The sequence below is a fragment of the Paraburkholderia sp. J41 genome, assembly GCF_905220235.1.
GTDB lineage: Bacteria > Pseudomonadota > Gammaproteobacteria > Burkholderiales > Burkholderiaceae > Paraburkholderia.
Window position 1 is genome coordinate 230,687 of record NZ_CAJMZE010000006.1, and the last position, 56,664, is coordinate 287,350.

At 67.0% G+C, this 56,664-nt stretch carries 41 protein-coding genes (1 of these 41 running past the window's edge); 26 read left to right on the forward strand and 15 right to left on the reverse strand.

Annotation, left to right across the window (positions count from 1 at the left end):
* From bcsB (U5805_RS08740) to U5805_RS08770, 7 genes are all read left to right on the forward strand, one after another.
* Positions 1-2,363, forward strand: partial view of a cellulose biosynthesis cyclic di-GMP-binding regulatory protein BcsB gene (bcsB, locus tag U5805_RS08740; RefSeq protein ID WP_322103069.1) — the 3' portion only. 82 nt of this gene lie to the left of the window's left edge; the window shows 2,363 of its 2,445 coding nt (coding positions 83-2,445); the start codon falls outside the window, past its left edge; the stop codon is at positions 2,361-2,363.
* Positions 2,356-4,833, forward strand: a complete 2,478-nt coding sequence (gene bcsB / locus U5805_RS08745; RefSeq protein ID WP_322103070.1) for a cellulose biosynthesis cyclic di-GMP-binding regulatory protein BcsB — start codon at positions 2,356-2,358, stop codon at positions 4,831-4,833. Before bcsB (U5805_RS08740) ends, bcsB (U5805_RS08745) begins: the two co-directional genes overlap by 8 nt.
* Before the next feature lie 12 nt (positions 4,834-4,845).
* The gene (locus U5805_RS08750) at positions 4,846-8,964 is read left to right on the forward strand and encodes a cellulose biosynthesis protein BcsC (protein WP_322103071.1); all 4,119 of its coding nucleotides are present in this window, start codon (positions 4,846-4,848) and stop codon (positions 8,962-8,964) included.
* A gap of 52 nt (positions 8,965-9,016) precedes the next feature.
* Positions 9,017-9,670 carry an SGNH/GDSL hydrolase family protein gene (locus U5805_RS08755; RefSeq protein ID WP_322103072.1) on the forward strand — a complete coding sequence of 218 codons (654 nt, stop codon included), beginning with the start codon at positions 9,017-9,019 and terminating at the stop codon, positions 9,668-9,670.
* A 67-nt stretch (positions 9,671-9,737) separates the two neighbouring features.
* Positions 9,738-10,430 carry a cell division protein FtsQ gene (locus tag U5805_RS08760; protein ID WP_322103073.1) on the forward strand — a complete coding sequence of 231 codons (693 nt, stop codon included), beginning with the start codon at positions 9,738-9,740 and terminating at the stop codon, positions 10,428-10,430.
* Positions 10,431-10,663: 233 nt separating this feature from the next.
* Positions 10,664-12,073, forward strand: a complete 1,410-nt coding sequence (locus U5805_RS08765) for an MBOAT family protein (RefSeq protein WP_322103074.1) — start codon at positions 10,664-10,666, stop codon at positions 12,071-12,073.
* A gap of 4 nt (positions 12,074-12,077) precedes the next feature.
* Entirely contained in the window at positions 12,078-13,205 is a 1,128-nt protein-coding gene (locus tag U5805_RS08770) for an alginate O-acetyltransferase AlgX-related protein (RefSeq protein WP_322103075.1), read from the forward strand.
* Positions 13,206-13,287: 82 nt separating this feature from the next.
* Here the strand turns inward: U5805_RS08770 and U5805_RS08775 are convergent, their stop codons facing one another.
* Positions 13,288-14,073 (reverse strand): helix-turn-helix transcriptional regulator, encoded by a 786-nt coding sequence (locus tag U5805_RS08775; RefSeq protein ID WP_322103076.1) that lies wholly within the window; start codon positions 14,071-14,073, stop codon positions 13,288-13,290.
* Positions 14,074-14,301: 228 nt separating this feature from the next.
* Here U5805_RS08775 and U5805_RS08780 point away from each other — a divergent pair, with 228 nt between their 5' ends.
* From U5805_RS08780 to U5805_RS08795, 4 genes are all read left to right on the forward strand, one after another.
* Entirely contained in the window at positions 14,302-15,924 is a 1,623-nt protein-coding gene (locus tag U5805_RS08780) for a cyclic peptide export ABC transporter (RefSeq protein ID WP_322103077.1), read from the forward strand.
* A complete protein-coding gene (locus U5805_RS08785) occupies positions 15,921-16,895 on the forward strand; it encodes an ABC transporter substrate-binding protein (protein ID WP_322103078.1) in 975 nt (324 codons plus the stop codon). The genes U5805_RS08780 and U5805_RS08785 overlap by 4 nt, the downstream gene beginning before the upstream one ends.
* Positions 16,888-18,915: a Fe(3+)-hydroxamate ABC transporter permease FhuB gene (gene fhuB, locus U5805_RS08790; protein WP_322103079.1), complete on the forward strand. Its 2,028-nt coding sequence runs from the start codon at positions 16,888-16,890 to the stop codon at positions 18,913-18,915. Before U5805_RS08785 ends, fhuB begins: the two co-directional genes overlap by 8 nt.
* A 145-nt stretch (positions 18,916-19,060) precedes the next feature.
* Positions 19,061-21,265, forward strand: a complete 2,205-nt coding sequence (locus U5805_RS08795) for a TonB-dependent siderophore receptor (RefSeq protein WP_322103080.1) — start codon at positions 19,061-19,063, stop codon at positions 21,263-21,265.
* Between the two features lie 85 nt (positions 21,266-21,350).
* On the opposite strand, the gene U5805_RS08800 is transcribed toward U5805_RS08795, so the two are convergent.
* From U5805_RS08800 to zwf, 3 genes are read right to left on the reverse strand one after another with little or no spacing between them, the layout of a single operon-like run.
* Positions 21,351-22,103, reverse strand: coding sequence for a substrate-binding domain-containing protein (locus tag U5805_RS08800; RefSeq protein ID WP_322103113.1), 753 nt, complete (start codon positions 22,101-22,103; stop codon positions 21,351-21,353).
* Between the two features lie 33 nt (positions 22,104-22,136).
* The gene (locus tag U5805_RS08805) at positions 22,137-22,934 is read right to left on the reverse strand and encodes an ROK family protein (protein WP_322103081.1); all 798 of its coding nucleotides are present in this window, start codon (positions 22,932-22,934) and stop codon (positions 22,137-22,139) included.
* Between the two features lie 40 nt (positions 22,935-22,974).
* The gene (gene zwf, locus U5805_RS08810) at positions 22,975-24,585 is read right to left on the reverse strand and encodes a glucose-6-phosphate dehydrogenase (protein ID WP_322103082.1); all 1,611 of its coding nucleotides are present in this window, start codon (positions 24,583-24,585) and stop codon (positions 22,975-22,977) included.
* Between the two features lie 325 nt (positions 24,586-24,910).
* Between zwf and aldA the strand changes: the two genes are divergently transcribed.
* The 4 genes from aldA to U5805_RS08830 all read left to right on the forward strand — a co-directional run bounded on the left by aldA (position 24,911) and on the right by U5805_RS08830 (position 30,709).
* A complete protein-coding gene (aldA, locus tag U5805_RS08815) occupies positions 24,911-26,332 on the forward strand; it encodes an aldehyde dehydrogenase (RefSeq protein ID WP_322103083.1) in 1,422 nt (473 codons plus the stop codon).
* A 145-nt stretch (positions 26,333-26,477) separates the two neighbouring features.
* Positions 26,478-27,782, forward strand: coding sequence for an MFS transporter (locus U5805_RS08820; protein WP_415914558.1), 1,305 nt, complete (start codon positions 26,478-26,480; stop codon positions 27,780-27,782).
* Between the two features lie 13 nt (positions 27,783-27,795).
* Positions 27,796-29,013 (forward strand): mandelate racemase/muconate lactonizing enzyme family protein, encoded by a 1,218-nt coding sequence (locus tag U5805_RS08825; protein WP_322103084.1) that lies wholly within the window; start codon positions 27,796-27,798, stop codon positions 29,011-29,013.
* A 19-nt stretch (positions 29,014-29,032) separates the two neighbouring features.
* Complete coding sequence (locus tag U5805_RS08830; protein WP_322103085.1) at positions 29,033-30,709, forward strand: choline dehydrogenase; 1,677 nt, start codon at positions 29,033-29,035, stop codon at positions 30,707-30,709.
* On the opposite strand, the gene U5805_RS08835 is transcribed toward U5805_RS08830, so the two are convergent.
* The 7 genes from U5805_RS08835 to U5805_RS08865 all read right to left on the reverse strand — a co-directional run bounded on the left by U5805_RS08835 (position 30,682) and on the right by U5805_RS08865 (position 38,332).
* Positions 30,682-31,560, reverse strand: coding sequence for a LysR substrate-binding domain-containing protein (locus tag U5805_RS08835; RefSeq protein WP_322103115.1), 879 nt, complete (start codon positions 31,558-31,560; stop codon positions 30,682-30,684). The genes U5805_RS08830 and U5805_RS08835 overlap by 28 nt on opposite strands.
* Before the next feature lie 93 nt (positions 31,561-31,653).
* Positions 31,654-32,841 carry an MFS transporter gene (locus U5805_RS08840; RefSeq protein WP_322103086.1) on the reverse strand — a complete coding sequence of 396 codons (1,188 nt, stop codon included), beginning with the start codon at positions 32,839-32,841 and terminating at the stop codon, positions 31,654-31,656.
* Between the two features lie 6 nt (positions 32,842-32,847).
* Positions 32,848-33,672 (reverse strand): betaine/proline/choline family ABC transporter ATP-binding protein, encoded by an 825-nt coding sequence (locus U5805_RS08845; protein WP_322103087.1) that lies wholly within the window; start codon positions 33,670-33,672, stop codon positions 32,848-32,850.
* Between the two features lie 136 nt (positions 33,673-33,808).
* Entirely contained in the window at positions 33,809-34,759 is a 951-nt protein-coding gene (locus tag U5805_RS08850; protein WP_322103088.1) for a proline/glycine betaine ABC transporter permease, read from the reverse strand.
* A gap of 88 nt (positions 34,760-34,847) precedes the next feature.
* A complete protein-coding gene (locus U5805_RS08855) occupies positions 34,848-35,987 on the reverse strand; it encodes a porin (RefSeq protein ID WP_322103089.1) in 1,140 nt (379 codons plus the stop codon).
* Between the two features lie 75 nt (positions 35,988-36,062).
* Entirely contained in the window at positions 36,063-37,115 is a 1,053-nt protein-coding gene (locus tag U5805_RS08860) for an ABC transporter substrate-binding protein (protein ID WP_322103090.1), read from the reverse strand.
* A gap of 83 nt (positions 37,116-37,198) precedes the next feature.
* Positions 37,199-38,332 (reverse strand): mandelate racemase/muconate lactonizing enzyme family protein, encoded by a 1,134-nt coding sequence (locus tag U5805_RS08865; RefSeq protein WP_322103091.1) that lies wholly within the window; start codon positions 38,330-38,332, stop codon positions 37,199-37,201.
* A gap of 222 nt (positions 38,333-38,554) precedes the next feature.
* On the opposite strand from U5805_RS08865, the gene U5805_RS08870 reads away from it, so the two are divergent.
* Positions 38,555-40,000 carry a PLP-dependent aminotransferase family protein gene (locus U5805_RS08870; protein ID WP_322103092.1) on the forward strand — a complete coding sequence of 482 codons (1,446 nt, stop codon included), beginning with the start codon at positions 38,555-38,557 and terminating at the stop codon, positions 39,998-40,000.
* A 27-nt stretch (positions 40,001-40,027) separates the two neighbouring features.
* Here U5805_RS08870 and U5805_RS08875 read toward each other — a convergent pair whose 3' ends face one another.
* Positions 40,028-40,615, reverse strand: a complete 588-nt coding sequence (locus U5805_RS08875; RefSeq protein ID WP_322103093.1) for a flavin reductase family protein — start codon at positions 40,613-40,615, stop codon at positions 40,028-40,030.
* A gap of 115 nt (positions 40,616-40,730) precedes the next feature.
* On the opposite strand from U5805_RS08875, the gene U5805_RS08880 reads away from it, so the two are divergent.
* Positions 40,731-41,021, forward strand: a complete 291-nt coding sequence (locus U5805_RS08880) for a hypothetical protein (protein WP_322103094.1) — start codon at positions 40,731-40,733, stop codon at positions 41,019-41,021.
* A gap of 144 nt (positions 41,022-41,165) precedes the next feature.
* Here U5805_RS08880 and U5805_RS08885 read toward each other — a convergent pair whose 3' ends face one another.
* From U5805_RS08885 to U5805_RS08895, 3 genes are read right to left on the reverse strand one after another with little or no spacing between them, the layout of a single operon-like run.
* Positions 41,166-42,608 (reverse strand): cytochrome c, encoded by a 1,443-nt coding sequence (locus tag U5805_RS08885; RefSeq protein ID WP_322103095.1) that lies wholly within the window; start codon positions 42,606-42,608, stop codon positions 41,166-41,168.
* Between the two features lie 8 nt (positions 42,609-42,616).
* On the reverse strand, positions 42,617-44,392 hold the full coding sequence (locus U5805_RS08890; RefSeq protein WP_322103096.1) for a GMC family oxidoreductase: 1,776 nt from the start codon (positions 44,390-44,392) through the stop codon (positions 42,617-42,619).
* Positions 44,392-45,132, reverse strand: a complete 741-nt coding sequence (locus tag U5805_RS08895; protein WP_322103097.1) for a gluconate 2-dehydrogenase subunit 3 family protein — start codon at positions 45,130-45,132, stop codon at positions 44,392-44,394. The genes U5805_RS08890 and U5805_RS08895 overlap by 1 nt, the downstream gene beginning before the upstream one ends.
* A gap of 347 nt (positions 45,133-45,479) precedes the next feature.
* Between U5805_RS08895 and U5805_RS08900 the strand changes: the two genes are divergently transcribed.
* The 9 genes from U5805_RS08900 (at position 45,480) to U5805_RS08940 (ending at position 56,614) form a co-directional block, all read left to right on the forward strand.
* Positions 45,480-46,427: a dihydrodipicolinate synthase family protein gene (locus U5805_RS08900; protein ID WP_322103098.1), complete on the forward strand. Its 948-nt coding sequence runs from the start codon at positions 45,480-45,482 to the stop codon at positions 46,425-46,427.
* Positions 46,428-46,467: 40 nt separating this feature from the next.
* On the forward strand, positions 46,468-48,048 hold the full coding sequence (locus U5805_RS08905; protein WP_322103099.1) for an aldehyde dehydrogenase (NADP(+)): 1,581 nt from the start codon (positions 46,468-46,470) through the stop codon (positions 48,046-48,048).
* Positions 48,049-48,373: 325 nt separating this feature from the next.
* Complete coding sequence (locus U5805_RS08910) at positions 48,374-49,474, forward strand: ABC transporter substrate-binding protein (RefSeq protein ID WP_322103116.1); 1,101 nt, start codon at positions 48,374-48,376, stop codon at positions 49,472-49,474.
* Between the two features lie 104 nt (positions 49,475-49,578).
* Positions 49,579-50,679, forward strand: a complete 1,101-nt coding sequence (locus U5805_RS08915) for an ABC transporter ATP-binding protein (RefSeq protein WP_322103100.1) — start codon at positions 49,579-49,581, stop codon at positions 50,677-50,679.
* A complete protein-coding gene (locus U5805_RS08920) occupies positions 50,676-51,554 on the forward strand; it encodes a sugar ABC transporter permease (RefSeq protein WP_322103101.1) in 879 nt (292 codons plus the stop codon). The genes U5805_RS08915 and U5805_RS08920 overlap by 4 nt, the downstream gene beginning before the upstream one ends.
* Complete coding sequence (locus tag U5805_RS08925; protein WP_322103102.1) at positions 51,554-52,471, forward strand: ABC transporter permease; 918 nt, start codon at positions 51,554-51,556, stop codon at positions 52,469-52,471. The genes U5805_RS08920 and U5805_RS08925 overlap by 1 nt, the downstream gene beginning before the upstream one ends.
* Before the next feature lie 61 nt (positions 52,472-52,532).
* Positions 52,533-54,281, forward strand: a complete 1,749-nt coding sequence (gene araD / locus U5805_RS08930; protein WP_322103103.1) for an L-arabinonate dehydratase — start codon at positions 52,533-52,535, stop codon at positions 54,279-54,281.
* Positions 54,282-54,403: 122 nt separating this feature from the next.
* Positions 54,404-55,597 (forward strand): porin, encoded by a 1,194-nt coding sequence (locus tag U5805_RS08935; protein WP_322103104.1) that lies wholly within the window; start codon positions 54,404-54,406, stop codon positions 55,595-55,597.
* 219 nt (positions 55,598-55,816) lie between these two features.
* Complete coding sequence (locus U5805_RS08940) at positions 55,817-56,614, forward strand: sulfite exporter TauE/SafE family protein (protein WP_322103105.1); 798 nt, start codon at positions 55,817-55,819, stop codon at positions 56,612-56,614.
* The last annotated feature ends 50 nt before the right edge of the window (positions 56,615-56,664 follow it).

Below are 56,664 nucleotides of genomic sequence, written 5' to 3' on the forward strand. Positions count from 1 at the left end.
CCGCGTTCGCGCTCAATATCGGCGCCGCGCTGGCCGACGAGGCGCCTGCGCATGACGCGTCGGCGTCGCAGGCCGCATCTTCGGTATCGACTGCAACGGCGGCATCGGCGGCATCGACCGCAACGACCGCAACGACCGCATCGACCGCAGCGGCGGCATCGGCCGCATCGACCGCAACGACCGAAACTGCCGCGCCCGCCAACGCCAACGCCAACGCCTACGTCTACCGCATCCCGCTGCTGCGCCGGAGCGCGGGGCAGACGCAGGGCTTGACCTTGCTCGGCGAGGACGCCTACGGCGGCATGGATTTCGGCTTGCGCGGCGACGAACGCGTGCTCGCCGCGCGGCTCGTGCTGAACTACACGTATTCGCCGGCCTTGCTGCCCGCGCTCTCGCATCTGAACGTGCTGCTCAACAGCGTCGTCGGGGCGACCGTGGCCTTGCCGCCGTCGAAGCGGGGCGCATCCGCGCATGTGACGGTCGATCTGCCCGTTTCGCTGCTGACCGATTTCAACCATCTGAACCTCGAACTGATCGCCCACAGCAAGGCCAGCGATCAAGGCAACGATCCGCTCAGCGCCGACCTCTGGCTCAAGGCCGCGCCGGACAGCGCGCTGGAGCTGACCGTGGCGCCCGCGCCCACAACCGACGATCTCGCGCAGCTTCCCGCGCCGTTCATCGACGTCCACGACGTGCGCCGCGCCAACGTGGCCGTCGTCTTGCCGCGCGTGCCGGGCGCGCGGCGGCTCGAATCCGCCGGCATCGTGACGTCGTGGCTCGGTGCCCAGGCCGGGTATCGCGGCTCGCACTTCGCCGCGAAGCTGGGCGCGCTGCCCGCGCACGGCCAGGCCGTGGTGCTGGCGCTGCGCGACGAATTGCCGGCGCTCGGTCTGAAGCCGCCGACGCCGGACGGCCCGGCGCTCGCGATCCTGCACAACCCCGCCGACGCCGACGCCAGGCTGCTGCTGGTCACGGGCCGCGACGAGGCGCAACTGCGCACGGCGGCCACGGCGCTCGTGCTCGGCGCGGCCACGCTCTCGGGTCCGTGGGCGCGTATCGACGGCCCGGTCGCGGCGCCGCCGCGCAAGCCTTACGACGCGCCCAACTGGCTGCCCGTCGATCGCCCGGTCGAACTGGGCGAGTTGCTGCCCGCCGGGCGCTTCACGATCCAGGGATTCCGGCCCGGCGCGATTGCCGTGAACCTGCGGTTGCCGCCGGGTCTGTTCGGCTTCGACAGCAGCGGCGCGGTGCTCGATTTGCGTTACCGCTACACGGCGCGGCCCGAATCGGCGCAGTCGGTGCTTCAGGTGCTGGCGGGCAATACGCCGATCGCAACGCTGCCGCTGAGCGGCGAAGCGTCGGGCGGCCGCGCCGTCATGCACATTCCCACGTATCTGCTGCCGCCGCTCACCACGCTGCAATTCGACTACCGCTACGAGGCGGTCAAGACGAAGGACCACTGGCAGGTCGTGCCCGGCGGCGCGCTGCTGAGCACCATCGACCCGAGATCGACGATCGACATTTCGCAGTTGCCGCGCTACACGGCCATGCCGGATTTGCGCGCGTTCGCCGACGCGGGCTTTCCGTTCACGCGTCTCGCCGACCTGTCCGGGACGGCCGTGGTGCTGCCCGAGCAGCCGGCCGCGGACGATTACTCGGCCTACCTGACGCTCATGGCGAGCATGGGGCAGGCGACCGGTTATCCGGTGCTGGGCGTGACGGTGGGCGACGCCGCGCAGGTTGACGCGCTGCGCCGCAAGGACTTGCTCGTGCTGGCCTCGGGCGACAACCAGCCGTTGCTCAAGGCGTGGCACGACGACTTGCCGCGCGGCTTCTTCGCACCGGCCGCGGCCTCCCGCAGCCGGTTCGCGGGCTGGTGGGACGCGCTCGCGGGCGGCCATGCGCAGTCCCGGCGCGATGCGGACATCGCCGCGCTTTATCGCAACGACGACCGCGACGGCATGGTGGCCGGGATGGAGTCGCCGCTCGCGCGCGGACGCAGCGTGGTGGTCGTCTCGGGCAACACGCCGGGCGGTCTCGACGCCGTGGCGGACGTGCTGCAAGCCAGTTCCTACCGCATCGCCGACCCCGTCAGCGGAAGCCTCGTGATCGTTCACGACGGCATCGCCACCACGCTGGGCGCCGACGCAACCTATTTCATCGGGTCGTTGCCGCTGCGGCTCGCGGTCCAGTGGTTCTTCGCGAGCCACGTCCTGTTGATGCTCGTGGCGACGACGCTGAGCGTCGTGCTCATCGGCGTGCTCGGCGGCGTGCTGCTGCATCGGCGCGCGCTGAAGCGCCTCCATCTGGATCTTCCCCAGACATCGCAACGTGAAGAAGTTCGACGAGATTCTCATGTTTAAACGACGGCCTGACCTTTCCCCGGCACGCGTCGCGCGCCGCAGCTTGTTGCCCTTGCTGCCGACGCTGCGCCCGGCGTTGCTGCTCGGCTGCGCCTTTGCGCTGAACCTGGCGCAAGCCGCGACGCACCCCGCCGCGAACGCCGCCGCGAACGCCGCCGCGAACGGCGCGGAAAAAAGCGTTGAAACGAGTGCGGAAAAAAGCGCGGAAAAGAGCGCTGAAACAGGCGCGGCAACGCGGCCCGCGCCCGGCGCGAACGCGGCGCCCGCCACGGGACCGGCGTCGACGCTGACCTACACGTTGGAGCAACTGGGCGCGCAGTACGCGCTCAACCTGCGCGGCGTGGACGGCAGCAACACGCTGCCGGTGGGCGTGCGCGACGATCAGGTGGTGACCGGCGCGCGCCTGAACCTGCGTTTCGCCTATTCGCCCGCGCTGCTGCCCGATCTGTCGCATATCAACGTGCTCGTGAACGATCAGGTGGCCACGTCCATCGCCGTGCCCAAGGAGACCGGCGGCGCGAGCCTGCAACGCACGATCGCGCTGCCGCCGTATCTCTTCACGTCGAACAGCAAGTTGCGCCTGCAACTGATCGGCCACTACACCACGCAGTGCGAGGACCCGCTGCATTCGAGCCTGTGGGCCAACATCAGCAACGAAAGCACGCTCAGCATCGACACCCAGCCGCTCGCGCAGCCCAACGATCTGGCGCGCCTGCCGAAGCCGTTTTTCGACAGCCACGACATCCGCCGCCTGAGCCTGCCGTTCGTGTTCGCGGGCAATCCCGACCCCGCCGCGCTCGAAGCGGCCGGCGCCGTGGCGTCGTGGTTCGGCGCGCTGGCCAACTATCGCGGCGCGGATTTCCCGGTTTCGCTCGCGAGCGCGCCGGCGCAAGGCAGCGCGGTCGTGATCGTCGAAAGCGCGGACCAGGCCGCGCTCGCGGGCGCGCCGCCGCAAGGCCCGACGCTCGCCGTCGTCACCAATCCCAACGACCCCAACGGCAAGCTGCTGCTCGTCATGGGCCGCAACGGCGAGGAGCTGAAGCAGGCCGCCGCCGCGCTGGTGACGGGCAGCCAGGCGCTGTCGGGCGCGAGCGCGCTCATCACGCGCTTCGCGCAACTGGCCGCGCGCAGGCCCTACGACGCGCCGCGCTGGCTGCGCACCGACCGCCCGGTCTCGTTCGGCGAACTCGTCGACAGCCGGCTGCTGAACGTTTCGGGCTACAGCCCCGACTTCATTCGCGTCGACGCGCGCGTGCCGCCCGACCTGTTCGGCTGGCATGCGCCCGGCGTGCCGGTGGACCTGCATTACCGCTACACGCCGCAGCCGTACATGGTCAATTCTTCGCTGCTGTTCAGCGTGAGCGACCAGTTCGTGAAGTCGATTCCGCTGCCGTCGCTCGAACGTCTCGAAGGCGGCGAAAAGCTGCGCGCCGATGTGCTGCCCGACAGCAGCCTGCCGCGCGAGGCGAAGCTCGACGTGCCGCTGGACCTGCTGCTGCAACCGAAAACGCAGCTTCAGTTCCGCTACATGTACGACTACATCAAGCAGGGCGAGTGCCGCGACATCATCATCGACAACGTGCGCGGCGCCATCGACCCCGCATCGACGATCGACCTCACGGGCTATCCGCACTACATGGCCATGCCGAATCTCGCGGCGTTCGCGCAGGCCGGCTTTCCGTTCACGCGCATGGCCGACCTCTCCGGCACCGACGTCGTGCTGGGCGCCAATGCCGGCCCGCCGGAATACAGCACGTATCTGGCCGTCATGGGCCGCATGGGCGACTCGACCGGTTATCCCGCGCTCGGCGTGAGCGTGCTGCGCGGTCAGCGCATCGACGCCATGCCCGCCGGCAAGGATCTGCTCGTGATCGCCTCGGGCGCCGATCAGGCGTGGCTCAAGGACTGGGAGCCGTACATGCCGGCCGCCTACGACCGGGGCGCGCAGTTTTCGCTCTCCGATCTGCCGGGCCGCGTGCGCGGCTGGCTGCACGCCAATCCGCGTCTGGACGCCGCGCCGCGCCGTCTGTCGATGGCGTGGACGGGGCCGGGCGTGAGCGCCGTGCTGGCGGGTTTCGAGTCGCCGAAGGAGCCGGGCCGCAGCGTCGTCATGCTGGTCAGCAATCAGGCCGACGGACTGAAGGACGCCGTTGCGGCGCTGCTGGGCGTGCCGCATTACGACACGCAGCCCATTCAGGGCAGCCTGGTTTCGATTCGCGGCCAGAAGGTCGACTCGCTCGTCGGCGAGCACACCTATTACGTCGGGCATCTGGGACTCTGGCGCGGCCTCGACTGGTGGCTGGCGTCGTTCGGGCTTTCGCTCGCGTGGCTGTTGAAGGCGCTTGGCGCGGTAGCGCTCGTGCTGGGCGCGGCGGGGCTTTTCGCGGCGTTGCGGCGCCGTCAGGCGCGGCGCGACGAAGCGGCCCGCGCCCGCGCCCGCGCGCGCGCCGCGCAGCACACGCCAACCTGAGCGGGAATGTTCATGTCCATCAGCCCCATCAGGCCCATCAGGCCCATCAGCCGCGGCCAGGCCTGCCTTCTCGGCCTGTTGCTCGCTTCGGTCACTCATCCCGCGTGGGCGCAGGACGCGACCTCCCGCATGTTGCTGGAACAGGGCCGCTATTGGCAGGCGCATGACAAGCCCGATCTCGCCACGCAGGCGTGGTCGAAGCTGCTTCTGGCCGACCCGAAGCAGCCCGAGGGACTGTACGGCATGGGCGTGATCGCCGTCGGCAAGCGGCAGTTTGCGGCGGCCGGCGACTATCTGGCGAAGCTGCGCGCCGCCGCGCCCGACAGCCGCTTCGTGCCGCTGCTCGAACAGGACTTGCGTCTCGCCGTCGAGCCGGGCAAATCGACGATCGCCAAGGCACGCCAGATGGCGCAGGACGCCCTCAACCAGAACGACGCGAAGGCGCTGGCGGCCGCCATCGCGCAATACGACAAGGCGCTCGGCGGCAAGAAACCGCAAGGCACGGTGGCGCGCGAGTATTACACCTACCTCGGCTATGCCGATGGCGGCGTGGACCCGGCGATTCAAGGTCTCACGCGCCTGAACGCCGACATGCCCGACGACCCCTATGTGCTGCTGCCGCTGGCCCAGCACGAAGTGCGCGACGAACGCTATCGCGCGGCGGGCGTGGCGCTGCTCGAAAAGCTGGCGGCGCGTCCCGACATCGGTGGCGCGGCAACCGAGGCCTGGCGTTCCGTGCTGACGTGGGTCACGCCCACCGCGAGCAACAAGGCGTGGTTCCAGGACTACCTGAAGCTGCATCCCGACGACGAGGAAATCCGGCATCAGATGACGTCGCCGCGCGCGCCCGCCAACGGCGGGCCGAGCGTGCTGGTCATGGACCCGCGCCTCGCGCGCGGTTTCGCGGCGTTCAAGGCGGGCGACATCACCACGGCGGAACAGTCGTTCAGCGCCGTGTTGCGCGACAAACCCGACGACACCAACGCGCTCGGCGGCCTTGGCCTCGTGCGCATGCAGCAGGGCGATCTCGCGCAGGCGCAGGCGCTGCTCGCGCGCGCCGTGGCGCGTCCGGGCGCGGGGCCGAACTGGCGCAAGGCGCTCGATTCCGCGCGCTACTGGCAACTCGTGAACGAAGCCGAGGGCGCGCAGGGCGCCGGCGACTACGCCGCCGCGCGCCGCAAGCTGGACCAGGCGCTGCGTCTCGATCCGGCCGAGCCGGGCGCGCACAACGCTTCGGCGCGTTGGTACGCGGCGCAGGGCGACTTGGGCCGCGCGGAAAAAACTTATCGCGACGTGCTGGCGGGCGCGCCGAACAATCGCGAGGCGGTGAACGGTCTCGTCGATATTCTGGCCGCCACGGGCCGCGCCGACGAAGCGCAGAAATGGGTCGACGGCATGTCGCCCGAACAGCAGGCGGGCATTGGCGGACTGGACCGTTTGCGGGCCGCCGTGGTGTCCGGCCGCGCCGCCGCCGCCGAGCGGCGCGGCGAGCTGGACGCGGCGCGCCGCATGCTCGACGACGCGCGGCGCGACGATCCCGACAATCCGTGGGTCCGGCTGGCGTTCGCGCGCTTCGAGCTGGAACAGGGCCACGCGGATCAGGCGCGCGAACTCGTCGACGGTTTGCTCGCCTCCAGCCCGGACAATCCCGACGCGCTGTACGCGAGCGCGCTGCTGGCGATGCAGATGGGCGACTGGCCGCGCGCGCAGGACACGATGGCGCGCATTCCCGCCGCCGCGCGCACGCCTGCGATGGTCGCGACGATCCAGCAGATCGACTTCCTCGCGGTTGCCGCGCAAGCCTCGCAACTGGCGCGCGACGGCAATCTGGACGACGCGCGCAACATGCTCGCGAGACTCGAGGCTTCGGCGGGCAAAGACCCGGCGCGCGTGAGCGCGCTCGCCCAGGCGTATGTCGATGCCGGCAACCTGCCGCGCGCGATGAGCCTGATGCGCGCGCTGATGCCCAACGGCCCGAAGGCCGGCGGCCCGGACGTGCAGCTCGCCTACGCGAGCCTGCTGCTCAAGATCGGCCAGAACGTGCAGGCGCGCGAGACGATGCGCGACCTGGAGACGCAAACGCTCACCGCCGAGGAGCGCCGCCAGCTCGACGGCCTGAATTATCTCTACGCGGTGCGGCTTGCCGAGCAGCAGCGCCAGCGGGGCGATCTCGCGCAGGCTTACGACACGCTCGCGCCGGTTCTCGCGCGGCGGCCCAACGACAGTCTCGCGAACGCCGCGCTCGCGCGCATGTATGCCGCCGACGGCCAGTACGGTCGCGCGCTGGCGCTCTATCAGAAGGCGCTCGCGAACGATCCCGACAATCCGGGCCTGCAACTGGGCGTGGCGATGGCGGCGGTGCAGGCGGGCAAGGGCGACGTCGCCGACGCGGCGCTCCGGGGCGCGGTCGCGAGGGCGCCGAACGACCCCGACGTGCTGGCGGGCGCCGCGCGCATCTACGTCATGCAGGGCAAAACGCGCGAGGCGCAGGCGCTGCTGGAAACGGCCATCGCCAGCAAGGAAAAGCGCATGGGCTTGCAGGCGCCGGGCGTTCACGTGGCGGGCAATCCGTTCGTTCACGACGACGACGGCCGCCGCCGCGCGGCACGCGAAACGCGCGAAACGAGCGAAACGAGCGCGAATCCGTTTGCCGCCCGTGCATCCACGGCGAGCGTCGCGGCAGGCAGCGCCGATGCGGTCGATATCGACGATGCGAACAACATGAACGACGCGGGCACGGCTGCGGATTCGCGTTCGGCGCGGGCTTCGGCGTCGGGCTTCGCGGTTGCGCCGGCGAGCGCGCTTTCGTCGGGAGTGCCGGCGCGCGCGCCTTCGCTGCCCTCGGTGGCCGGCACGCCCATCGGCGCGCAGGGAGCGCAGGAAGCCGCGGCGCCCGCCGCGCCCCAGGACGGCGCGATCTCGCTCGACGACATGCGCGACGAACTCGCCGACATTCGCGCGCAGCGCTCGCCCGAAATTCGCGGCGGCTTGTTCGTCGCGTCGAACAACAGCGCGGGCGGCACCTCGCAGTTGACGAACGCGCAGGCGCCCACGGAAGTGCTGCTGCCCGTGGGCAACGGCAAGCTCTCGGTGCAGGTCACGCCCGTCGATCTCGAAGGCGGCACGCTCGGCGGCAACGTCTTCAGCAGCAGCCAGTTCGGCGGCGGCCCGGTGGCGGCGCTCGCGCAGCAAAACGGCACCGTGGCCGCGCCCGGCACGCAGTCGGCGCACGGCGTGGGCCTGGGCGTGGGCTACCAGACGCGTCGCTGGTCGTTCGACCTCGGCACCACGCCGCTCGGGTTCCAGTACACCGACGTCGTGGGCGGCGTGTCGTACAAGAGCACTTTCGATGCGGCGCAGGGCGGCTGGTTCAACGCGGGCGCGTCGCGCCGCGCCGTCACCGACAGCATCACCTCGTTCGCCGGTTCGAGCGACGCGCGCTCAGGCCTGAGCTGGGGCGGCGTGACGGCGACGGGCCTGCACGGCGCCATCGGCATCGACAATCAGGACTACGGCTTTTACGGCTATGGCTCGGCGAAATATCTGGACGGCCGCAACGTCCAGTCGAACGAAGGCGCCGAAGTGGGCGCGGGCACGTACTGGTATCTGCTGCGCCGCACCGACACCATGCTGACCGTCGGCCTGAACCTGACCGGCGAGTTCTATCGCCACAACGAAAACAACTTCACCTACGGCAACGGCGGCTATTTCAGCCCGCAGCGCTTCTATGCCTTCACCGTGCCGGTCACGTGGGCGCAGCGCGCGGACCGTTGGACCTACAAGCTGCAAGGCTCGGCGGGCCTTCAGTATTTCCGCCAGGACGCCGCGCCTTATTTCCCGACCGACAGCGCCTTGCAGGCTTCGGCGGCGGCGGCGGCGTCCACGCTCGGGTTGAGCGACGGCGCGGTTCACGCGGCGCAGTCGTCGAGCGGCATCGGCTACAACCTGCTCGCCGCCGCCGAATATCGCTTCAGCAATCACCTGACGGGCGGGCTTTCCGTGGGCGCGAACAATTCGTCGAGCTACCGCCAGTGGGTCGCGGGCCTGTACCTGCGTTTCAGCTTCGCGCAGCAGACGCGCGCGCTGGACATGCCGGTCGTGCCTTACCAGTCGCATTACAACGATCAGTAACCGCTCGCGCCCCGGCGCGAATATCGAACACGTTTTCAGGAGTGACACCTTCATGCTTGCTGCTTCCGTACTCGCGGGCCTCAGCATTCTCATGATCGGCGACAGCCATCTGAGCGAGCCGGGCTATCTCATCGACACGTTGCAGGATCAACTGATCGCCGCCGGCGCGCAGGTCCACACCTACAGCGTGTGCGGCAGCACGCCGGGCGACTGGACGAAGTCGGTGGCCGGCACCTGCGGCGGCGCCGAGCGCAACGGCCGCGCGCCGCTCGTGATCGACCACAACGCGAAAACCCAGCCCGTCGATCAACTGATCGCCGCGAACAAGGCCAGGCTCGTCATCATCGTCGAAGGCGACACCATCGGCGGTTACGGCAAGGACGACTTCCCGAAGTCGTGGGTCTGGCAGCAGGTCACGGCGCTCACGCAGGATCTCGCCGCCAACAAGACGGCGTGCGTGTGGGTGGGGCCGGTCTGGGGCACGGAAGGCGGCAAGTATCAGAAGACCTTCGCGCGCGTGAAGCAGCTTTCGTCGTTCCTCGCCACGAATGTCGCGCCGTGCCAGTACATCGACTCGCTCGCGTTTTCGAAGCCGGGCGAATGGGCCACGGTCGACGGCCAGCATTTGACGACGACGGGCTACAAGTACTGGGGCTCCGCCATCATGAAGGCGCTGGTCAAGCTGCCGGTCGTGCAGCAAAAGTAACGCGCGCGGGCGCGGTGTTCGGCAAGGCGGCGCGCGCCATGCGCCGCGCCGGTTACGGAATCCAATCATGAAAAACGTTCTTTTACGCCTCGCGCCTGCCGGTTTCGCGTTTTGCGGCCTCGCGCTGACGATGCAGCCGGCCGCCGCCGACATTCCGCTGTACCCGACCGGCCCCGCGCAGGATGCGTCGTTCGTGCGTTTCGTCGATGGCGGCGCGCATCCGCTCGAAGTGAGCGCGGCGGAGTCGTCGGCGCGCCTTACGCTCGACGCGGCCAATCCGGCCAGCCACTTCTTTCCGGTCGCGGCGGGCAAGCCGGTCGCGGGCATGCTCGCGAGCGGCGACGCGCGGCAGAAGGTGTCCGCCACGGTGCAGCCGGGCGAGTTCGTGAGCATCGTCGCGCTCGGCGGCGCGAGCAAGGACGGCGGCTTGCGCGCCGTGACCGTGCGAGAAAAGCCCGACGACTTCAACGCGCTCAAGGCTTCCGTGGCCTTCTACGACCTCGACGCGCGCTGCGCCGCGCCCGCGCTGAAAGTGTCGGGCCGCGACATCGTGCTGCTCGACGGCGTGGCCGTGGGCCAGGTCAAGCGCCGCCAGGTGAATCCGGTCGCGCTGTCGGTGCAGCTCGCGTGCGGCGGCCGGCCGGCGGGTCAGCCGCTGAGTCTGGGCACGCTCGTGGCCGGGCAGCGCTACACGGTGTTTCTCGTTCCCGACGGCGCGCAGTCGCGCATCTTCTTCGCGAACGATGCGCTGAGCCGCTGATCGCCCGATGCCGCCTCGCCGGGTGCGACGCGGCGCGACGTGGGCACGGCCGCCTTCGCCTTCGACCGTCGTCGCCTTCGACCGCGTCGCGCGCGACGGCCGGGCGCCGCGTGACGTGTGACGCGGAGAACGCGCGCGCCTGGCGCCGCTTCGCTGCTTCACCGCTTCGCCGCCTCGCCGCTTCGCCGCTTCGCCGCTTCGGCCCGGATTTTTCTTTCGACTGAGAACGATGCATGGTTTTCGCGTCCCTCGAATTCCTGACGCTGTTTCTGCCGGCTTTTCTCGCGCTTTACGTCGTGTCGCCCGCGCGCTGGCGCAACGGCGTATTGCTCTTTTGTAGCTGGTTCTTCTACGGCTGGTGGAGCCCGGCGTTCCTGCTGCTGTTCATCGCGCTCACGGTCTGGGGCTGGCTCGGCGGCGTGATGATCGACCGCGCGCCGAACGCGCGTGCGCGCGGAGCGTGGCTCGCCGTCTTTATCGCCGTGAACGTCGCCACGCTGTGCTGGTACAAGTACGCCAACATCGTGGTCGAAAGCCTCGACAGCGTGCTGGACCTCGGCCATGCCGGACCGATCGCATGGCATCGCGTCGTGCTGCCGATCGGGCTGTCCTTCATCGTGCTCCAGTCGATCTCCTATCTCGTCGACGTGCAGCGCGGCACCGTGAGCGCCGATCGCAGCGTGATTCGCTACGGCGCCTATCAGGGCATGTTCGTGCATCTGATCGCCGGGCCGATCATTCGCTACGCGTGGGTCCAGCGCGAGCTGATCTCGCGCACGGTCGACCGCGACGGCTTCACGGCCGGCGCGCGGCGGCTCATGGTGGGCATGAGCATGAAGGTGCTCGTGGCCGACACGCTCGCGCCGGTCGTCGACGCCATATTTTCCTCGCATGCGCCCACGCTCGCCGACGCGTGGCTCGGCTGCGGCTTCTATACGCTGCAACTGTTTTTCGATTTCGCGGGCTACAGCGCAATGGCCATCGGGCTTGGGCAAATGCTGGGCTTTCGCTTTCCCGAGAACTTCAATCATCCGTATCTGGCCGACAGCATTCAGGACTTCTGGCGGCGCTGGCATCTCTCGCTGTCGAGCTGGATTCGCGATTATCTGTATATCCCGTTCGGCGGCAACCGCCACGGCGAATGGAAGACGTGCCGCAATCTGCTGCTGACGATGGCGATCGCGGGCCTGTGGCACGGCGGCGATAGCTGGAATTTCCTGCTCTGGGGCAGCGCGCACGGCGTGGCGCTGATCGTGGCGCGCCTCTGGCGCCGCCTCGCCATGCCGCGCGTGCCGCGCTGGCTTTCGCACGCGCTGACGCTGCTGTTCGTGATGCTTGCGTGGACGCTCTTTCGCGCCGTGGGTTTTCACGCGGCGCTCGCCATGTATCGCGGGCAGTTCGGCCTGAACGGCATCGGCCCGAGCGACGCGACGCGCGTGATGCTGCGGCCGGCGCATGCGCTGGCGGCGGCGCTCGGCGTTGTCTGCGTGCTGCTGCCCGTCTGGCAGGCGCGTTGGGCCAGCCTTGCCGATACGGCTGCGGGCCGGCTGTGGCAAGCCGCGTGGCCGCTCGCCGGCTTTCTGCTCTCGTATGGTTTGATCGCCGCGCGCGGCGCGGTGCCGTTCCTCTACTTCCAGTTCTGACGCCATGGACGAACCCCAGCCGCTTCCGCAACGGCCCGCCACGCGCGCGGGCACGGCGGCCGCCGTCATGCTGATGGCGCTGCTTTTCGCGGGCCTCGCCTGCAACCTCCGCTTCGCCGCGACAAGTCCCGCGTTGCTGCCGCGCGCCGCAACGCGGGCGCGCATCGTGAACGGCACGGTCTCGAAGGAACTCGCGAGCCGGATGGCCGACACGCCCATCGCGGCGGGCGCCGCACGCGTGCAGCGCGCGCTCGGCTGGCTCGTGCTCGGCGATCTGGGGCCGCGCGTGCGGCAGGGCAGCCCAGGCTGGCTTTTCCTGCGCGACGAACTGAACGTCTACGCCGGCGGCGAGCGCCATCTCGCCGCGCGCGCCGCGACGGCCGCCGCCGTGCAGCGCGGCCTCGCGAGCCGCGGGATCGCGCTGCTGGTCGTGGTGGTGCCCGACAAGTCCCGCATCGAGGCGCGGCGTCTGGGCGGGCTCTATCGGCCGGCGGCGCTGAGCCCGCGCGTGGACGCGTGGACCGCGCGGCTCGCGGCCGCGCGCGTGCCGGTGCTCGACCTCACGGCGGCGCTGCGCGGCGTGCCCGGCGACGCGTTCTTTCGCACCGACACGCATTGGACGCAAGACGGCGCGGGCGCCGCCGCGCAAGCCGTGGCGGCGCGAATCCGGGCGATGGCGGTGCCGCTGGGCGCGAGCCGGCCCGGCTACCGCGTGGTCGCGCAGCCGCCCGCGTTTCGCCCCGGCGATCTCGTGCGGCTCGCGGGCCTCGATACCTTGCCGCGCGCCTGGCAGCCGCGCCCCGAGATCGTGGCGAGCCGCGCCTACCTTCACGAAGCGCGGACGGCATCGTCGGCGGACGATCTGTTCGGCAACGCCGATTTGCCCGATATCGCCGTGATCGGCACGTCGTTTTCGACCACGTCGGATTTCGTGCCGCAACTGGCGCTCGCGCTCGGCACGGGCGTGGGCAATTTCGCGCGCGAGGGCGGCAAGTTCGGCGGCGCGGCGCGCGCCTGGTTCGCGAGCGAGGCGTATCGGCAGACGCCGCCCAAACTCGTGGTCTGGGAAGTGGACGAGCGGGATTTGCAGGCGCCGCTCGAAGCCGACGATGCGGTAACGGTGCCCCGCTAGAAGGGCGCGGCGGCGCTGCGATTTTCGGGCGATCCCACGGCGGCGCGCGCCGGCCGCGCGATTTTCGCGCGGCGCCCGGCCCTTACTGCGAAGCGAGATAGCGCTGCGGCGCCTCGCCTGTCACCTGGCGAAACATGACGATGAATGCGCTCGCGCTGCGATAGCCGAGACTGCGCGACACCTGCGCCACCGACTGCCCGAGCGTGAGCCGCGTAATGGCTTCGGCCACGCGCATCTGCTGCCGCCACGCCACGAAGGTCAGCCCGGTTTCCGCATGCAGACGCCGCGCGAGCGTGCGGCCGCTCGCGCCGAACTGTTCGCCCCAGAAGTCCAGCGTCAGGTCGCTGGCCGGGTCGTTCATCATGTGTTCGCAGATTTTCAGCAGACGTTCGTCGCGCGGCAGCGGCACGCCGGGCTCGGGCAAGCCGGGCGTTTCCGCGAGCACCTTGAGCAGCAGCGGCACGGAAAGCGCGGCGCGGCTGTCGCTCGCGTATTTCCCGCCTTCGGCGCCGATCGCGAGCGCGAGTTCGCGCATCAAACCCGACACGGCGATCACGGCCGCCTCGCGCCACGGCCACGGGCAAACGTGCGATTCGATATACACGCTGCACAGCACCGTCTCGCCCACCGCATGCAGTTCGTGATCGACGTCGGGCGGCAGCCACGCGGCGCGCGACTGCGGCAGCGTCCAGGTGCGCGTGGGCGTGAGCACGCGAATCACGCCCTGCACGGCGAACACGAGCTGCCCATGCCGGTGCTGATGCCACGACACCCGCTCGCCGTGCCGATAGTTGACGACCGAGGCGCTGACCTCGTGCGCGAGCGGCGTGCGCGCGAGCGGGTAACGCTTGAGCAGGAATTCCTTCATGGCGGCGCGGATTGTCGAGTGGCGGCGCAAGACGGCGAGGGCGCGCGAACGGCCCATGATATCGAGAATTGTCCAAAAATTGTCAAAAATTCGATATGACGTGTCAGCCTTTCTCAGCGGTAAGCCGGTAATCTCCTTTTCCGGCAACGATTCGCGCGGCATTCGCGCTTGAATCGGGAATGATTCGCATTCTTGCCGTGACATCGTGATCGACACTTCCGCCGTGCCATGCCCTTGATCGTTTCGCTGATTCGCAGTTCGCGCTGGTTGCTGCCCGTGGCCTTGCTGGTGAGCCTCGCCAGCGGCTTCGCCAATGCGGCGCTGGTCGCGCTCATCAATCAGGCGCTGCGCGCGACGGACGCGCAACTCGGCGCGCTCGGGCTGCGCTTTCTGCTGCTGGGCGTCGCGGTGCTCGTCACGCGCGTGGTGTCGCAAACGCTTTTCATGTATCTCGGCCAGCGCGCGAAGGCGCGGCTGCGCATGCAGACCATCGACCGCCTCGCGCGCGCTTCCTTTCGCGACCTCGAACAATGCGGCGCGGCGCGCGCGATGGGCGCGCTCACGCAGGATCTCGACAGCATCGTCGTGTTCTTCATCAGCCTGCCGTCGATCGCGATGCAGGGCGCGGTGATCGCGGGTTGCCTCGTTTATCTCGGCGTGCTTTCGGTGCCGATTCTGCTGTTCGCGCTCGTGGTGATCGGCGTCGGCTCGCTCGGCACGCATCTCGTGGGCGCGCGCGCATTGCGCCATTTGCGCGCCTCGCGCGAACGCGAGGACGACTTGCTGCGCCAGTTCCGCGCACTCTTCGACGGCGCGAAGGAACTCAAGCTGCACCACGCGCGCGCGAATGCCTTCGTGGCGAGCGAGATCGCGCCGCATGTGGAAGCGGTGCGCATCCAGCGCACGCGCGGCTACGTCCTCAATGCGTTCGCGGCGAGCTGGGGCACGCTCGTGCTGTTCGGTTTCGTCGGGCTCACGATCTTCGTGCTCGCGCGTTTTTTTCACGCCGATGCGCACGTGATGTCGGGTTACGCGCTCGTGTTCCTCTATCTCATCATGCCGGTGGAAGGGCTGTTGTCGGCGCTGCCCGCGATCGGTTCGGCGCGCGTGGCGTTCGAGCGCATCGCCGCGCTGGAGGCCAGGCTGCCGCCCGAGCAAGGCGATGCGCGCGCGGCCTCGCCGGCGTTTTCGCGCCTTGCGTTCGAAGGCGTCGAGCATCGCTACCAGCGCGAGCGCGAGGACGGTTTCTTCACGCTCGGGCCGCTCGATATCGCGTTCGAAGCGGGCGAACTCGTGTATCTCGTCGGCGGCAACGGCAGCGGCAAGACCACCTTCGCGAAGCTGCTGGTCGGGCTGTACGCGCCGGAAGCGGGGCGCATTCTCGTCGACGGCGTGCCGATCGACGCGTCCACGCGCGCCGCGTACCGCCAGCGCTTTTCGGTCGTGTTCAGCGACTTTCATCTGTTCGATTCGCTGCTCGGCCTGCCCGCCGAACGCGAGGCCGAAGCGCGCGCGCTGCTCGCCGCGTTGCAGCTCGATCACAAGGTGCGCATCGAGCGCGGCGCGTTCTCGACGCTCGCGCTTTCGCAAGGCCAGCGCAAGCGGCTCGCGCTGCTCGTGGCGATGCTGGAGGACCGGCCGTTCTACGTGTTCGACGAATGGGCGGCCGATCAAGATCCCGCGTTCAAGGAGGTGTTCTATCGCACGCTGCTGCCGCAATTGAAGGCGCGCGGCAAGACCGTGCTCGTCATCACGCACGACGACCGCTATTTCCATCTGGCGGACCGCATCGTCAAGCTCGACAGCGGGCAGTTGAGCGCGGGGCCTTCGGCAATGGCGGACGCGGCATGAACCACGCGCCTTCGCCGCGAACGCTCGCTCGCCGCCGGCTGCTGCTGCGCGGCATGTCGATGGCGCTCGCCTGCGCGAGCGCGGCGCGGCCCGCGACGCTGCTGGCCGCGCCGCGCGCGCCGCGGCGCGTCGTGGTGCTCAACTGGGAACTCACGGAAACGCTGCTCGCGCTCGGCCGCGCGCCCGTGGGCATTCCGCTGCCGGACTGGTACACGGCGACGATCGTGGCGCCGCCGCTGCCGGGTCACGTCGTCGACGTCGGGCTGTTGTATCAGCCGAATTTCGACGTGCTGCTCGATCTCGCGCCCGACCTGCTGATCGTCACGCCCGCGCATGCGGGGCTGCTCGCGCCGCTGCGCCGCATCGCGCCCACGCTCACGCTGGGTGCGTACATGAACGCCGCGCAGCCGTTCGACGCGTTGCGCGGCGAAACGCTGACGATGGCGCGCACGCTCGGCAGCGAGGACGCGCAGGCGCGCGCGAACGCGTTGATCGCCGGCGCGGACTTCGAGATCGGCGCGGTGCGGGCGCGCTTGCGCGGCGCGCCCCGGCGCACGGTGATCGTCGCCGACGCCATCGACGAGCGGCATTTGCGCGTGTATGCGCGCGGCAGCCTGTTCGACGACGTGCTGGCGCGCATCGGCGTGGAAAACGCGGCGAATCCTGCGGGCGACGTGCCGGGTGCGCGGCGCTGGACGGCGAACGCGATGGGCTCGGCGGTGGTGCCGCTGCAACGGCTCACCGAGGTCGCGCACGCCGACATTCTGCTGGTCGGCCCGTTGCAGACGCAAACGCGTGCGGCGCTTGCCGCGAGTCCGCTCTGGCGCGCGCTGCCGGCCGTGCGCGAACGGCGCGTGGGCGTGCTGCCCGTGATCGCGCCGTATGGCGGCCTGGTGTCCATGCAGCGTTTCGCCGTGGCCGTGGCCGCGGCGCTCGGCGTTTCGGCAAATGGCGGAGGCGGCCTTGGCTAACGTCACGCTCGCCGTCCGCACGATCTCGCCGCGCATGGGGCGGCGCGCGCTCGTCGGCGTGCTGTTCGCGCTGGCCGCGTGCCTCGCGGCGCTGCATCTGCGCGAAGCCTTGAACGGCGCTTCGCTGTGGGCGACGCTCGTGGCGCCCGACTTCAACGACATGCGCGACGTGCTGGTGCGCGAGAGCCTGCTGCCGCGCATCGCGATGACGCTCGTGTGCGGCGCCGCGCTCGGTCTCGCGGGCGCGCTCGCGCAGCAGGTGTTGCGCAATCCGCTCGCCGAACCGATGACGCTCGGCATCTTCCCGGGCGCATATCTGGCGTTGAGCGTCGCGAGCATCTGGGCGCCGGGCTGGCTCGCGCTGGGCCGCGACACGCTCGCGCTCGCGGGCGGCGCGATCGCCATGCTCGCCGTGTTCGCGCTCGCGTGGACGCAGCGCATGTCGCCGCTCGGCGTGATTCTCGCGGGCATGGTCGTGAACCTGTATTGCGGCGCGATCAGCCTGGCGATTTCGGTCGTGCATTTCGATTTTCTGCGCGGCCTGCAAATCTGGGGCGGCGGCGCGCTCGATCAAAGCGGCTGGCAGAGCGTCGCGCATCTCGGCGTGCGCGCGGCGCTGTGCGGGCTCGGCGCCGCGTTGCTGTACCGGCCCTTGAGCCTGTTCGACGCCGGTGACGCGACCGTGCGCAGCCTGGGCGTTTCGGTCGGCTGGATGCGCGGCGCGGCGTTGTTCGTGGCGATCGCGGCGACGGCGTGCGTCGTCGCCGAGGTCGGCGTGATCGGCTTCATCGGGCTGGCCGCGCCGTTGCTCGCGCGTCTCGCGGGCGCGCGGCGGCTGCGCGAGCGCCTCGTGTGGGCGCCGCTCACGGGCGCGGCGCTGCTCTGGCTCACCGACGAACTCGTGCGCTGTGCCGGCGACAACGACTTGTTCGCGGCGCATCTGATTCCCACGGGCAGTGTGACGGCGATGCTGGGCGTGCCCTTGCTCGTCGCGCTGCTGCCGCGCCTGGCGACGCGGCCGGACACGCAGGCGTTGCCCGCGACGTTTCCCACGGCGCGCGCGCCGCGCGCATTGCCGTACGCGGGCATCGGCGTGCTGATCGCGGCGTGCGCGGTCTCGTTTTCGTTCACCCGCGGCGCGCACGGCTGGCAATGGACGTCGCTCGCGCATATCGACACGCTGCTGTACTGGCACGTTCCGCATTGGCTCGCGGCGCTGGCGGCGGGCAGCCTGCTCGGCACGGCGGGCGCGCTGCTTCAGCGCATGACCGCGAACCCGATGGCGAGCCCCGATCTGCTGGGCGTGGGGTCGGGCGGCATGTTCGGCATTGTCGCCGTGCTGTTTCTCACGGGCAGCATGATGCCGGCCAGGCTGTTCGCGGGTTGCGTGGGCGGCGCGCTCGCCACGCTCGTGCTGCTGCTGTGGTTCGGGCGGCGCGCGCGGTTCGCGCCCGAGCGCTTGCTGCTGGTCGGCATTTCGGTCAGCTCGCTGTTTCAGGCGGTGGTGGGCGCGGTGATGGCGAGCGGCGATCCGCGCGCGGGCGTGCTGATCGACTTGCTGGTCGGTTCGACGTATTACGTGCCGCCCGCCGTGGCGTGGGGCACGGCTGCGCTGGCGGCGCTCGCGCTCGCCGTCGCGCCGCTCGGCGTGCGCTGGCTCGCGGCGCTGGGCGTGGGCGCGAATGCGGCGGCAAGCCTGGGCGTGCCGGTCGGCGCGGCGCGCTTCGCGCTGCTGCTGCTTGCCGCGCTGGCCACGGCGGCGGCGACGATCGTGGTGGGACCGCTCTCGTTCGTCGGCTTGATCGGGCCGCATATCGCGCGGCTTTCGGGCGCGCGGCGGCCGCTCGCGCAACTGTACGGTTCGGCGTCGATCGGCGCGCTGCTGATGGTGATCGCCGATTGGCTGGGCCGTCAGATCGTGTTTCCCGAGGAACTGCCGGCGGGTCTGGTCGCCACGCTGATCGGCGGCCCCTGGCTCGTCATGCTGATGGTGTGGCGCGCGAGCGCACGAAGAAGGTGAGCGGCAAGCACGGCGCTTTCCGCGTCGCGCCAGACCGTGAAGTTAGTCATCCGAATTAAAACAATCAACGTCCCCCGACGATTGACAGGCCCGCTCATGGCGGGAGGATGCCGTTCGGCTTTTTCAACAGTGGGATCGATAGCAAATGAAAACGAAAACAGACCAGGCCGCCGCATGTCGCGCGCCGAGATCGGGATGGCGCAAGGTGACGCCGCACATGACGCCGCTCGCGCTGGCGGTGCTTAGTCTCGTCTCGCCATACGCGCGCGCGCAAAGCGCACCGGCCGCCCCGGCCGCGGACGGGGCCGTGCTGCCCGCCGTAAACGTGACGGCCGCGGCGAGCGCCGACCCGACCACGGAAGGCACCGGCACCTACGCCGCGAAGAACGCGACCGTTGCGGGCAAGGTCGCGCTGCCGCTCAAGGAAGTGCCGAACTCGGTTTCCGTGCTGACGCGCCAGCAAATGGACGACATGAACGTATCGACGATTCAGGACGCGCTGCGCTACGTGACGGGCGTCAGCTCCATCAATTACGGCGACGGCACCGCGTATTACCGCGCGCGCGGCTCGCAGCTCGGCGTGGAATTCGACGGCGTGTCGATCGTGAGCGGCCTGCAATATCAGTTGCAATTCGATCTGGCGATGTACGACCGCGTGGAGATTCTGCGCGGCGTGGCGGGAGCGATCGACGGCATCGGCGAGCCGGGCGGCATCGTCAATCTCGTGCGCAAGCGTCCGCAGGATCAATTTCATGTCGCGACGGAAACGCAGGTCGATTCGTTCGGCAGCGTGCGGCAGATGGTGGACGTGACCGGCCCGCTCAACAAGGACGGCACCGTGCGCGGGCGCGCCGTGATCGTCGGCAGCGACGGCACGCAGTCGGTCGACCGCGTGCGCAGCAAGGAAGTGATGGCGTATGGCGCGATCGACTGGGACATCACGCCGCGCACGACGCTTTCGGCTTCGGGCAGCTACCAGGTTTCGCCGACTTCGGGCATCGACTACGGCGCGGGCGGCGTGGTCGACAGCAGCCTCACCGCGCTCACCGGCCAGCGCGTGCCGGGTTCGTACACGCAGAACTTCAGCCCGAGCTGGAACTACGCGTATACGTCGATGGAAGAAGGGAACGTCAATCTCGTGCATCGCTTCGAAAACGACTGGAAGTCGTCCACGACGGTGTTCTACCGGCACGAGCTTTCGAAGGCGAACTACGCGTATTCGGGACCGGGCGCGACCTCCGACGGCCTCGCGGAATTCGGCGACCAGAGCCAGCGCAACACCTATGACTGGTTCGGCGCGGACACCAACGTTTCCGGCCCGCTTCATCTTTTCGGCCATACGCATACGCTCACGGTGGGTGCGAATTATTCGGTGACTTCGACCACGGCGCTTTCGGGCTTTCAGTCGGTGACGGGCCCGTACCCCGATGGTCTGTTCAGTCTCTACGACCCCAATGCGGTGCCCGACATCGACGTGCCGTACAGCTTCGGCACGAATACGCGCACGGTGCAGTACGGCGTCTACGCGCAGGCGCGCATCAAGCTCGCTGACCCGCTCACGCTCGTGCTCGGCGGCCGCGAGGCGTTCCTGCAAGGCCGCACGCAATCCACGCTGCCCACGGTTTCGGACTGGACCACGAGCGCGCAGATCAACCACCGCTTCCTGCCTTCGGCGGGACTCGTGTGGGACATCGTGCCTTCGATCACGGCGTATGCGAACTACGCGCGCTTCCTCGACGCGCAAACCGAAACCACGTATGCGGGCGCGGGCTTGCCGCCGCGCACGGGCGAGCAGTACGAAGTGGGCGTGAAGGGCAGCTTCCTCGGCGGACGCCTGAACACCACGGCCGCGCTGTTCCGCATCAACGACAACAACCGCGCCGTGGACGACCCCGATCATCAGTTCTACTACATTGCGGCGGGCAAGGTGCGCGACCAGGGGCTGGAACTCGAAGTGACCGGCCAGCCGATGCCGAACTGGAACGTCTACGCGGGCTACACGTATCTCGACGAGCACTACGAGAACGACTCGCCCGATCTCACCGACGGCCAGGACCCGAAGCATCTCTTCAAGCTCTGGACCAACTATCGCTTCTCGCAAGGCATGTTGAGCGGCGTGACGGTGGGCGGCGGCATGCTCGCGCAAACGCGCATTTCGCGCGGCGTGGAGCAGGGCGCGTATGCGATCTTCAACGCGCAGGTGGGCTATCAGTTCAACAAGCACGTGACTGCTTCGCTGCAATTGAACAACATCTTCAATCGCGGCTACTACATTCGCCCGCCCGGCGCGTACTACAGCGTGTTCGGCGATACGCGCAACGTAATGCTCACGGTGCGCACGGACTTCTGATTTTTCGGCGGGTCCGCAAGGGCGAATTCGCGCGTGCGCGCGAGTTCGCCCTTTTGCCTTGCGCGCACGAGCCGGCTATGCACACTTAATGCGCAATGGGATCGAGGCCGGTTTTTTCCACCGTGGCCTGCGCCTGCGGCGAAGCGAGGAATTGCAGCAGCGCGCGCGCTTCCCGGGGATGCGGTGCGTTCACGGGAATGCCGGCCGCGTAGCGCGTGACCGACTGCACGTCCTCGGGCACCTTGCCGGCGAAGGTCACGCCCGGCACCGGCAACAGTTCGGCCACCTGCTGAAAGCCGATTTCGTACTCGCCTTTCGCGACCACGCCTGCAACCGGAATGCGCGGCACCATCGTTGCCTTGGGCGCGACCTGTTCTTCGATGCCGAGCTTCTTGAACATTTCGTTCTTGATGTAGACGCCGCTCGCGCTGTCCGAATACGCAATCGACTTCGCATGCAGCAGCGTTTGCCGCAACGCGTCGTCCGAGCCGATATCGGGTTTCGGCTCGCCCGCGCGCACCACCATGCCGATGCGCGAATCGGCAAGTTCGACGCGCGAATCGGGCCTGACCTTGCCGTCCTTGATGAGACCGTCGAGCGCATAGCCGACCATGATGACGACGTCTGCGGACTCGCCGCGCGCGAGGCGATTGGGAATCGCTTGCGGCGACTTGCCCATCGAAGGGCCGAGGATCGTGTCGAGCGTGTTGCCGGTCTGCTTCGTGAAGTCCGGCCCGAGCGCCTGATACGCGGCCGTGAAGCCGCCCGAGGTCATGACGCGCAAGTCGGCGGCATGCGCCGCGACGCTTGCGCACGCGCCGGCGGCCAACAACGTCAGGTGTACGAACCAATGGCGCGGCGCGCGGCGGCCTCATGCGCTGGCCGCCGGATAGTTCTGCCGCGTTTCGCGAATCGAGCGCGGATGCCACAGGCGCGCACCGCCTTCGATGCCGCGATCGTTCGACACCGTCGCCACGTTGGGCGGCAGCTTGATCGTGAGCCGCGCCGCATTGCCGCCGCCAATCCAGAGCTTGTCGTAATGCACGAGCGAATCGAGTATGCCGATGACCTTTTCCACGCGTTTATTCCAGCGCTTGTTGCCCGCCTTGCGGCGCGCCTCGTCGCCGATGTACTCGTCGTATGCGTGCTTCTTGCTGACCGGATGATGCGCGAGTTCGAGATGCGGCATCAGCTCGCCGTCGCGAAAGAGCGCGGTGCCCGCGCCCGTGCCCAGCGTGAGCACGAATTCGAGGCCCTTGCCTTCGATCGCCGCGAGGCCCTGCATTTCCGCGTCGTTGATCATGCGCACCGAGGGATTGCCGAGCCGCTCGCCGAGCATGGCCGCGAGCGGTACGTCGCGCCATTCCTCGTTGCCCAGATGCGGCGCCGTGATGACGCGATTTTCGCGCACGAAGCCGGGAAAACCGATGGAAACGTGCGAGACGGGATGCTGCTTGACGAGCGGCTCGACGAGCGTGCAGAGCGTGTCGACGAGCAGCGCGGGCGGGCACGGATGCGGCGTTGCCACGCGCACGCGCTCCGTGCGCATGGTGCCGTCTTCGTCGATGATCGCGGCCTTCAGGCCGGTGCCGCCAATGTCGATGGCGAGAATGTTTTCGACGCCGGCCGAAGCGGCAGCCGCCCCGCCTGGGTTTTTCTTCTTTGCCACGCAGTCCTCCGTTGATGGTGCTTGCGGTTTCAATCCACTTTCATTTCTTGCCGGTGGCCGGCGGTGCGAGCGTGCGCCACGCGCGCCCGTCGCGCGCGAGCAGCGCGTCGGCTTCCTTCGGCCCCTGGCTGCCCGACGCATAGCCATGCACCGGCACCGCGCCGCCTTGCTTCGGATGCAGCACGCCGTCCACGGCGCTCCACGTCGATTCGATACTGTCGGCGCGTTGAAAGAGCGTTTCGTCGCCGAGCATGCAGTCGTAAAGCAGCGTTTCGTAACCCACGTTGGCGCGCTGCGCGAAAAAGTCATCGTAATCGAACGACGAATACACCGCACCCATTTCCATCACCGGGCCGGGCGCTTTCACGTTGAAATCGAAGGTCGTGCCGTGCGAAGGATCAATGCGCAAGGTAAGCACGTTGGGCGTGAGCGCGTCCACGGGCGTGTCGCGAAAGAGCCGGAACGGCACGCTTTTCAGTTGCACGGAGATTTCGGTGCGGCGCGCGGCGAGCCGCTTGCCCGTGCGCAGGTAGAAGGGCACGCCCGCCCAGCGCCAGTTGTCGATGTACACGCGCGCGGCCGCGTAGGTTTCGGTGGTGCTGTCCTTCGCCACGTCCGGCTCGTCCTTGTACGCGCCGCCCGCCGGACCCTGCTCGTATTGGCCGAGCACCACGTCGTCGGGCGTGAGCGGCTTGATCGCGTCGAAGATTTCGGCCTTCTTGTTGCGCACGGCTTCGGCGTCGAACGAATTGGGCGGCTCCATCGCGACCATGCCGAGCAGTTGGAACAGATGGTTCGGCACCATGTCGCGGAACGCGCCGGTTTGCTCGTAGAAACTGCCGCGCCCTTCCACGCCGATCACTTCGGAAGCGGTGATCTGCACGCTGTCGATGTACTCGCGGCGCCAGACCGGCTCGAACAATGCATTGGCGAAGCGCACGGCCAGAATGCTCTGCACGGTGTCCTTGCCGAGAAAATGGTCGATGCGGTAAATCTGCGATTCCTTCACGAAGTTCAGCAAATGCGCGTTGAGGTCGCGCGCCGAGGCGAGGTCGGTGCCGAAGGGCTTTTCGATCACGACGCGGCGGAACGGCCCCTTGCCGTCGTCGCTTTCCTTCAGCAAGCCCGCCTTGCCGAGCCGCTCGACGATCGGCTTGAAAAAATGCGCGCCGACGGCGAGATAAAACACGACGTTACCTTGCGTCTTGCCTTCGAGCAGCTTGGCGAGTTGCTGATACGAAGCGTCGTCCTCGAATTCGGCGGCCACGTATTGCAGGCGCTGCGCCACCCAGTTCCAGGCATTTTCGTCCAGCTTGCCCGCGTGAAAAGTGCTTGCCTTGTCGGCGGCGAGCTGTTCGAGCGAGGTGTGCAGATCGTCGCGCCATTGCTGCGTTTCGCGCTCGCCGTGATTCACGCCGATGATCTGCATGCTCTCGTCGAGCAGGCCGTCGACGGTCAGGTTGTAGAGCGCGGGCATCAGCAGGCGCTTGGTCAGATCGCCGCCCGCGCCGAAGATCACGAGCGTGCAGGGCGGCGCCGGATGCTTGCCGGCGGGCGAGGCGGGCGCGGCGGCCGCTTGCTGGGGATGCGGGTCGACCTTCGCGGTGGAGGGGGCGTTGGCGCTTTCGCGGCTGGAGGAATTCGTGGACATGGTTTCGCTTCCTTGGATACGAGCGACCGGAGCAAGCAATTGCAATGCCTTAGCAGACCGGTCAAGTGCGGGCGCAGTTCAAATTCGAGCGAATATGTAGGCGATATGTAAAGCTCGGGCAATGACGCGAGCAGAGCGCGGGTGATAAGGCGCGGTCCCGAATCGGCGTCTTGCCGCGCTGCAACGTGCGCCGCGTCTTCCATCGGAAAAGTTCGAAGCATGCGAAAAACGCATGCTCGGCTCGACAATTAATCGTTTGTGACGCGCCAGGCGCGCGCCGATACTGCCGTCACTTTCCGTCTCCGCGACGAACCGGCGGTATTCCATGCGAACTCATCAGAACTTCATCAACGGACAATTCGACGATGCCGGCGCGCCGCGCATCGACGTATTCAATCCCGCCAACGCCAAATGGATCGGCCACGTGAGCGCCGCGAGCGCCGCCGACGCCGCGCGCGCCGTGGCCGCCGCCGCGGCCGCGCAACCCGCGTGGCGTCGTTTGCCGGCCGCTGAGCGCGGCGCGATCCTCAATCGTTTCGCCGACGCCATCGTGGCGCGCGCACCGGCCATCGGCGCGGCGCTGGCCGCCGAGTCGGGCAAGAGCCTGGCCGATGCCACCGCCGAAGCGCAATACGCCGCCGAAATCCTGCGCTATCACGCGCAATGGGCGCGACGCGTGGAAGGCGAGGTGATCCCGAGCGATAGCCCGCGCGAAAATCTCATTCTCATGCGCGAGCCCATTGGCGTGGTCGCGTGCCTGATTCCGTTCAATTTCCCGATCTACACGCTGTTGCGCAAGATCGCGCCCGCGCTCATCACGGGCAACGCCGTGGTCGTGCGCCCGAGCAACAACACGCCGTGCTCGGCGTTCGAAGTGGCACGCGCCGCGCAGGAAGCGGGCTTGCCCGCCGGCATTTTCAACGTGCTCGCGATGGATCACGAGACGGCGGCGGTGCTCTGCACGCACGGCAAGGTCGGCATGATCACGTTGACGGGCAGCGTGGCGGCGGGCCGCAAGGTGCTCGACTACTGCAAGGAAAACATCGCGAAGCCGTCGCTCGAACTGGGCGGCAAGACGCCCGCGATCATCGAGGACGACGCCGATCTCGAAGCGGCCGCCACGGCCATCGTCGGCTCGAAAACGTCGCATTGCGGGCAGCTTTGCACGGCCATCGAACGCGTGTACGTGCAGGCTTCGGTGCATGACCGCCTGGTTGCGCTGCTGCGCGACAAGATGCGCGCCGTGAAGATCGGCGATCGCGCGGAGGACGCCTCGCGCATGGGTCCGCTCGTGAGCGCGCAGGCGCGCGCGCAGATTCACGCGATGGTCGAGCGCGCGGTGGCGGCGGGCGCCGTGGTCGAAGCGGGCGGGCGCGTGCCCGAAGGGCCGGGCCATTTCTATCCGGCCACGCTGCTTTCCCATTGCCGTCACGAGATGGAGATCGTGCAGGAAGAGATCTTCGGGCCGGTGCTGCCGGTGATCGCCTACGACACGCTCGACGACGCGCTGCGCATGGCCAACGATCATCAGTTCGGGCTCGCTTCGGTGCTGTTCACGGAGCGTTACCGCTCGATCATGCGCGTGTCGAACGAGATCGAAGCGGGCGAGCTGTATGTGAACCGCACGCCGGCCGATCCGTATCAAGGCTATCACGCGGGCTGGAAGCGTTCGGGCCTGGGCGGCGACGACGGCAAGCACGGCATGCTCGAATTCACCCAAACGCGTCTTGTCGTCATGCCGCATTGAGGTTTTCGAAGCGCGCCCGTTATCAATGCATGCGCATGGCGGGCGCGTTGTTTATCGTTTAAAGCGGTTTTAAAGCCGCTTCTCAGCGGTTCAAGCCGCTTAAAGAAAAAAGCGCGCGTTTGCAACGCGCGGCAAGGAGACAATCTTGCAGAAGTCCGTATCGAAGCCCCTGAACGCGGCGCGTGATTCGCGCGCCACGCCGTCGCCGGCGCAGCGCTATGCGCAGTTGATGCTGCTCGTGCTGGCGGCCGGGGCGATCTATCCCATTCTTTATCTGCGTCAGGTCTACCAGACCACGATGCTCGATGTTTTTCACATCGACAATTCGCAGCTCGGTTATCTGTACTCGATGCTCGGCATCGTGTTCTTTCTCTGTTATCTGCCGAGCGGCTGGCTCGCCGATCGCGTGGCGCCGCGCCTGCTGATCTGCTTTTCGCTCGTCGCGACCGGCGTGCTCGGTCTCTGGTATTCCACGGCGCCTTCGTTCAATGCGCTACTGGTGATCTTCTGCTGCTGGGGACTCACCACGGGTCTCACGTTCTGGGCTTCCGTGCTCAAGCGCGTGAAGATGATCGCGGGCGCGAACGAACAGGGCCGCTTTTTCGGCGTGCTCGACGGCGGGCGCGGGCTCGTGGAAGCCGTGCTCGCCACCGTCGCGCTCGCGATTTTCGCGGCCGCAACGGCCTCGGGCCAGGGCGAGGCCGCGGGCTTGCGCCACGTGGTGTATCTCTACTCCTTCACGTGCATTGCGATTGGCGCGCTGATGAGCCTGTTCGGTGATCCCGCCACCGCGAGCGAAACCGCGCAGGCGGAAGCCGCGCAAGCAAACGGCTCGTTGCTCAAGGATCTCGCGACGCTCGCCGCCATTCCGCAGTTGTGGCTCGTGGCCGCCGTGGTGTTCTGCGGCTATCAGATCTTCTGGGCCACCTACAGCTTTTCCGCGTATCTCCAGCAAGGCGATCTGCATATGAGCGTGGTCGCGGCCGGCATGGTCACGACGCTCAAGCTCTGGATGCGCCCGATCGGCGGCATCGGCGGAGGCTGGCTCGGCGACCGGCTTTCGAATCTGCGTGTGCTGATCTGGGCGATCTTTCTTGCCGTGGCGGGTCTCGTCGGCCTGATCTTCCTGCCCGCGCTGCGCAACATGGCGCTGCTCGGCGCGGTCGTGTTGTTCATCGGCCTCATGACCTATGCGATTCGCGGCCTTTACTGGACGCTGCTCGATCATTGCGCGATTCCCATGCGCATCACGGGCCTGGCGATCGGCCTGGTTTCGCTGATCGGCTATTCGTCGGACATTTTCTTGCCGCTCGTGAACGGTTACTTCACCGAACACTATGCGGGCCTGACCGGCTATCAGTTCTATTTCGCCTATGTCGCGGCCGTCGGCGCGCTCGGCGGCATCGCCGCGCTCGTGCTCAAGCGCATGACCCATTCTCAAACTGCCTGAACCTGTTCGAAACATGAAAGTCGTTGCATTGGAAACGCACGTCGTTGCGGTGCCGCCTCCGCACCTGGGCGGCATGTACTGGATCTTCGTCAAGCTCAAGACCGATTGCGGCATCGAAGGCGTCGGTGAAATCTATGCGGCCACCTTCCATCCCGATGTGATGGTGCCCGCGATCGAAGACGTTTTCTCGCGCTATCTGCTCGACCGCGATCCGCATCATGTGGAGCGCCTGTGGCGCGAAACGTATTCGAGCGGCTTCACGCAGCGCCCCGATCTCACGATGATGGGCATCGTGAGCGGCCTGGAAATGGCGTGCTGGGACATTGTCGGCAAGGCGTGCAACAAGCCGGTTTACGAATTGCTGGGCGGCATGGTGAACGAGCGGCTTCGTTCGTACACCTATCTTTATCCGAAGAACCGCGACGGCGAATACGATTACGACGACCCCGACCTCGCCGCCGAATGCGCCGCGCAAAACGTGCAGCGCGGCTTCACGGCGGTCAAGTTCGATCCGGCGGGGCCGTATACGGCGTATTCGGGTCATCAGCTTTCGCTCGAAGTGCTCGAACGCTGCGAAACGTTCTGCCGCAAGGTGCGCGAAGCGGTGGGCAGCAAAGCCGACATTCTGTTCGGCACGCACGGCCAGATGGTGCCTTCCTCGGCGATCCGGCTTGCCAGGCGCCTCGAAAAATACGACCCGCTGTGGTTCGAGGAACCGGTGCCGCCGGGCCAGCCCGAAGCGATGGCCGAAGTCGCGCGCCATACGAGCATTCCGATCTCGGCGGGCGAGCGCCTCACCACGAAATACGAGTTTCACAAGCTGCTCGACAGCGGCGCGGCCTCCATCATCCAGTTGAACGTCGCGCGCGTGGGCGGTCTGCTCGAAGCGAAGAAAGTGGCGACGCTCGCGGAAGTCTATTACGCGCAGATCGCGCCGCATCTCTACAACGGGCCGATCGGCGCGGCGGCGAGCATTCAGCTTGCGGCATGCACGCCGAACTTCCTGATTCAGGAAAGCATCGGCACGTGGGACGGTTTCCACGCGCAGATTCTCAAGAAGCCGATTCAATGGGAAGACGGCTACATCATTCCGTCGAAGGCGCCGGGTCTGGGCGTCGAACTCGACATGGAAGTCGTGCGCGCGCATTCGCCGTACACGGGCAAGCGTCTGCATTTGCAGATGGCGAGCCAGCCGGCCGACGTGCGCGATACGGCGCCCGCACGCGGTTGATGCCGCTGGAGCACGCAAGATGAATTACGACTACATCATCGTCGGCGCGGGTTCGGCGGGCTGCATTCTCGCCGAGCGGCTTTCGGCTTCGGGCCGTCATTCCGTGCTGCTGCTCGAAGCGGGCGGCCCCGACAACTCGTTCTGGTTCAAGATCCCCATCGGCTTCGCGAAGCTGTACTACAACAAGCTCTACAACTGGATGTACTACAGCGAGCCGGAGCCGGAACTCGCGGGGCGGCAGATTTACGCGCCGCGCGGCAAGGTGCAGGGCGGCTCGGGTTCGATCAACGCGATGATCTACGTGCGCGGCGCGACACGCGATTTCGACGACTGGGCCGCCGCGGGCAATCCTGGCTGGTCGTATCAGGACGTGCTGCCGTACTTCCGCAAGCTCGAATCGCATCCGCTCGGCGATACGCCCTGGCACGGCGCGAGCGGGCCGGTACACATCACGCCGATGCGCGACGGCGCGCATCCGGTCTGTGCGAGCTTTATCGAAGGCTGCGAGCAACTCGGCTACGAGCGCAACGACGACTTCAACGGCGCGCGGCTCGAAGGCGTGGGCATTTACGACGTGAATACGCGCGACGGCAAGCGCGATTCGAGCAGCGTGGCGTACCTGCATCGCGCGGGGCGGCGGCCGAACCTCACGATCGAGCATCACGCGCGCGCCACGCGCGTGCTGTTCGACGAGGCGAAGCGCCGCGCCACGGGTGTGGAAATCGTGCAGCAGGGCGTGACGCGAACGTTCCATGCCAACCGCGAAGTGATCGTCGCGGCGGGCGCGGTGGATTCGCCGAAGCTGTTGCAGCTTTCGGGCGTGGGGCCGCGCGCGCTGCTGGCGAGGCACGGCATCGGCCTCGTGCATGAATTGCCGGCCGTGGGACAGAACTTGCAGGATCACTTGTGCGTGAGTTTCTACTATCGCGCGCGCGTGAAAACGCTCAACGATGCGTTCAATAGCTGGGTCACGCAGCTCAAGTTCGGTTTGCAGTGGCTGTTCGCGCGTTCGGGTCCGTTCTCGATGAGCGTGAATCAGTCGGGCGGTTTTTTCCGCACGAATCGCGACGAGCCGCATCCGAACATGCAGGTGTATTTCAACCCGCTTTCGTATCGCATTCCGAAGTCGAATCGCGCGAAACTCACGCCGGAACCCTACTCGGGCTTTCTCGTCTGCTTCAATCCGTGCCGGCCCACGAGCCGCGGTTCGGTGGAAATCGCTTCGGCGAATGTCGAGGACGCGCCGAAGATTCGCGGCAATTATCTGTCGACGCAAAAGGATCGCGACGAAGCCGTCGCGGGCAGCCGTCTCGTGCGCCAGCTCATGCAGGCGAAGGCCTTGCAGGCCGTGACCGAAACGGAAGTCACGCCCGCCGGCGAAGTGACCGACGACGCCAGCATGCTCAAGTTCTTCCGCGAGCAAAGCGGCTCGATCTATCACTTGTGCGGGACATGCGCGATGGGCCCCGATCCGCAAACGGCCGTGGTCGACGCCCGTTTGCGCGTGCATGGGCTCGACGGCTTGCGCGTGGTCGATGCGTCGATCTTTCCGAACATCACCTCGGGCAATACCAACGCCCCGACGATGATGGTCGCGGAAAAGGGCGCGGACCTCATTCTCGAAGACGCCGACCGCACGACTGCCGACCGCGCTATCGGCACGCGGCGCTACGCAGCCGCCGCGATTTCTTCCTGAAGCCACTGCCTGAAAAGCCGCAGCGGCCTGGACACTTTCTGTTCGGGCCGCGCCACGAACCAGTAGGACTGCCGACCGTCCACATGCACGTCGCGCACGGGCGCGAGCTGGCCGAGCGTCAGCTCGCGCTCGATCATGTTGCGGTCCGCGATGGTTACGCCGAGCCCTTCGATGGCGGCGCGAATGGCGTAATCGAGCAGATCGAATTCATAGCCGCCCGAGGTGTCCACGCCTTCGATGCGCGCCGCGTCGAGCCAATGGCGCCACGTCAAATAACGCTGATTCTCGCCCGCGAGCACGTGCAATAGCGTCACTTGCGTGAGATCGAGCGTGCCGTTCGCAAGCAGCGAAGGCGCGCAGACGGCGATGTGCGACTCGTGCATCAGCAGCGAGCTTTCGAGCCCGTCCCATTCGCCGTCGCCGAAACGGATCGCGCAATCGAGCGAGGTCGAATCGTCGAGACTGTCTTGCAGGCGCGTGGTGAGGCTGAGTTCGAGTTCCGGGTGGCGCGCATGCAGTTTCGGCAGACGCGGCACGAGCCAGCGCGCCGCGAAGGTGGGTGCCACGTTCACGCGCAGGCGGTTGCGGTCGCTCTTTTGCTGGATCGTGCGCACCGTGAGTTCGATGCGGTCGAACGACTGCTGGAGCGTGCGCAGTAGCGCGCGCCCCGCGTCAGTCAGTTCGAGCCGGTGATGATGGCGTTCGAGCAGCGTTTCGCCAAGCTGGTCCTCGAGTTGGCGCACCTGGCGGCTCACGGCGCTTTGCGTCACGTTCAACTGCTCGGCGGCGCGCGTAAAGCTGCCGCTCGTGCCTGCCGCTTCGAACGCTTTCAGGGCGTTGAGCGCGGGCATTTTTCGCTTCAAGATCGTCTCCTCGCGCGCCGCGGCAAGCCGCGATGCAGCGCCAAAACGACGCAGTATACCGGGCCGCGCGGCGGCCGCCATTCAGTTGCCGGCCTCCGGGTTCGACACGCCGACGGCGCGCTCCGGCGCGCGCGACAACGCCGCGAGCGCGAGCGTGACGGCGAGCGCGAACACATAGAGTCCGCCCGCGCCGAACAAGCGCATGAACAGCGAGGCGAGCGTCGGCCCGGCCGCGCCGCCGAGCGAGAACACGAGCAGCAGCGTGGCGCTCGTTTGCACGCGGCGCGCCTGGTCGACGCGATCGTTGACGTCGGAGACGATCACGCCGTACAGCGTGAACGTAAGCGCGACGTAGAGAAAAAGCAGGACGTCGATGAGCAACGGGATGCGGATCACGATCAGCGCCGCCGCCGCGAACGCCGCGATCAGCGCGACCGCGCCGAGCGTCGCGCGCCGCCCGAGCCGGTCGGAAAGACGCCCGACGGGCCATTGCGAAAGCAGCGCGCCGATCAGCACCCCGCCCATCGCATGCGAAATGTCGCTCGACGGATAGCCGATATCCGCGAGATATACGGGCGTGAGCGCATAGAACGCGCTCGACAGCAGTCCCGCGCCGATACACGCGGGCACGCTGCGCGGCGCGACGCGCGTGAGTTCGCGCAGGCCGTCGAGCAGCAAGGCGGGGCGCTTTGGCGTGGCGAGCGGCGTGGTTGCGGGCTTCGGCGCGGCAACGTGCTGCCAGTCGCCGATCAACGCAACGGGCACGAGCGCGGCCACGAACAAGCCATTGACGAGCGCGTGCCCGGCGGGGCTGCCGGGCGTGCTTACGCCCAGCAGAAATTGCCCCGCGCTCACGCCCAGATACGTGAGCACGAGATAGATCGCGAACGCGCGGCCGCGTTGCGCGTTTTGCACGGCGCCGTTGACGCCGCTTTCGATCGACGTGAACACGCCCACCATGCTGAAGCCCATGACGAGCCGCAGCACGGCCCACGCGTGCGGCGAATCGAACGACTGATAGCCGAGCGCGGCGAGCGCCGTCGTCGCGGCGAAGCCGATGAACGCGCGTTGCGGCCCGATGCGCGAGACCAGCGGCCCGAGCCCGAGCGCGCCGCCGATGAAGCCGACGTAATAGCACGACTGCACGAGCCCGACCGCGAGCGCGCCATGTTCCGCATGCAGCATGCGTAGCGAAACCAGCGTCGTGAGCAGGCTATTGCCGCCGACGAGTATCGTGTAGCCGCTCAGCAGCCCGACGAGCGACCGCATCGGCGCTTAGTGCGTCGTGCCGGTGCGGCGTTCGACGAAGCGGCGCACGTAGTCGTCGGCGGGGCGATGCAGGATATCGTCGGGCGTGCCGCATTGAATCAGGCGGCCGTCGCGCAAGATGGCGATCCGGTTGCCGATGCGCAGCGCTTCGTCGAGATCGTGCGTGATGAACACGATGGTCTTTTTGAGCGTCTTTTGCAGTTCGAGCAACTGGTCCTGCATTTCCGTGCGAATCAGCGGATCGAGCGCGGAAAACGCTTCGTCCATCAGCAGTACGTCGGTGTTCGCGGCGAGCGCGCGTGCAAGCCCCACGCGTTGACGCATGCCGCCGGAAAGCTCGTCGGGGTAGTGGTCGGCGTAACCGGCGAGGCCCACTTTACCGAGCCATTCGCGCGCGGCGGCCAGGGCGTCGGCCTTGTTTTCGCCGCGCGTGACGAGCGCATACGCCGCGTTGTTAAGCACGGTTTGATGCGGCAGGAGTCCGAAGCTTTGGAACACCATGCTCACGCCGTAGCGGCGCAGTTCGCGCAAGCCGCCGTCGTTGAGCTTGAGCACGTCCTTGCCGTCGATCAGAATCTCGCCCACCGTGGGTTCGATCAGCCGATTGAAGTGGCGCACGAGCGTCGACTTGCCCGAGCCCGAAAGCCCCATGATGACGAAAATCTGTCCCGAGCCGATGGAGAGGCTCACGTCGTCGAGCCCCACGTTGCAGCGGGTTTTTTCGAGCACTTCCGCTTTGCCCGCGCCGCCGCGCAGCAGTTCGAGCGCGCGCTGGCTCGCGTCGCGTGCGCCGAAAATCTTGTAGACGTGTTTGACTTCGATGCCGCTCATGTTCGTTACCTCGATGCGTAAGTCGTCCGTGCGTTGCTGGTTGCGTCGGTCGCGCGCGGCTTCATGGGCGCTGCATGCGTTGCTGCGTGCATTGCTGCGTGCATTGCCGCATGCGCCGACCGGTGCGCTGGCGCGTTCAGACCGCGCGCGTGGTGGCGTTTTCCGCGTCGGCTTCGGCGGCCTCGTTCGCCGCCGCGGCGCGCGCCCGCTTGAACGGCACGCGCGAGGGCTGCATGGAGCGGCGCGTGCGGCGGCCTTGACCGTAGCCCTGGCTGATGCGGTCGATCACGATCGCCAGAATCACGATGGCGATACCGGCCTGCGTGCCCTTGCCGACGTCGAGCGTCTGAATGCCCGCGAGCACGTCCTCGCCCAGCCCGCGCGAGCCGATCATCGAGGCGATCACGACCATCGAAAGCGCCATCATCGTCGTTTGATTGATGCCGGCCATGATGCTGGGCCGCGCGAGCGGCAACTGCACGCCGAACAGCAACTGCGCGCGCGTGGTGCCGAACGCGCGCGCCGCTTCGACGATCTCGCCGTCGACATGACGAATGCCGAGGTCGGTGAGGCGAATCAGCGGCGGCAGCGCGTACACCACGGTCGCGAGAATCGCGGGCACCTTGCCGAGGCCGAACAGCATCAGCACGGGAATCAGGTAGACGAAGCTGGGCAGCGTCTGCATCACGTCGAGCACGGGCAGCAGCACGCGCCGCAACGCGCTGCTCGACGCCGCGAGAATGCCGAGCGGCACGCCGAGCGCGACCGAGATGACCGTCGCGACCAGCATCAGCGCGAAGGTCTGCATGAGCTTGTCCCAAAGCCCGAAGCAGCCGATCAGCCAGAGCAGGGCGACGAACAGCACGGCCACGCCCGCGCGCCGCGACGCGTGCCACGTCAGCGCGCCCACGGCGAGCAGCACGACCCACGCGGGCGTCGCGCGCAGCAGGCTTTCGAGCGGCACGAGCACGTCGCGCAGCATGAGCACGCTGAAGTTGTGAAAGGCGTCGCCGTAGCGCTGCACGAACGCGGTGACTTGATCGTTGACCCAGTCGGCGATCGAGAGATGAAGGAAGGGAGATCCCATGATGAGCCTCATTCGGCGTGTGACATTCGGTGCGTGATGCGGGCACGCGCCGCGCCGGCCGGCGCGTGCCGAACGACAGTCCGCCCGCCTAGAACGAATGCGTGATGCCGACGCGGGTGACGACCTGGTTCTGCGTGCTCGACGGATTGAAGCCCGTGATCTGCGCGTTGTCGGCCGAACCGGCGGCGTGCTGATACGAACCCATCGCGTAGAGGGACGTGCGCTTCGAAAGCGAATACTGGCCGATCAGGTTGACCTGGTGGTACTTCGGCTCGGTGTCGCTCGCGTGATCGAGACCCGTCGTGAAGGTGTAGCCCGCGCCCACGGTGAAGGCGGGCGTGACGGCGTACGTGCCGGATAGTTCGTAGTTCTGATAATGCAGATCGTGGCTGCCGTTGCCCGAGGAGAAGTCGACGTTCGAGTAATTCGCCATCAGCTTGAGGCTGCCGAGCACATACGACGCGCCGGCCGAGAGAATGCCCTGGTAGCGTGCGTTGGCGAGCGCGTCGCCGTACACGGCATTGACGAAGCCACCGCCGCTGCCGTAACCGGCCACGGCCGAGATCGGGGCGTTCACGCGCAGATAACCCACGCCCGCGCTGAACGAGCCGAGCGTGTACGCGGCCGCCGCGCTATACGAGGCGTTGTTCGAAAACTGGCCGGCCTGGCCGCCGAGCGAATAGTGGCCTTCGAACTGGAAGCCGGCGATCGTCGGGCTTACGTACTTGATCGCGTTGTTGACCGGGAAACCGTTGTCGAGGTTGTCCATGTCGTTCGGATGCGCGAAGTACCAGCCGCCGTAATTGCCGTTGAGCGAGTACGGCTCGATCAGGTCGACGGTGGCGTCCCATTGCTTGCCGAGCGTGATCTGGCCGTAGCGTTCGTTCGCGATGCCGACGTAGGCATTGCGCGAGAACGCGAGGCCGCCGCCCAGGCCGCCCGTTGCCGCGTCGAAGCCGCTTTCGAGGCGGAAGATGGCCGAATAGCCGCCGCCCAGGTCCTCGCTGCCGCGCAGGCCCCAACGGCTGCCCGCCGGCACGCCGCTTTGCATCTGCACGAGCTTGCTGCCGCTGTTGGGCACGAGGTTGCCGTTCGAACCCGCCGCCACGTTGTTGGCGTAATCCACGCCGAGGTCGATGAGGCCGTACAGCGTCACGCTGCTTTGCGCGTGCGCGCCGGCAGCGGCGAAGGCGAGCGGCAATGCGGCGGCGATAATCTTTTTCTTCACGTGTGTGTCTCCATTTCCTCGGGCCGGCAGCGGTAGCGATGCACGGCCCATTCTTGTTGATCGAACCGGTAATCGTTATGCGCCGAGCGACTGCTGAACCTTCGTCGCGACATCGGCGGGCACCCACGTCTTCCACATTTCTGGATGCTGCTTGAGAAACTTGAGCGCTTCGGCCTGTGCGTCGACCTTATGCTCGGTCATGTCGAGAATGGTCGCGTTCAGGAAGTCGAGCGGGAAGCTGACCTTCGAGAAGAACGTCATCACGCCCGGTTCGGCCTGATAGAAGGGCGTGGAAACGCCGATCCTCAGGTGCGAAACCAGATACGACGAAGCGCATTGCTGCGCGCTGTTTTCCTCGCGCAAGGTTTTCCAGCATGCCTCGTTGAACGGCGGCATCTTCAGTTGTACGAACTTGTATTTCGCCATCAGCGCGGCAGGTTCCCAGTAGTAGGCGAGGATCGGCTTGCCGCGCTCGTACGCCGACGAAATGGCCGCGTCGAGCGCCGCGCCCGTGCCGGGGCGGAAATTCGTATAGCTGTCGTCGAGCTTGAGCAGTTTCAGGAGGCGCGTGTTGACGCGCTCGCAGTCCCAGCCCGAAGGGCAGTTGAGAAAGCGGCCGCGGTCCGGTTCCTCGTCGTCGGTGAAAAGCGCCTTGTATCTGGGCAGATCGCTCACCGATTGCAGGCCTGGCGCGCTCGGCTTGATGCCGCGTTTCGGATCGCCGTGAATCACGTAGTCGGGCACGTACCAGCCTTCTTTCGTGCCGCCGGGCAGCGTGTCGCCCACCAGCTTCACGGAGCCGGCCTTCACCGCATTGGCGATGATTTCCGAGCGCCCCGTCCATTGCTCGGACCACACTTGCAGGTCGTTGCGCGAGAGCGCGGTTTCGGTGGCGGCGGTGCTGCCGGGCACGACGTCGCTCTGGCAGTTGTAGCCGGTCTTGAGTATGTAGCGCAGCACTTCACCCGTGAAGTTGCCGCTTTCCCACGTCACGCCCGCGAAATGTACGGGCTTGTTCTGGCCGCACCAGGCGCCGGCCGCGTGGGCGGGCGCGGCGGCGAAGATGGGCGCGGCAATGCAGGCCGCGCGCAGCAGCGAAGTCCAGCGTTTCAAAGTCCGGCGTTTCATAGCGTTGTCTCCTTGTTATCAATGTTTTGGTATGCCAGGTAATGGCAGGTAATGCCGGCTCGTGCCCGGCCGCCGACCGGCTTTTATTCGTAGCGGCTGTCGTGCGCTACGGTCGCGGCGAGCACGGCGTCGTCCAGCGCGATGCCGAGCCCCGGCGCGTTGCCGAGTTCGATAAAGCCTTGTGCGTCGATGTCGATGGCGCGCGTGAGCGGGAAGTCGCGGCGCGCGGCGCTCCACTCGGGCGGGTCGTACGGATACTCCACGAAGGGCGCGTTGCCCGCGCCCGCCACCACGTGCAGATTGGCCGCGAGACCGATGCCGTTGCCCCACGTGTGCGGCGTGAACACCTTGCCGTGCGCTTCGATCTGCGCGGCCAGCCTGCGCGCGCCTTCCATGCCGAGCGAGCACACCACGTCGGGCTGATACACGTCGAGGCAGTCGTGCGCGAGCAGTGCCGCGAATTCGTGCGCGTCGCGCGTCATCTCGCCGCCCGCGATGCGCGTGCCGGTGCGCCGGCGCAACTGCGCGTGACCGGCGTAGTCGCCGCGATGCAGCGGTTCCTCGACCCAATAGACGCGGTAACGCTCCACTTCGCGAATCACGGCGAGCGCCTGTTCCATGTGCCACGGCGCCTGCGTGTCCCACGGCATGCGCCAGCCCTGGTTGCAGTCCACCATCAGTTCGACGGCGTCGCCGGCCGCTTCGCGCACGGCGGCGAGCGCCGCGAGATCGTCGGCGAGACTCGCGCGGCCGAAACGCACCTTGAGCGCCGGAAAACCGCGCGCGACGCAGTGCTCCGCCCAGCGCGCCATGCCCTCCAGCGAGCGATGCACGCCCGACGACGCATACGCGCGCACGCGGCTCGAACGGCCGCCCGCCATCTGCCAGCACGGCTCGCCGCGAATCTTGCCCGCGAGATCCCAGAGCGCGACGTCGAGCGGCCAGGGCCGGCCCGCGTGGAAGTTGAGGTTGTCCAGCACGGCCGAATGACGTTCGAGGTCGAGCGGATCGGTGCCAATGAAGAGGTCGCGATAATCGTCGAAGCCGTACATGGCGTCGCCGGAACCGATGCCGACGCGGCCTTCGCTGTCTTCGACGCGGACGATGGTGGCGGGAAACGCGCGGCGCGGACGGCTGTCCCACGACGCCGGAAACGGCGGATCGAGCGGGAGCCGGTGCTGGCTCACGGTGATGCTGACGATGCGGTTCGTTGTCATGGTCTCGTTGCGCGGCCGGCATCCTGAAGCGCTTGCGGCGGCGTTTGTCTCCTTCACCCGTTCGGGCGATACGGCATCCTAGTGGGGCAATTAACGCCACTCAATGAAGTCAATTGAAGTAAATGACGGCCTTCATTTCGCCGGATTGGGCGCGATAATGACGTCGCCTTGCGTCACGCCAGCGAGGCGCTTTCCGCCTTGTCGAACACCCGGGAAAACACCATGAACGGCTGGTTGCCCACGCTGTCACGCAGCAGCGATCCGAAATACCGCGCCATCGCGGACGCTTACGCGCAGGCCATCAACGGCGGCCAGATGTTACCCGGCGAGAAGCTGCCCGCGCATCGTTTGCTGGCGCGCAAGCTCAACGTGACGACGGGAACCGTGAGCCGCGCCTATGGCGAACTGGAGCGTTGCGGGATGGTCGTCGCGCGCGTGGGGGACGGCACGTATGTGGCCGAGCCCGACGCCGACGGCACGCGCCTGCCGCGTCTCGCGCGCCCCGAGCCCGAGCGCGCCGCGAGCTTGCCCGCCGCTTCGCCGGGCGCGAGCGCGCTTGCCGCGATGCGTCACGTTGACCTCGGTCAAAATGTGCCGATGCCGACCGACGAAGCCGCGCTGCTCGCTCAAACGTTGCGCAACCTTTCCGCCGACGAACGTCTCGCGGGCGAACTGCTGCTCTATCAGCCGGAAGGCGGACGCCGCTCGCATCGCGAGGCGGGCGCGCGCTGGCTCGCGCGCATGGGTTGCGCCGTGCCGGCCGAGCGCGTGCTCGTCACGCAAGGCGCGCAGCACGGGCTTGCGTGCGTGCTGCGCGCGGTGCTGCGTCCCGGCGACACGATTTTTGCCGAGGCGCTCAGCTATCCCGGCATCGTCGCGCTCGCGCGGCAACTGCGGCTCAATCTCGTCGGCGTGGAAATCGACGACGAAGGCATCGTGCCCGCCGCGCTCGAGCGTGCGTGCGACGTGCTCGCGCCGCGCGCGCTCTTTTGCGTGCCGACGCTGCACAACCCGACCACGGCGACGCTTTCCGAAGCGCGCCGCGCCGCTGTCGCCGAGATCGCGGTGCGCCACAACCTCGTGGTGATCGAGGACCTCGTGCCCGCCGCGCTGCTCGGTGCGCCGCCCGCGCCGCTCGCGGCGCGCCTGCCGGAGCACGGCATCGTCATCAGCAGCTTGTCGAAGGCGGTCGCGCCGGGATTGCGCATCGGCTACGTGCAGGCGCCGCAGGATTGGGTCGGCAAGATTCTCGCGGTGATCCGCAGCGATTGCTGGATGACCTCGCCGCTGGCCGCGGAGATCGCGGCGCGCTGGATCGTCGACGGCGAAATCGACCGGCTGATCGAGCAGCAGCGCGCGCAGGTGCGCGTGCGTCAGGCGATTGCCGCCGAGGTGCTCGCGGGCTGGATGTATCGCACGGACCCGGCGAGCCCGCATTTGTGGCTGCCGCTCGCGGAGCCTTGGCGCGCGGCCGAGTTTTCGGCGGCGCTGCGGCAGGCGGGCGTGCTGGTGAAAACGGCGGACAGCTTCGTGATCGGGCGCGGTTCGGCGCCGCATGCGGTGCGCTTGAGCCTTGGCGGCGCGCGCACGCACGACGCATTGCGCGAAGGTCTCGAAGTGCTCGCGCGCACCTTGCGCAACGGGCCGGAAGGGTTGTATTCGGCGTGATGCGCGCGCGCCGATGGCCTGCGGTTTTTACGGCAGCGGGCGCGCCTTGATGCTGTTGCCCGCGCGCACGAAATTGCCCGCGCCGAGGTGATGGATCGTGTGCAGGTCGCCGTTGGTTTCGTCGAGTTCCCAATGGCCGTTGCGGAACGCGCGCGGGTCGGCGGCCGCCGCGACCACTTCGGCGAAGCAGGTATCGTAGGCGTCCTCGGTGTGCGGCTCGGCAATCAGGCGGCATTCCATCCACGCCGAGCAGCCGGTTTCGAGCAGCGGCAAGCCGAGTTTCGGCCCGTCCACGGCGGCAATGCCGAAATGCGCGAACTTGTCGGTTTCGCGGCCGCTTACGCTGCCCACGGCGTAGGTAAGGTCGATGGCGGCCACGCCCGGAATGCAGATGCCGAACGTGCCGCTGGCGTTGATGAGGTCGCGCGTGAAGGTGTGCTTGTCGATCACGATGGCGACGCGCGGCGGCGTGAATTCCACCGGCATCGACCACGCGGCGGCCATGATGTTGCGGCGCGCGCCGTCGCGGCTGGTGACGAGCACGGTCGGGCCGTGATTGATGAGGCGGCTGGCGTGTTCGAGCGCCACCGGCGCGAAGGTCGAAAGGTTGGGCATCGTGCGCGGGCTTCGTGGTGAATTCGGAGCGATTGACTTTACAACAGATCGCGCGCGGCCACTGCCGGCGAGCCGGCCCAGTAGAGCGCCAGCGTGCAAAAAACGATTCGTAAGGATGTCGAAAGGACGGCGCGGCGGCCGGGGAAAAACCGCTAAAGGTTCGCGCGGCACCGCCGTTAGTGCAGGCATGAAGACGCTACTTACCCAGACCGACGCCCGCTTCATCCTGTCGCTCGCGCTCGAAATCGCCACCAACCATGCCGCGCAGGCCGGTGTCGATCTCGAGTCCGAAACGGGATCGGCGATTTACGACGACGCGATCGTCTCCACGCTGGCGCAGTTCGCGCCCACCGTCACCATGGACGAGTTTTACGGCCTGCTTTCGCGCCCCGCGGTCCTGCATTGAGACGGCGAGCGAGCGCATTCCGCCGAAGGCGCCCGCTCGTTGCGCGCGCGGTTTTTCCGTCTGCCTCGCGAACGAGAGCAGACGAAAAGGCTTGCGTGCCGAAAAGCACAGGAATGCGAACCAACGTTTGAACCAGCGCTTGAATCAGCGTTCGAGCGAAGCGCCCGGCGGCAACGCCGGCGCGCCCACGGCAACGGTCTTGCGGACCTTCGCCACGTCCTGGGCGCTGACCGGCGCGCCGGCGTTGCCCCAGCTCGCGCGCACGAACGTAGTGACATCGGCGACTTCCTGATCGGAAAGACGCCAGCCGAAGCCCGGCATCGTGAACGTCGAGGGCGCGGCTTTCGTGCCCATGAGCGCGTTGCCCGTGAGCACCACGTGGATCAGCGACGTGGCATGGGCGCCCTGCACGACCGGATTGCCGCCGAGCGCGGGGAAGACGCGCGTGTAGCCGCGTCCGTCGCTGCGGTGGCAGGCCATGCAGTTGTCGCGATAGACGGCCGCGCCGCGCGCGCTCGCGTCGCCGTTTTGCAGCGCTTTCGTCGCGGCGTCGTTGTATGCGTAGGGCGTTTCCTTCGCATCGCTCGCGGGAAGCGTCTTGAGGTAGCGCGCCATTGCGAGCAGATCGGCGTCCGTCATGTACTGCATGCTGTGCTGCACGACGTCGGTCATGCCGCCGAACGCCGCCGTGTGCAAGTTGCGGCCGGTCTTGAGGAACTGCACGATGTCGTCCTCGCTCCATGCGCCGAGACCGGTGCGCGCATTGCCGCGCAGATTCGTGGGCACCCAGCCGTCGATGGCGGCGCCGCCCGCGAGGAAATCGTCGCCTTCGAGGTCGGTGAGCGCGAGTTCCTGCATCGTGCGCGCGCGCGGCGTGTGGCACGCGCCGCAATGGCCCAGTCCCTGCACGAGATACGCACCGCGCGCGACGATCGCATCGTCGTAATGCGCGGCGTCGAATGCCCGCACCTTCGGCGCGAAGATCCAGCGCCAGAACGCCAGCGGCCAGCGCATCGAAAGCGGCCACGGAATGTCCACCGCGCGATTTTCCGCGTGAACGGGCGCGACGCCTTGCATGAAGTACGCGTAGAGCGCTTTCGTGTCGTCGTCGGAAAGGCGCGCGTACGAAGGAAACGGCATTGCGGGACAGAGCGTGTCGCCGTTCGGGCGCACGCCTTGGCGCAGCGCCTTCGCGAAGTCGTCGTAACGCCATGTGCCGATGCCGGTGTTCGCGTCGGGCGTGATGTTGGTCGAGTAGATCGCGCCGATCGGCGTGTCGAACTTCAGCCCGCCTGCAAACGGCTTGCCGCCCGGCGTCGTGTGACACGCGATGCAATCGCCCGCGCGCGCCAGATATTCGCCGTGCGCGACGAGCGCGGCGTTCGCGTTGGGCGCATCGGCGGCGCGGGCCGCTTGCGCCGGAAAAAACGCCGTCGCGATGAGCAGCGATAGCGGCGATGCCAGCGCCGCAAGCGTTGCACGCGCGCGGCGTTGGGAGACGCGCTCGAGAATGCGTCTGAATGTGAGCGCAAATGCGTGCTCAAACGCGCGCCCGGCAGCGCGCGGCGCGAACAAGCGTGTATTCATGCGGCCAGTCACGCGCTCACCAACGGTCCGGGGTTTTTCAGGTACTGGTTGCGAATCGCTTTCGCGGACCAGTAGGCGAGGGCGGCGACGAGGCCGGTCGGGTTGTAGCCGATGCCTTGCGGAAACGCCGACGCGCCCATCACGAACACGTTGTACACATCCCAGCTTTGCAGATACCGGTTGAGGACGCTCGTTTTGGGATCGGTGCCCATCACGGCGCCGCCCACGAGGTGCGTGGTCTGATAGCGGCGCGAATCGAAATGCGCGCCGAACTGCCGCGTATAGACGTTGATGGCCTTCGGGCCCATCGCCTCGGCGATCTTGTGCATCTGGCCCGTCACGTACTGCGCCATCTTGATGTCGTTGTCCTTCCAGTCGAACGTCATGCGCAAAAGCGGCTGGCCGTACGAATCGCGGTACGTGGGATCGAGATCGAGATACACGTCGCGGTACGACATGTTCGAACCGTGCGCGTCCATCGAAATCGTGTGCGCGTAGTGATCCTTCACGGCCTTTTTCCACGCGCTGCCCCAGTTCGGCGTGCCCGGCGGCGTGGCGATGCCGCTGATCGGCTTGACGCCCGCCTGATTCACCCACAACGGCGAGCCGCCCACGAAGCCGAGCGGACCGTGATCGAAATTGTCGGCGTTGAAGTCGTCCACGGCCACGCCGTTGCCGCCCGCGCCGACGAACGGATTCGTCCACGTGTCCTTGTCGAAGAACGCCGTGATCGTCGAAAGGTTCTGATACGCGAAGTTGCGCCCGACCACGCCTTCGCCGGAGATCGGGTCGTACGGTTTGCCGATGCCGGAAAGCAGCAGCAAATGCACGTTGTGATACTGGAACGCGGCGACGATCACGAGATCGGCGGGCTGGAACACTTCCTGGCCGGCCGGATCGACATAAGTGACGCCCGTGGCGCGCTGTTTCGTGTCGTCGAGTTCGACGCGCAGCACATGGCATTTCGACCGCAATTCGAAGTGCTTTTCCTGCTTGAGCGCGGGCAGGATGTTGAGGTTCGGCGATGCCTTCGAATACATGTAGCACGCGTAGCCGCTGCAATAGCCGCAGAAGTTGCACGGCCCCATCTGCGCGCCGTATGGATTCGTGTACGGCCCCGACGTGTTCGCCGAAGGCAGCCGGTACGGATGCAGCCCGAGCGATTTGGCCGCGTCGAAAAAGCGCTGCGCCGAATACGTGTTCAATTGCGCGGGCAGCGGGAAATTGTCGCTGCGCGGCGCTTCGAACACGTTGCCGTCGCCCACCACGTTGCCGTTCACCTTGTACGCCTGGCCCGAGGTGCCGAACACTTTTTCCGCGAAGTCGAAGTGCGGTTCCAGTTCGTCGTAGCTCACGCCGTAGTCCTGGATCGTCATGCCTTCGGGAATGAACTTCCTGCCGTAGCGTTCCTCGTAATGACTCTTCAGGCGCAGTTCTTCGGGCGCGATGCGAAAATGCACGCCCGACCAGTGCAGGCCCGCGCCGCCCACGCCTTCGCCGGGCAGGAACGCGGCAAGCTGGCGGTAGGGCAGCGCCGTGTCGTTCACGCCGTGGCGGATCGAAACGGTGGTTTTCGAAAGATCGAGGAACAGTTTTTTGCGGATGTTGTAGGTGAGTTCGTCGATGGTGTTCGGATACGCGCCGTCGGGGTAAGTGTCGCGATACTCGCCGCGTTCGAGCGCGACCACGCTGAGGCCCGCTTCGGTCAGTTCCTTCGAGAGAATCGCGCCGGTCCAGCCGAAGCCCACGACCACGGCGTCCACATGCGGTTTCCGGGTCGCCATTACGTGCGCTCCCCGTCGATCGACACGGGACCGTAGGGATACGCCTTGCCGTTCTGGTTCACGAAGTCCATGAAATCGGCGCGCGCGCCCGGAAAGCCGATCATTTGCCACGCCGCCATGTTGCGGTTGCCGCCGTGGATCGGATCGCAGAAATAACCTTCGCGCGTGTTCTGCAACAACTGGCCGAAGAACACCGAGGCGGGCACGCCGTCGAGTTCGACCTTGCCGGCTTCGAGCGCGGCCAGCACGGTGTCGCGCGTGGCGGCGTCGAGCGCGTCGAAGCGCTTGCCGTACGCCTTCGTGCAGTACGCGTTCACGGCGGCGATACCGAGCCGGTAAATGTCGCGCGGCACCAGCTTCAATTGATAGCCGAGTTCCGGCACGCCCGCCTGAAACGGCCCTTGCAGATACCAGAGCGCGCCGTGCGCGTAGGGCGTGTCCATTTGACGGTCGATGAATTCGGGCACGCCCGCCTCCAGCGCGCCGGGGCCTTCGGCGTCGGCGGGAATCAGGCGGTCGGCGGCGGCTTCGACGAAGGCCCATTCCTGGGCGTCGAAGAAGCGCGGTTTGTAGGCGGCTCGCTGCGCGGCGGGGCCGGCGGCAGACGCGCCGCCCGGCTCGGCGGGCGCGCCGGCAGCCGGTTTCGCGCCGCCTTCGCAGCCGGCCAGCGCGCTGGCCGGCACCAGCGCCGCCGCCGTGCGCAGGAAGCCGCGCCGGGTCGTGAGTGGGGAATCGGACATGGTTGGATTCTGTATGAGTTCGCAGTGGCGTGATTCGGCCGTGGCCGCTTGCGACGATTTCCGGCCGCGCCGTTCGCCATTTCCGCTTCGCGCCGGGCGAGGAACTCGCGATGTTCGCTCGCGTAGCGGCAATGGAAACTATGGGAAATGGAACCGGTTCCAATGACCGGCGATTCTACCGTATTCCGTCAGGACGCTTGCGGCGAACCCGCAGGAGCGGACGGCGTGTCCCGTCATTCCGGCGCGCTCCGAACAAACCCTAACAAATGCAACAAGTTGTTTGACAACTGTGAAGGGCCGGTGCTACTGTCGCGATATTGACAACCCTCTATCCAGCACGAGGCTCCATGAACGTGTCCCCGATTGTCGAGAGCGAATTTGCCTCGACCGTGATGGCGGTGCCGCCGCTCGCCCGCCGCGCCGATCTCTCGCTCGACGTCGAACAAAACCGCAAGCTGATCCGCCATATGGAAGCGGGCGGCCTGCGCACGCTGCTGTACGGCGGCAACGCGAATTTGTATCACGTCGCCGCGAGCGAATATCGCGAGTTGCTTGACATGCTCGCCGACCTGACCGCGCCGCAAACGCGCGTGATCCCGGCCATCGGCCCGGACTACGGCAAGATGCTCGACCAGGCGCGCGTTCTCTCGCAAACGCAATACAAGACGGCGATGGTGCTGCCGCTCGCCGGCTTCACCACGCCGGCCGGCGTGGAAGCGGGCCTCACGCGTATTTCCGATACGGCGGGCATTCCGCTCACGCTCTATATCAAGAGCGAGGATTACGTCGATGTCGATACGCTCGTGCGCCTCGTCGAGCGCGGCACGCTCATCGCCATCAAGTACGCGATCGTGCGCCAGGACCCGGCGAACGATCCGTATCTGCGCGGCTTGCTGCAACGCGTGCCCGCATCGAAGATCGTCTCGGGCATGGGCGAGCGTCCGGCGCTCGTTCACGTGCGCGATTTCGGCCTGGCGGCGTGGACCACGGGTTCGGGCTGTATCGCCGCGAACGCCGTCATGGCGCTCCTGAAAGCCGCGAAGGAAGGCCGCGCGGAAGAAGCGCAACAGCTTTACGACGCATTCATGCCGCTCGAAACGCTGCGCGACGACATTTCGCTGATTCGCGTGCTGCACGACGCCGTCACGCTTTCCGGCATCGCCGACATGGGCCCGATCCTGCCGCTGCTCTCGCAGTCGCCGGCCGAAGCGCTGCCCGCCATCGGCGAGGCGGCCAAGGCGCTGCTCGCGTTCGAGCAGAAGCGCCTCGTCACCTCGTCCGCCGCGCACGCGTAAGCTGTCGGTTCATGCAACGGAACGGATGAACGGAGCGAACATGCAGATTACCGGAGCCATGCTCATTGGCGCCCAGGCGGTACGCGGCGAGGCGGGCGAGATGCGCGCCTTCGCGCCCGCGCTGGGCGAAGAGATCGAACCCGCGTTCGGCCTGGGCGGCAAGGCCGAAGTCGCGCGCGCCTGCGAACTCGCGGGCCGGGCGTTCGACGCTTTCCGCGCGGCGCCTTTCGAGAAGCGCGCGCGTTTGCTCGAAGCCATTGCCGACCGTATCGCCGGGATCGGCGACGCGCTGATCGAGCGCGCGCATCTCGAATCGGCGTTGCCCAAGGCGCGTCTCGAAGGCGAACGCGGCCGCACGGTCGGCCAGTTGCGTCTGTTCGCGTCGCTGGTGCGCGAAGGCCGCTGGTGCGGCGCGGTGCTCGATTCGGCGCTGCCCGACCGCAAGCCGCTGCCGCGCCCGGACCTGCGCGCGCAGCGCATTCCGCTCGGCCCGGTGGCCGTGTTCGGCGCGAGCAACTTCCCGCTCGCGTTTTCGGTGGCGGGCGGCGACACGGCTTCGGCGCTCGCGGCCGGCTGCCCGGTCGTCGTGAAGGCGCACCTCGCGCATCCGGGCACCTCGGAACTCGTCGGCCGCGCGATCCAGCAAGCGGTGGCGGACGTCGGGCTGCCCGAAGGCGTGTTCTCGCTCGTGTTCGGCGGCGGCAACGAGGCGGGCGAAACGCTCGTCGCGCATCCGGCCATCAAGGCGGTGGGTTTCACGGGCTCGCGCCGTGGCGGCCTCGCGCTCGCGAATATCGCCGCGAATCGCCCCGAGCCCATTCCCGTCTACGCGGAAATGAGCAGCGTCAACCCGATGTTCGTGTTGCCGGCCGCGCTGGCCGCGCGCACGGAGGCGCTCGCGCAGGGTTTCGTCGATTCGCTCACGTTGGGCGTCGGCCAGTTCTGCACGAACCCGGGCCTCGTGCTCGCCATCGACGGCCCCGACCTCGACCGTTTCGTCAAGACGGCCAGCGCGGCGCTCACGCAAAAACCCTCGCAGCCGATGCTCACGGCGGGCATTGCCGCGGCCTACGGCGAAGGCGTGGCCGCGCGCGAAAAGCTGGCGGGCGTGGAAGTGGTGGCCGAGGGCGCGAAAACCGAGGCGCATTGCAATGCGCTGCCCGTGCTGTTCAAGACGAGCGCCGGGCAATTCCTCGCTCAGCACGCGTTGTCGGACGAAATCTTCGGGCCGACTTCGGTCGTGATCGCCTGCCGCGACGAAGCCGAACTCGCGCGCGTGGCCGAACATCTCGAAGGTCAGCTCACGGCCACGCTGCACATCGACCAAGGCGATCATGCGATGGCCGCGCGCCTCTTGCCCACGCTCGAACGCAAGGCCGGCCGCATTCTCGCGAACGGTTTCCCGACCGGCGTCGAAGTGTCGTACGCGATGGTGCATGGCGGTCCGTTCCCGGCCACCTCCGATTCGCGCACGACTTCGGTGGGCGCGATGGCGATCGAGCGTTTCCTGCGCCCGGTCTGCTACCAGGATCTGCCGGCGGAATTGCTGCCCGCCGCGCTGAAAGACGAGAACCCGCTCGCGCTGTGGCGCCTGCGCGACGGCGAACTCGTGCGCGGGTAATCCCCGCACCGGCAGCCGCTGACGGAACGGAAAGCAGGAAGGCAAGCGCCCGTCGATCTCTCGCGGGCGCTTGCTTCGGCAAGGAATCGACAAAGCGCTCACGACGCACCCACGGGCGCTTGCAAATCGCCTGACGTTGCTTGACAACTTGACGTGTGGTTCGGCATCCTGTGTCCGGCTCAGTCCATAACACTCAGTCCATAACAAATAACGGGCCGCGTGGAACACATTCCATAAACAGAGAAAGTGAGGAGATGCGATGTTCGATGGACGCCTGAAGGCCAGCGTGCTGGCCGCATGTGTGGCGGCTGCAACGGCGCTCGGCATGAGCGCGGCGAAGGCCGATCCCGTTTCCCTGAACATAGTCGACGTGGCGGGCAATCTTCAGCTCACGCAAAAGGCCTTCGAAGCCTTCAAGGCGAAGTATCCGAATCTCGTCTCCAATATCACTTACACCAACGCGCCCGCGCCGCAGTTGCCTGGCAAGATCAAGGCGATGCAGGCCGCCGGCCGCGCCGACATCGACCTCGTGCTCACGGGCACCGACGCACTCGCCGCCGGCATCCAGCAAAACCTCTGGACAAAGCTGCTGCCCGACCAGGCGGCGGCGTTTCCGGGCGTGCTCGACAAATACGCGCCGGGTCCGCGCAAGATGCAGGATCTCGCGCAGGGCTACGGGCTGGAAGTGTCGTACATGCCCGCCGGGCCGCTGATCGAATACAACCCCGCGAAGGTCGCCAAGCCGCCGCACACGCCGCAGGAATTGCTTGCGTGGTGCAAGGCGAACCCCGGCAAGCTGATCTACGCGCGCCCCGCGAACTCGGGTCCGGGCCGCACGTTTCTGATGGGCCTGCCGTATTTGCTCGGCGATAAAAATCCGCAAGATCCCGTGAACGGCTGGGACAAGACCTGGGCGTTCCTCAAGGAACTGAACGCGTGCGTGCCGTATTACCCCGGCGGCACGTCGGCGGTGATGAAGGAGCTGGGCGAAGGCACGCGCGACATGACCGTGACCGTTACCGGCTGGGACATCAACCCGCGCGCGCTCGGCATCGTGCCCGCGGGATTCAAGGTGCAGGCGTTCGACAACATGACGTGGGTGAACGACGCGCATTACATGGTCGTGCCCAAGGGCGTCTCGAAGGAAAAGCTCGCGGTGCTGGAAAAGCTCATGAACTTCATGCTGGAGCCGCAGCAACAGGCCATGACCTACGACGACGGCTACTTTTATCCGGGTCCGGCCGTGAGCGGCGTGACGCTGCAAATGGCGCCGAAGGCCAGCCAGGACGTGATCGCGAAATACGGCCGCCCCGAGTACGCGAAATGGCTCTCGGCTTATCCGCATGTGCAGCCGCTTTCGGCGCAGGCGATGGTCGCGGCGTTTCAGAAATGGGATCGCGAAGTCGGCGCGCAGAAGTCGCAATGAGGTCGAGCGATGCAACGTTAGCCGAACGGCATGCTTGTTCGCATGCCGTGCGCCATTCATGCTGATGGCTGTTTGAGCGTTGATCTGCGAATCGGGAACCTGTGATGAAGCATTCATTCGATCGTCTGCGACTGGACTCGGTGTGCCGTAGCTTCACGAGCGCGGAGGGCACGCAACTCGCGGCCCTGCGCGGGCTCGACCTCGACATTCGCCGCGGCGAATTCATCGCGCTGCTCGGCCCTTCGGGCTGCGGCAAATCCACGGCGCTCAACTGCATCGCCGGCTTGCAGCCGCTCACGAGCGGCAACATCTGGCTCGACGATTCGCGCATCGACGTGCTGCCGCCCGAAAAGCGCGGCTTCGGCATGGTGTTTCAGAACTACGCGCTGTTCCCGCACATGAACGTGCTGGAAAACGTCGGCTTCGGCCTGAAGATGCAGGGCATGCCGCGCCACGAGGCGAGGCGCCGCGCGCGCGAGGCGCTGCAACTGGTGCAACTCGTCGGGCACGAAAGCAAGCTGCCGGGCCAGCTCTCGGGCGGCCAGCAGCAGCGCGTGGCCATCGCACGCGCCATCGTCATCGAGCCGCCGCTCGTGCTGATGGACGAACCGCTTTCGAATCTGGACACGAAGCTGCGCATCGAAATGCGCGCCGAAATTCGCCGCATTCACGGGCAGTTGGAGCGCGCCACGATCTACGTCACGCACGATCAGGACGAAGCGCTTTCCATGGCCGACCGCATCGTGGTGATGAAAGAAGGCGCGGTGCAGCAAGTGGCCACGCCCAAGGAAGTGTATAGCCGCCCGTCCAATCTGCACGTTGCGCGCTTCATGGGGTATCGCAACGTGCTGCCGTTTTCGATCACGGGCGAGCAGGGCGATTACGTCGCGATGTCGGCGTCGGGCATCACGCTCACGGGCGTGCCGATGGGCGAGGCCGTGCGCAACGGCGGCAACGCCATTGCGGTGGCCATGCGCCCCGAAGATTTCGAGCGCGCTCAGTCCGGCGATGCCAATTCGTTCGACGTGGAAGTGGAGCAGGTCGAATACGGCGGCCGCGATTCGCTGCTGCTCGCGAATGCGCCGTTCGGCAAGCTGTGGGCGCGCGTGGCCGGCGAGTTCGAGGCCGGCGAGCGCACCACGCTGCGCGTCGCGCCTTCGCGCGTGCTGGCCTATGGGGAAAGCGCGGCGGAGTCGGCATCATGAGCGCAATCGCCGCCACGCTCAAGGCGCCGCGCGACGCGCGCGGCTGGCTGGTCACGCCCGCGCTCGGCTTTATCGTCGCGCTGTTTCTCTATCCGTTCGCCTACGGTCTCGTGCTCTCGTTCAAGCCGATGAACGGCGGCGGCGCGCTCGCGAACTACATTCAGTTCTTCACCGATCTCTCGCTGTGGCCGACGGTGTTCGTCACGCTCAAGCTGGCGGTGCCCGCGACCGTCATCAACGTGGGGCTTTCGCTGCCGGTGGCGTTTGCGTTGCGCCGCAAGTCGCCGTACCAAAAACTCGTGACCACGCTTCTGGTGATTCCCGTCACGCTCGGCACGGTGCTGATCGCCGACGGCATGCTGAGCTATTTCGGCCCCAACGGCTGGTTCCCGCAGGCGCTGCACGCGCTGCATCTTTACACGAGCGAGGAAATTCGCCTCACGCACAACTACTGGGGCGTGTTGATTTCCCTGATCGTTTCGGGTTTTCCGTTCGCGTTCTTGCTGGTGCTGTCGTATGTCACCGGCATCGACCCCACGCTCGCGCGCGCGGCGGCCACGCTCGGCGCGGGGCCGTGGCAGCAGTTCCGGCAAATCTATCTGCCCTTGCTCGCGCCCGGTCTCACAATGGCCGCGTGCCTCTCGTTCGTGCAGGCGTATTCGGTATTTCCCTCGGCCGTGCTGCTCGGCGCGCCCGCCGGTCCCACGCGCGTGATCTCGATCGCGGCTTCGGAAGCGGCGTTCGAGAGCTACGACTATGCGCTCGCTTCGACCATCGCCATCGTCATGGGCTTCGTGCAACTGGTCGTCGTGGCCGCGATGCTAGGCGCGAAGCGCTTCTTCTACTCGGGCCCGGTGAGCGGAGGGAAAGGCTGATGACCGCGCATCAACGCAATGCGTCCGGGCTTTCGGGCGGTGCGGCCGCGAGCGAAGCGCGTGCGGCGCAAGCGCCGGATGCGAAGCCCGCCGCGCGCGTGGCCGAGCGCATCTGGAAAGCCGTCGTCTGGGGCGGCGTGGTGTTCTTTCTGCTCAACGTGTTGCTGCTGATCGCCACCGTGGGCGTGAATTCCATCGCCACGCGCTGGTTCGGCACGCCGCTGCCGCAGGGCTTCACGCTGCACTGGTACGCGCAGGCGTGGCGCGACTTCCAGCTTGGCAGCGTGTTGTGGGTGACGTTCGAGGTGGTGGGCGCGGTCGTGCTGCTGTCCATCGTGCTCGGCGTGCCCGCGGCGTATGCGCTCGCGCGCGCGCGGTTCCCCGGCAAGCGCTTCGTCATGCTCGTGTTCCTGCTGCCGCTCATGGTGCCGCCCGTCACCTACGGCATTCCGATGGCGACGGCCATGTATCACTTCGGTCTCGCGGGCACGCTGCCCGGTGTGATTCTCGCGAACCTCGTGCCCGCGCTGCCGTTCGTCATTCTTGTGATGACGCCGTTCATCGAGCAGATCGACCCGAATCTGGAGTCGGCGGCGCGCGTTTTCGGCGCCAATACGCTGCGCTATTTCCGTTACGTGCTGCTGCCGCTTCTCGTGCCGGGAATGCTGGCGGCGGGGCTGCTCGTGCTGGTGCGCACGATCGGCCTGTTCGAACTCACTTTTTTCACCGCTGGACCCGACACGCAAACGCTGGTGGTGGCGTTGTACTACGCCGTCTTTTCGACGGGCGTGCGCGCGCCGCAATCCATCGACGCCATGGCGATGATCTACATGGCGATCACGCTCGCGTGGGTGCTGGTCGCCTTGCAGTTCGTCAGCCCGACACAACTCGTGTCGCGCGTGAAGGAACCGCGTTAGCGCGCGCCGGCGGTCCTGCTAAACATTCGGAAACACCCGGAAACACCTGGAGCAATGCAAGATGAGCAACAAGCGAAAGACCCCCGAGGAACTGCGTAGCCACCGCTGGTACGGCGTGAACGATCTGCGTTCGTTCGGCCATCGCTCGCGCACGGCGCAGATGGGCTACAGCCGCGAGGAATATGCGGGCAAGCCGGTGATCGCGATTCTCAATACGTGGAGCGAGATCAACCCGTGCCACACGCACTTCAAGCAGCGCGTGGAAGAGGTCAAGCGCGGCATCTGGCAAGCGGGCGGTTTCCCGATCGAGCTGCCGGTGCAAACGCTCTCGGAGCCGTTCCAGAAGCCCACGACCATGCTCTATCGCAACTTCCTCGCGATGGAAACGGAAGAAACGCTGCGCTCGTACCCCGCCGACGGCGTGGTGCTGATGGGCGGCTGCGACAAGACCACGCCCGCGCTGCTGCTGGGCGCGATCTCCATGAATCTGCCCACCATCTTCCTGCCCGCCGGCCCGATGCTCAACGGCAACTGGAACGGCGTGACGCTGGGCTCGGGCTCCGACACATGGAAATACTGGGCGGACCTGCGCGCGGGCAAGATCACCGAGGCGGACTGGCAAGGCGTGGAAGGCGGCATCGCGCGCTCGCCGGGCCACTGCATGACGATGGGCACGGCCTCCACCATGACGAGCGCCGCCGAAGCCCTCGGCTTCACGCTGCCCGGCTTCGCGTCGATTCCCGCGCCCGATTCGCGCCACGCGCAGATGTCGGCGAAAACGGGCATGCGTATCGTCGAAATGGTGTGGGAAGACTTGAAGCCCTCGGACATCATCACGCGCAAGTCGGTCGACAACGCCGTGACCACCTGCCTCGCGCTTTCGGGTTCGACCAACGCGATCGTACACATGATCGCCGTCGCGCGCCGTGCGGGCGTCGACCTCACGCTCGCGCAGTACGATGAAATCGCGCGCCGCACGCCGGTGCTCGCGAATGTCCGCCCGACCGGCAAGTACCTCATGGAGGACTTCTATTACGCCGGCGGCTTGCGCGCCATGCTCAAGGAACTCGGCGATCTGATCGACGGCACGCAGATGACCGTGAACGGCAAAACGCTGGGCGAGAACATCGCCGACGCGCAAATCTACAGCGAAGACGTGATCTATCGCCGCGCCAAACCGCTGATGCCCGACACCGGCCTTGCGGTGCTGCGCGGCAATATCGCGCCCGACGGCGCCGTAATCAAGCCGGGCGCGGCGGAAAAGCATCTGCACGTGCATACGGGCAAGGCCGTCGTGTTCAAGGACTATAACGACATGGCCGCGCGCATCGACAGCGAAGACCTCGACTGCGACGAGAACAGCGTGATCGTGCTGCAACATGCGGGTCCGGTGGGGGCGCCCGGCATGCCGGAGTGGGGCCAGTTGCCGATCCCGCAAAAGATTCTCAAGAAGGGCGTGCGCGACATGCTGCGCATTTCCGACGCGCGCATGAGCGGCACGAGCTACGGCGCGTGCGTGCTGCACGTCGCGCCCGAATCGTTTGTCGGCGGCCCGTTCGCGCTCGTGCAGGACGGCGACCTGATCGAACTGAACGTGCCGGAGCGCCGCCTGAACCTGCTGATTTCCGACGAGGAAATGGCGCGCCGCAAGGCCGCGTGGGTTGCGCCGGAACCGCGCTTCACGCGCGGCTATGGCGCGATGTATCAGATGCACGTCATGCAGGCCAATAACGGCTGCGAATTCGATTTCCTCCAGCGTGACGGCGCGAACGGCGCGCAAGCGAAGGAAGGCGAGCCCGAGATTCACTAAGGAGACGGGCTGGCCAGTCGGAACGGCGGGGGCGCTTCAGGGTTGCGCACCCGCCGGTCAGGAGAAACACTGAAACAACCTTCAAACCCGCGGTAACCACAACGATTAAATTAGGAGTACAAATGAAAAAAACGATTATTGCTTCCACGCTTGGACTCGCCGCGCTGGGCGCGCACGCGCAAAGCAGCGTCACGCTTTACGGTATCGTCGATACCGGCATCGGGTATCAAAGCAGCTCGGCGGCGCTCGGCAGCAACTCGGGCGGCCGCTCGGCCGTCAAGATGGTGCAGGGCGTGTGGGCCGGCTCGCGCTTCGGCTTCAAGGGCAGCGAAGACCTGGGCGGCGGCACGCGCGCGATCTTCCAGTTGGAGGAGGGCTACAACTCGGCCAACGGCGCGGAGTCGACCTCGGGTCTCATGTTCAGCCGCGCGGCGTTCGTCGGTATCGCCGACAAAACCTACGGCACGGTCACGGCCGGCCGCCAGTACGCGCCGTACTACACGCTGCTTTCGCCGTATAGCCCCACCACGTGGCTCACGGGCGCCTACGGCGCGCATCCGGGCGACCTCGATTCGATGGACACCATCTATCGCATCAACAACTCCGTCATCTATACCTCGCCGAACATCGCGGGCTTCACCGTGAGCGGCATGTACGCGCTGGGCGGCGTGGCGGGCAGCACGGGCGCGGGCCAGTCGTGGAGCGTCGCGGCCAATTACATCCACGGTCCGGCGGGCATTGCGGTGGGCTTCGAGCGTCTGAACAATTCGACGAGCGGCGGCGGCGCGTGGGGCGCGAATTCCACGGCGTCGAGCAACGGCGAGCCGGGCGTTTCGGGCGTGACCAACGGCTTCCAGACGGCGCAAACGCAGCAGCGTTTCGCGGTCACGGGCGGCTACGCGTTCAATTCGCAGTGGGACGTTTCGGCGTCGTACTCGAACGTGCAATACATTCCGGGTATCGGTTCGAAGTTCTTCAACACGCAAATCTGGAATACGGGCGGCGTCGTGCTGCACTACAAGCCGCTCACCACGCTCGATCTCGCGGCCGGCTACAGCTACACGCGCGCGACCAAGGCGAACGGCGTGCAGAGCGCGGCTTCGTATCAACAGTTCAACCTTTCGCAGTACGTGACGCTTTCGAAGCGCACCGGCCTGTATTTCGTCGAGGCCTATCAGCGCGCGGGCGGTCAAACGCTGGGCACGAACGGCAACATCATCAACGCCACGGCCGATATCGGCGACGGCCAGAACAGCGCGCCTTCGTCTTCGCGCAGCCAGGTGGCCGGCGCGGTGGGCATCGTTCATCGCTTCTGAGTCAGCGCTTGATTCGATGAAGTCGTTCTCCGAGGCAGGATTGGCGGCGTCCGGTTAAACGGGCGCCGCCGTTTTTTTTGCCTGCGCGCGGCGACCGGGCCGTGGCCGCCCCAGGTGAGCGTCGCCAGCCTGCGCTATCATGCAGCCCCGTCAGACGCGAGATGGCAGCGATGTCAGTTTTCACGCCGCGACGCTTCCATTCACCGACCAGCCTTCATCATGCTCGAATCCCAACTTTCCGGCGGCGTGCTGCTTGCCCATTTGCAGGCGCTCGACGCAGCCCAGCTTTGCGGACTCGCGATCGCGCTGGTGCTGGGCGGCATGGTGAAGGGCGTGACGGGCATTGGCGTGCCGCTCGTCGCCATGCCGATCCTCACGCATTTCCTGCCGGTCAAGCAGGCCGTGCTGCTGCTTTCGATGCCGATCATTCTCGGCAACATTCCGCAGGCGCTCGAAGGCGGCGAGTTGTGGAAGACGGTGAAGCACATCGCGGCGCCGCTGATCGGCACGGTAATCGGCAACGTGGTGGGCGTTTCCGTGCTGATCCGGCTGGAGCCGCATCACGCGCAGGCGGCTTCGGGCGTGGCGCTCGTCCTGGCAACCGCGCTGCTGCTCGCGTCGCCGAAGCTCGCGCTCTCGCCCGCGTGGATCAAGCCGGTGGGTTTCGTGCTGGGTTTCGGCGCGGCGTTGATGGAAAGCATCGCCTCAGTGCCGGGGCCGCTGCTCGCGATGTATCTGATCGCGTCGGGCGCGACGGGCCGCGCGTTCACCAAGCAGATCGCGATCATTCTCGTGGTGTCGGTGCTCACGCTCGTCACCACGTTCAGCGGCGGCGCGCACGCGAACGGCGCCGACCTCGCGATTTCCGCCGCGGCGAGCGTGCCCGCCATCATCGGCATGTTGCTGATCCGGCCGTTGCGCGACAAGCTGCATCCGCTCGCGTTTCGCGTCATCGTGCTCGTGTGCGTGGCGGCGGCGGCGGTGCAGATGATCGTGAAGTCGGGCGTGTTGTTCTAGCGATGCCGGCGCAGGTTGCATGCACAAAAAAAAGCGCCCTGAAGGGCGCT

Coding starts and splice junctions, on each gene's coding strand:
- bcsB (WP_322103070.1), top strand. CDS start 2,356: ATGTTTAAACGACGGCCTGACCTTTCCCCGGCACGCGTCGCGCGCCGC.
- U5805_RS08750 (WP_322103071.1), top strand. CDS start 4,846: ATGTCCATCAGCCCCATCAGGCCCATCAGGCCCATCAGCCGCGGCCAG.
- U5805_RS08755 (WP_322103072.1), top strand. CDS start 9,017: ATGCTTGCTGCTTCCGTACTCGCGGGCCTCAGCATTCTCATGATCGGC.
- U5805_RS08760 (WP_322103073.1), top strand. CDS start 9,738: ATGAAAAACGTTCTTTTACGCCTCGCGCCTGCCGGTTTCGCGTTTTGC.
- U5805_RS08765 (WP_322103074.1), top strand. CDS start 10,664: ATGGTTTTCGCGTCCCTCGAATTCCTGACGCTGTTTCTGCCGGCTTTT.
- U5805_RS08770 (WP_322103075.1), top strand. CDS start 12,078: ATGGACGAACCCCAGCCGCTTCCGCAACGGCCCGCCACGCGCGCGGGC.
- U5805_RS08775 (WP_322103076.1), bottom strand. CDS start 14,073: ATGAAGGAATTCCTGCTCAAGCGTTACCCGCTCGCGCGCACGCCGCTC.
- U5805_RS08780 (WP_322103077.1), top strand. CDS start 14,302: ATGCCCTTGATCGTTTCGCTGATTCGCAGTTCGCGCTGGTTGCTGCCC.
- U5805_RS08785 (WP_322103078.1), top strand. CDS start 15,921: ATGAACCACGCGCCTTCGCCGCGAACGCTCGCTCGCCGCCGGCTGCTG.
- U5805_RS08795 (WP_322103080.1), top strand. CDS start 19,061: ATGAAAACGAAAACAGACCAGGCCGCCGCATGTCGCGCGCCGAGATCG.
- zwf (WP_322103082.1), bottom strand. CDS start 24,585: ATGTCCACGAATTCCTCCAGCCGCGAAAGCGCCAACGCCCCCTCCACC.
- aldA (WP_322103083.1), top strand. CDS start 24,911: ATGCGAACTCATCAGAACTTCATCAACGGACAATTCGACGATGCCGGC.
- U5805_RS08825 (WP_322103084.1), top strand. CDS start 27,796: ATGAAAGTCGTTGCATTGGAAACGCACGTCGTTGCGGTGCCGCCTCCG.
- U5805_RS08830 (WP_322103085.1), top strand. CDS start 29,033: ATGAATTACGACTACATCATCGTCGGCGCGGGTTCGGCGGGCTGCATT.
- U5805_RS08835 (WP_322103115.1), bottom strand. CDS start 31,560: ATGCCCGCGCTCAACGCCCTGAAAGCGTTCGAAGCGGCAGGCACGAGC.
- U5805_RS08840 (WP_322103086.1), bottom strand. CDS start 32,841: ATGCGGTCGCTCGTCGGGCTGCTGAGCGGCTACACGATACTCGTCGGC.
- U5805_RS08845 (WP_322103087.1), bottom strand. CDS start 33,672: ATGAGCGGCATCGAAGTCAAACACGTCTACAAGATTTTCGGCGCACGC.
- U5805_RS08850 (WP_322103088.1), bottom strand. CDS start 34,759: ATGGGATCTCCCTTCCTTCATCTCTCGATCGCCGACTGGGTCAACGAT.
- U5805_RS08860 (WP_322103090.1), bottom strand. CDS start 37,115: ATGAAACGCCGGACTTTGAAACGCTGGACTTCGCTGCTGCGCGCGGCC.
- U5805_RS08865 (WP_322103091.1), bottom strand. CDS start 38,332: ATGACAACGAACCGCATCGTCAGCATCACCGTGAGCCAGCACCGGCTC.
- U5805_RS08870 (WP_322103092.1), top strand. CDS start 38,555: ATGAACGGCTGGTTGCCCACGCTGTCACGCAGCAGCGATCCGAAATAC.
- U5805_RS08875 (WP_322103093.1), bottom strand. CDS start 40,615: ATGCCCAACCTTTCGACCTTCGCGCCGGTGGCGCTCGAACACGCCAGC.
- U5805_RS08880 (WP_322103094.1), top strand. CDS start 40,731: ATGTCGAAAGGACGGCGCGGCGGCCGGGGAAAAACCGCTAAAGGTTCG.
- U5805_RS08885 (WP_322103095.1), bottom strand. CDS start 42,608: ATGAATACACGCTTGTTCGCGCCGCGCGCTGCCGGGCGCGCGTTTGAG.
- U5805_RS08890 (WP_322103096.1), bottom strand. CDS start 44,392: ATGGCGACCCGGAAACCGCATGTGGACGCCGTGGTCGTGGGCTTCGGC.
- U5805_RS08895 (WP_322103097.1), bottom strand. CDS start 45,132: ATGTCCGATTCCCCACTCACGACCCGGCGCGGCTTCCTGCGCACGGCG.
- U5805_RS08900 (WP_322103098.1), top strand. CDS start 45,480: ATGAACGTGTCCCCGATTGTCGAGAGCGAATTTGCCTCGACCGTGATG.
- U5805_RS08905 (WP_322103099.1), top strand. CDS start 46,468: ATGCAGATTACCGGAGCCATGCTCATTGGCGCCCAGGCGGTACGCGGC.
- U5805_RS08910 (WP_322103116.1), top strand. CDS start 48,374: ATGAGCGCGGCGAAGGCCGATCCCGTTTCCCTGAACATAGTCGACGTG.
- U5805_RS08915 (WP_322103100.1), top strand. CDS start 49,579: ATGAAGCATTCATTCGATCGTCTGCGACTGGACTCGGTGTGCCGTAGC.
- U5805_RS08920 (WP_322103101.1), top strand. CDS start 50,676: ATGAGCGCAATCGCCGCCACGCTCAAGGCGCCGCGCGACGCGCGCGGC.
- U5805_RS08925 (WP_322103102.1), top strand. CDS start 51,554: ATGACCGCGCATCAACGCAATGCGTCCGGGCTTTCGGGCGGTGCGGCC.
- araD (WP_322103103.1), top strand. CDS start 52,533: ATGAGCAACAAGCGAAAGACCCCCGAGGAACTGCGTAGCCACCGCTGG.
- U5805_RS08935 (WP_322103104.1), top strand. CDS start 54,404: ATGAAAAAAACGATTATTGCTTCCACGCTTGGACTCGCCGCGCTGGGC.
- U5805_RS08940 (WP_322103105.1), top strand. CDS start 55,817: ATGCTCGAATCCCAACTTTCCGGCGGCGTGCTGCTTGCCCATTTGCAG.